This is a genomic window from Pseudomonas syringae pv. coryli str. NCPPB 4273, assembly GCF_000972175.1.
GTDB lineage: Bacteria > Pseudomonadota > Gammaproteobacteria > Pseudomonadales > Pseudomonadaceae > Aquipseudomonas > Aquipseudomonas syringae.
In genome coordinates this window covers 172,875-229,548 of sequence record NZ_AWQP01000037.1, presented here as the reverse complement: position 1 = coordinate 229,548, position 56,674 = coordinate 172,875, and the positions used below count along the sequence as shown (strand labels likewise).

54 protein-coding genes, 3 tRNA genes and 7 pseudogenes (2 of these 64 only partly in view) are annotated in these 56,674 nt (G+C 56.9%); 23 read left to right on the top strand and 41 right to left on the bottom strand.

Annotated features, from left to right (window positions below):
• Window positions 1-436, bottom strand: the start of a protein-coding gene (locus P406_RS16530; protein ID WP_003409439.1) for an AI-2E family transporter. The gene continues 635 nt to the left of window position 1, outside the view; the window shows 436 of its 1,071 coding nt (coding positions 1-436); its start codon is at window positions 434-436; the stop codon falls past the left edge of the window.
• Window positions 437-471: 35 nt separating this feature from the next.
• Window positions 472-723, bottom strand: coding sequence for a sulfurtransferase TusA family protein (locus P406_RS16525; protein ID WP_046236752.1), 252 nt, complete (start codon window positions 721-723; stop codon window positions 472-474).
• A gap of 140 nt (window positions 724-863) precedes the next feature.
• Between P406_RS16525 and P406_RS16520 the strand changes: the two genes are divergently transcribed.
• Entirely contained in the window at window positions 864-2,297 is a 1,434-nt protein-coding gene (locus P406_RS16520; protein WP_046236751.1) for a M48 family metalloprotease, read from the top strand.
• A gap of 80 nt (window positions 2,298-2,377) precedes the next feature.
• On the opposite strand, the gene nadA is transcribed toward P406_RS16520, so the two are convergent.
• The 4 genes from nadA to P406_RS27940 all read right to left on the bottom strand — a co-directional run bounded on the left by nadA (window position 2,378) and on the right by P406_RS27940 (window position 5,563).
• Entirely contained in the window at window positions 2,378-3,436 is a 1,059-nt protein-coding gene (gene nadA / locus P406_RS16515) for a quinolinate synthase NadA (RefSeq protein ID WP_046236775.1), read from the bottom strand.
• A 308-nt stretch (window positions 3,437-3,744) separates the two neighbouring features.
• Entirely contained in the window at window positions 3,745-4,326 is a 582-nt protein-coding gene (locus tag P406_RS16510) for a DedA family protein (protein WP_046236750.1), read from the bottom strand.
• A 54-nt stretch (window positions 4,327-4,380) separates the two neighbouring features.
• Window positions 4,381-4,647, bottom strand: coding sequence for a cupin domain-containing protein (locus P406_RS16505; RefSeq protein ID WP_046236749.1), 267 nt, complete (start codon window positions 4,645-4,647; stop codon window positions 4,381-4,383).
• A 244-nt stretch (window positions 4,648-4,891) separates the two neighbouring features.
• A complete protein-coding gene (locus tag P406_RS27940) occupies window positions 4,892-5,563 on the bottom strand; it encodes a Crp/Fnr family transcriptional regulator (protein ID WP_046236748.1) in 672 nt (223 codons plus the stop codon).
• Between the two features lie 93 nt (window positions 5,564-5,656).
• Between P406_RS27940 and P406_RS16495 the strand changes: the two genes are divergently transcribed.
• Window positions 5,657-6,340, top strand: coding sequence for a hypothetical protein (locus P406_RS16495; protein WP_046236747.1), 684 nt, complete (start codon window positions 5,657-5,659; stop codon window positions 6,338-6,340).
• Between the two features lie 68 nt (window positions 6,341-6,408).
• On the opposite strand, the gene P406_RS30310 is transcribed toward P406_RS16495, so the two are convergent.
• Both P406_RS30310 and P406_RS30305 read right to left on the bottom strand, forming a co-directional pair.
• Entirely contained in the window at window positions 6,409-7,239 is an 831-nt protein-coding gene (locus P406_RS30310) for a methyl-accepting chemotaxis protein (RefSeq protein ID WP_370737606.1), read from the bottom strand.
• Window positions 7,240-7,266: 27 nt separating this feature from the next.
• A pseudogene (locus P406_RS30305) lies at window positions 7,267-8,229 on the bottom strand (methyl-accepting chemotaxis protein); the annotation flags it as partial.
• Window positions 8,230-8,927: 698 nt separating this feature from the next.
• Here P406_RS30305 and P406_RS30300 point away from each other — a divergent pair.
• Together P406_RS30300 and pilM are read left to right on the top strand one after the other, a co-directional pair.
• Window positions 8,928-9,122, top strand: a pseudogene (locus tag P406_RS30300) (shufflon system plasmid conjugative transfer pilus tip adhesin PilV); the annotation flags it as partial.
• Between the two features lie 106 nt (window positions 9,123-9,228).
• Window positions 9,229-9,452 (top strand): annotated as a pseudogene (pilM, locus tag P406_RS28965) (type IV pilus biogenesis protein PilM); the annotation flags it as partial.
• A gap of 276 nt (window positions 9,453-9,728) precedes the next feature.
• On the opposite strand, the gene P406_RS30295 reads toward pilM, so the two are convergent.
• The 3 genes and pseudogenes from P406_RS30295 to P406_RS16480 all read right to left on the bottom strand — a co-directional run bounded on the left by P406_RS30295 (window position 9,729) and on the right by P406_RS16480 (window position 11,892).
• Window positions 9,729-10,592, bottom strand: coding sequence for a methyl-accepting chemotaxis protein (locus P406_RS30295; protein WP_370737605.1), 864 nt, complete (start codon window positions 10,590-10,592; stop codon window positions 9,729-9,731).
• Window positions 10,587-11,369, bottom strand: a pseudogene (locus P406_RS30290) (MCP four helix bundle domain-containing protein); the annotation flags it as partial. The pseudogene P406_RS30290 and the gene P406_RS30295, both read right to left, overlap by 6 nt.
• Before the next feature lie 79 nt (window positions 11,370-11,448).
• Window positions 11,449-11,892, bottom strand: a complete 444-nt coding sequence (locus P406_RS16480) for a hypothetical protein (protein WP_054992179.1) — start codon at window positions 11,890-11,892, stop codon at window positions 11,449-11,451.
• A gap of 589 nt (window positions 11,893-12,481) precedes the next feature.
• On the opposite strand from P406_RS16480, the gene P406_RS16475 reads away from it, so the two are divergent.
• Window positions 12,482-13,453, top strand: coding sequence for a helix-turn-helix domain-containing protein (locus tag P406_RS16475; RefSeq protein WP_046236743.1), 972 nt, complete (start codon window positions 12,482-12,484; stop codon window positions 13,451-13,453).
• Between the two features lie 29 nt (window positions 13,454-13,482).
• Here the strand turns inward: P406_RS16475 and P406_RS29860 are convergent.
• Together P406_RS29860 and P406_RS28960 are read right to left on the bottom strand one after the other, a co-directional pair.
• A pseudogene (locus P406_RS29860) lies at window positions 13,483-14,433 on the bottom strand (tyrosine-type recombinase/integrase).
• A gap of 69 nt (window positions 14,434-14,502) precedes the next feature.
• Entirely contained in the window at window positions 14,503-14,775 is a 273-nt protein-coding gene (locus P406_RS28960; protein WP_144431096.1) for a hypothetical protein, read from the bottom strand.
• Between P406_RS28960 and P406_RS16465 the strand changes: the two are divergent.
• A pseudogene (locus P406_RS16465) lies at window positions 14,713-15,299 on the top strand (DNA topoisomerase); the annotation flags it as partial. The gene P406_RS28960 and the pseudogene P406_RS16465 sit on opposite strands and share 63 nt — an antisense overlap.
• 537 nt (window positions 15,300-15,836) lie before the next feature.
• Here P406_RS16465 and P406_RS16460 read toward each other — a convergent pair.
• From P406_RS16460 to P406_RS16380, 17 genes are all read right to left on the bottom strand, one after another.
• A tRNA-Lys gene (locus P406_RS16460) sits at window positions 15,837-15,912 on the bottom strand.
• A 63-nt stretch (window positions 15,913-15,975) separates the two neighbouring features.
• Complete coding sequence (gene queC, locus P406_RS16455; RefSeq protein ID WP_003314372.1) at window positions 15,976-16,665, bottom strand: 7-cyano-7-deazaguanine synthase QueC; 690 nt, start codon at window positions 16,663-16,665, stop codon at window positions 15,976-15,978.
• A 1-nt stretch (window position 16,666) separates the two neighbouring features.
• On the bottom strand, window positions 16,667-17,314 hold the full coding sequence (gene queE, locus P406_RS16450; RefSeq protein ID WP_003390957.1) for a 7-carboxy-7-deazaguanine synthase QueE: 648 nt from the start codon (window positions 17,312-17,314) through the stop codon (window positions 16,667-16,669).
• Window positions 17,315-17,485: 171 nt separating this feature from the next.
• Window positions 17,486-18,304, bottom strand: coding sequence for a tol-pal system protein YbgF (gene ybgF, locus P406_RS16445; protein WP_004418664.1), 819 nt, complete (start codon window positions 18,302-18,304; stop codon window positions 17,486-17,488).
• Between the two features lie 6 nt (window positions 18,305-18,310).
• On the bottom strand, window positions 18,311-18,814 hold the full coding sequence (pal, locus tag P406_RS16440; RefSeq protein WP_003314369.1) for a peptidoglycan-associated lipoprotein Pal: 504 nt from the start codon (window positions 18,812-18,814) through the stop codon (window positions 18,311-18,313).
• A 52-nt stretch (window positions 18,815-18,866) separates the two neighbouring features.
• Complete coding sequence (tolB, locus tag P406_RS16435; RefSeq protein ID WP_210434907.1) at window positions 18,867-20,117, bottom strand: Tol-Pal system beta propeller repeat protein TolB; 1,251 nt, start codon at window positions 20,115-20,117, stop codon at window positions 18,867-18,869.
• Between the two features lie 47 nt (window positions 20,118-20,164).
• The gene (gene tolA, locus P406_RS16430) at window positions 20,165-21,235 is read right to left on the bottom strand and encodes a cell envelope integrity protein TolA (protein WP_003314366.1); all 1,071 of its coding nucleotides are present in this window, start codon (window positions 21,233-21,235) and stop codon (window positions 20,165-20,167) included.
• Window positions 21,235-21,699 (bottom strand): protein TolR, encoded by a 465-nt coding sequence (tolR, locus tag P406_RS16425; RefSeq protein WP_002554654.1) that lies wholly within the window; start codon window positions 21,697-21,699, stop codon window positions 21,235-21,237. The genes tolA and tolR overlap by 1 nt, the downstream gene beginning before the upstream one ends.
• 14 nt (window positions 21,700-21,713) lie before the next feature.
• Window positions 21,714-22,409, bottom strand: coding sequence for a protein TolQ (tolQ, locus tag P406_RS16420; protein WP_002554655.1), 696 nt, complete (start codon window positions 22,407-22,409; stop codon window positions 21,714-21,716).
• Entirely contained in the window at window positions 22,399-22,866 is a 468-nt protein-coding gene (ybgC, locus tag P406_RS16415) for a tol-pal system-associated acyl-CoA thioesterase (RefSeq protein ID WP_003314364.1), read from the bottom strand. Before ybgC ends, tolQ begins: the two co-directional genes overlap by 11 nt.
• A gap of 134 nt (window positions 22,867-23,000) precedes the next feature.
• A complete protein-coding gene (gene ruvB / locus P406_RS16410) occupies window positions 23,001-24,062 on the bottom strand; it encodes a Holliday junction branch migration DNA helicase RuvB (protein ID WP_003409396.1) in 1,062 nt (353 codons plus the stop codon).
• Window positions 24,063-24,671 (bottom strand): Holliday junction branch migration protein RuvA, encoded by a 609-nt coding sequence (gene ruvA, locus P406_RS16405; protein WP_003364731.1) that lies wholly within the window; start codon window positions 24,669-24,671, stop codon window positions 24,063-24,065.
• Window positions 24,672-24,757: 86 nt separating this feature from the next.
• Window positions 24,758-25,282 (bottom strand): crossover junction endodeoxyribonuclease RuvC, encoded by a 525-nt coding sequence (gene ruvC, locus P406_RS16400; protein ID WP_003314361.1) that lies wholly within the window; start codon window positions 25,280-25,282, stop codon window positions 24,758-24,760.
• Between the two features lie 130 nt (window positions 25,283-25,412).
• Window positions 25,413-26,159 carry a YebC/PmpR family DNA-binding transcriptional regulator gene (locus tag P406_RS16395; RefSeq protein WP_003314360.1) on the bottom strand — a complete coding sequence of 249 codons (747 nt, stop codon included), beginning with the start codon at window positions 26,157-26,159 and terminating at the stop codon, window positions 25,413-25,415.
• 116 nt (window positions 26,160-26,275) lie between these two features.
• Entirely contained in the window at window positions 26,276-28,051 is a 1,776-nt protein-coding gene (gene aspS, locus P406_RS16390) for an aspartate--tRNA ligase (RefSeq protein WP_002554661.1), read from the bottom strand.
• 292 nt (window positions 28,052-28,343) lie between these two features.
• On the bottom strand, window positions 28,344-28,688 hold the full coding sequence (locus tag P406_RS16385) for a ribbon-helix-helix domain-containing protein (protein WP_003314357.1): 345 nt from the start codon (window positions 28,686-28,688) through the stop codon (window positions 28,344-28,346).
• A 341-nt stretch (window positions 28,689-29,029) separates the two neighbouring features.
• Entirely contained in the window at window positions 29,030-29,503 is a 474-nt protein-coding gene (locus P406_RS16380) for a Dps family protein (RefSeq protein ID WP_003314356.1), read from the bottom strand.
• Between the two features lie 469 nt (window positions 29,504-29,972).
• Between P406_RS16380 and P406_RS29970 the strand changes: the two genes are divergently transcribed.
• Complete coding sequence (locus P406_RS29970) at window positions 29,973-30,581, top strand: cold-shock protein (RefSeq protein ID WP_003409391.1); 609 nt, start codon at window positions 29,973-29,975, stop codon at window positions 30,579-30,581.
• Between the two features lie 64 nt (window positions 30,582-30,645).
• On the opposite strand, the gene P406_RS16370 is transcribed toward P406_RS29970, so the two are convergent.
• Window positions 30,646-30,852 carry a SlyX family protein gene (locus tag P406_RS16370; RefSeq protein WP_003364741.1) on the bottom strand — a complete coding sequence of 69 codons (207 nt, stop codon included), beginning with the start codon at window positions 30,850-30,852 and terminating at the stop codon, window positions 30,646-30,648.
• A gap of 2 nt (window positions 30,853-30,854) precedes the next feature.
• A complete protein-coding gene (locus P406_RS16365; RefSeq protein ID WP_046236740.1) occupies window positions 30,855-31,280 on the bottom strand; it encodes an HIT family protein in 426 nt (141 codons plus the stop codon).
• Window positions 31,281-32,139: 859 nt separating this feature from the next.
• Here P406_RS16365 and P406_RS16360 point away from each other — a divergent pair.
• The 3 genes from P406_RS16360 to P406_RS16350 all read left to right on the top strand — a co-directional run bounded on the left by P406_RS16360 (window position 32,140) and on the right by P406_RS16350 (window position 36,371).
• Window positions 32,140-33,462, top strand: coding sequence for an OprD family porin (locus P406_RS16360; RefSeq protein WP_046236739.1), 1,323 nt, complete (start codon window positions 32,140-32,142; stop codon window positions 33,460-33,462).
• A gap of 171 nt (window positions 33,463-33,633) precedes the next feature.
• Window positions 33,634-35,349: a proline--tRNA ligase gene (locus P406_RS16355; RefSeq protein ID WP_046236738.1), complete on the top strand. Its 1,716-nt coding sequence runs from the start codon at window positions 33,634-33,636 to the stop codon at window positions 35,347-35,349.
• 65 nt (window positions 35,350-35,414) lie between these two features.
• Window positions 35,415-36,371: a lipoprotein gene (locus P406_RS16350; protein WP_003390980.1), complete on the top strand. Its 957-nt coding sequence runs from the start codon at window positions 35,415-35,417 to the stop codon at window positions 36,369-36,371.
• Between the two features lie 48 nt (window positions 36,372-36,419).
• Here the strand turns inward: P406_RS16350 and dinB are convergent, their stop codons facing one another.
• Window positions 36,420-37,481 (bottom strand): DNA polymerase IV, encoded by a 1,062-nt coding sequence (gene dinB / locus P406_RS16345; RefSeq protein ID WP_046236774.1) that lies wholly within the window; start codon window positions 37,479-37,481, stop codon window positions 36,420-36,422.
• Window positions 37,482-37,742: 261 nt separating this feature from the next.
• Between dinB and P406_RS16340 the strand changes: the two genes are divergently transcribed.
• The 4 genes and pseudogenes from P406_RS16340 (at window position 37,743) to P406_RS16325 (ending at window position 42,524) form a co-directional block, all read left to right on the top strand.
• Window positions 37,743-37,819, top strand: a tRNA-Met gene (locus P406_RS16340).
• Window positions 37,820-38,121: 302 nt separating this feature from the next.
• Window positions 38,122-38,198: transfer RNA gene (locus P406_RS16335), tRNA-Met, on the top strand.
• Window positions 38,199-38,572: 374 nt separating this feature from the next.
• Window positions 38,573-41,190 (top strand): annotated as a pseudogene (mprF, locus tag P406_RS16330) (bifunctional lysylphosphatidylglycerol flippase/synthetase MprF).
• On the top strand, window positions 41,190-42,524 hold the full coding sequence (locus tag P406_RS16325) for a virulence factor family protein (RefSeq protein WP_046236737.1): 1,335 nt from the start codon (window positions 41,190-41,192) through the stop codon (window positions 42,522-42,524). Before mprF ends, P406_RS16325 begins: the two are co-directional and overlap by 1 nt.
• An 88-nt stretch (window positions 42,525-42,612) precedes the next feature.
• Here P406_RS16325 and P406_RS16320 read toward each other — a convergent pair whose 3' ends face one another.
• Complete coding sequence (locus P406_RS16320) at window positions 42,613-44,508, bottom strand: potassium transporter Kup (RefSeq protein WP_046236736.1); 1,896 nt, start codon at window positions 44,506-44,508, stop codon at window positions 42,613-42,615.
• A 333-nt stretch (window positions 44,509-44,841) separates the two neighbouring features.
• Here P406_RS16320 and P406_RS16315 point away from each other — a divergent pair, with 333 nt between their 5' ends.
• The 6 genes from P406_RS16315 to tsaA all read left to right on the top strand — a co-directional run bounded on the left by P406_RS16315 (window position 44,842) and on the right by tsaA (window position 50,180).
• Entirely contained in the window at window positions 44,842-45,933 is a 1,092-nt protein-coding gene (locus P406_RS16315; protein WP_046236735.1) for a catalase family protein, read from the top strand.
• A 311-nt stretch (window positions 45,934-46,244) separates the two neighbouring features.
• A complete protein-coding gene (rimO, locus tag P406_RS16310; RefSeq protein ID WP_003390994.1) occupies window positions 46,245-47,588 on the top strand; it encodes a 30S ribosomal protein S12 methylthiotransferase RimO in 1,344 nt (447 codons plus the stop codon).
• A 102-nt stretch (window positions 47,589-47,690) separates the two neighbouring features.
• Window positions 47,691-48,131 carry a GNAT family N-acetyltransferase gene (locus P406_RS16305; protein WP_046236734.1) on the top strand — a complete coding sequence of 147 codons (441 nt, stop codon included), beginning with the start codon at window positions 47,691-47,693 and terminating at the stop codon, window positions 48,129-48,131.
• A 92-nt stretch (window positions 48,132-48,223) separates the two neighbouring features.
• The gene (locus tag P406_RS16300) at window positions 48,224-48,934 is read left to right on the top strand and encodes an rRNA pseudouridine synthase (protein WP_003339519.1); all 711 of its coding nucleotides are present in this window, start codon (window positions 48,224-48,226) and stop codon (window positions 48,932-48,934) included.
• A 79-nt stretch (window positions 48,935-49,013) separates the two neighbouring features.
• A complete protein-coding gene (locus P406_RS16295; protein WP_003409371.1) occupies window positions 49,014-49,475 on the top strand; it encodes a YehS family protein in 462 nt (153 codons plus the stop codon).
• 12 nt (window positions 49,476-49,487) lie between these two features.
• Entirely contained in the window at window positions 49,488-50,180 is a 693-nt protein-coding gene (gene tsaA / locus P406_RS16290; RefSeq protein ID WP_046236733.1) for a tRNA (N6-threonylcarbamoyladenosine(37)-N6)-methyltransferase TrmO, read from the top strand.
• A 96-nt stretch (window positions 50,181-50,276) separates the two neighbouring features.
• Here the strand turns inward: tsaA and fpr are convergent, their stop codons facing one another.
• Entirely contained in the window at window positions 50,277-51,056 is a 780-nt protein-coding gene (gene fpr, locus P406_RS16285; protein ID WP_002554680.1) for a ferredoxin-NADP reductase, read from the bottom strand.
• A 123-nt stretch (window positions 51,057-51,179) separates the two neighbouring features.
• Here fpr and P406_RS16280 point away from each other — a divergent pair, with 123 nt between their 5' ends.
• Window positions 51,180-52,106: a LysR family transcriptional regulator gene (locus tag P406_RS16280; RefSeq protein ID WP_003339525.1), complete on the top strand. Its 927-nt coding sequence runs from the start codon at window positions 51,180-51,182 to the stop codon at window positions 52,104-52,106.
• 19 nt (window positions 52,107-52,125) lie between these two features.
• Here the strand turns inward: P406_RS16280 and P406_RS16275 are convergent, their stop codons facing one another.
• The 4 genes from P406_RS16275 to P406_RS16265 all read right to left on the bottom strand — a co-directional run bounded on the left by P406_RS16275 (window position 52,126) and on the right by P406_RS16265 (window position 54,176).
• On the bottom strand, window positions 52,126-52,491 hold the full coding sequence (locus P406_RS16275) for a diacylglycerol kinase (protein WP_003314336.1): 366 nt from the start codon (window positions 52,489-52,491) through the stop codon (window positions 52,126-52,128).
• 82 nt (window positions 52,492-52,573) lie between these two features.
• The gene (gene erdR / locus P406_RS16270) at window positions 52,574-53,221 is read right to left on the bottom strand and encodes a response regulator transcription factor ErdR (RefSeq protein ID WP_003409356.1); all 648 of its coding nucleotides are present in this window, start codon (window positions 53,219-53,221) and stop codon (window positions 52,574-52,576) included.
• 15 nt (window positions 53,222-53,236) lie between these two features.
• Window positions 53,237-53,419 carry a hypothetical protein gene (locus tag P406_RS27900; RefSeq protein WP_080052491.1) on the bottom strand — a complete coding sequence of 61 codons (183 nt, stop codon included), beginning with the start codon at window positions 53,417-53,419 and terminating at the stop codon, window positions 53,237-53,239.
• Between the two features lie 46 nt (window positions 53,420-53,465).
• The gene (locus P406_RS16265) at window positions 53,466-54,176 is read right to left on the bottom strand and encodes a tRNA-uridine aminocarboxypropyltransferase (protein ID WP_046236732.1); all 711 of its coding nucleotides are present in this window, start codon (window positions 54,174-54,176) and stop codon (window positions 53,466-53,468) included.
• A 254-nt stretch (window positions 54,177-54,430) separates the two neighbouring features.
• Between P406_RS16265 and P406_RS16260 the strand changes: the two genes are divergently transcribed.
• Window positions 54,431-54,847, top strand: coding sequence for a quorum-sensing-regulated virulence factor family protein (locus P406_RS16260; protein ID WP_003314332.1), 417 nt, complete (start codon window positions 54,431-54,433; stop codon window positions 54,845-54,847).
• A gap of 193 nt (window positions 54,848-55,040) precedes the next feature.
• Window positions 55,041-56,153 (top strand): LOG family protein, encoded by a 1,113-nt coding sequence (locus P406_RS16255; RefSeq protein WP_046236731.1) that lies wholly within the window; start codon window positions 55,041-55,043, stop codon window positions 56,151-56,153.
• 13 nt (window positions 56,154-56,166) lie between these two features.
• Here P406_RS16255 and recX read toward each other — a convergent pair whose 3' ends face one another.
• A complete protein-coding gene (recX, locus tag P406_RS16250; RefSeq protein WP_046236730.1) occupies window positions 56,167-56,634 on the bottom strand; it encodes a recombination regulator RecX in 468 nt (155 codons plus the stop codon).
• Between the two features lie 5 nt (window positions 56,635-56,639).
• A protein-coding gene (recA, locus tag P406_RS16245) for a recombinase RecA (protein WP_002554688.1) crosses the window boundary here: on the bottom strand, window positions 56,640-56,674 show its end. The gene runs 1,030 nt beyond the window's last position; 35 of the gene's 1,065 nt are visible here — the last part of the coding sequence; its start codon lies off the right edge, out of view; the stop codon is at window positions 56,640-56,642.

Sequence of the window (56,674 nt, the reverse complement as noted above, 5' to 3'; positions counted from 1 at the left end):
GACCGATCTTGCCCACCTCACCACGGGCGACTTCAATGGCCAGCAGCACTTGCTCGTCGGACACCAGATGCGGATAACGCTCGGGCAGCAGCAACAGCACAGACTGCCATTTGGCGAGCATGCCCGGGGCTTCGTTGAACAAGGTGATCAACTGGTGCCAGAGCAGTGGCACCAATACCAGCAGGAACACCAGCAATACGCCGATGAACAGGGTAAACACCAGACCGACGGCGGCCATTTCAGGCATGCGCAGGCGCTCCAGGGCACTGACCAGGCCGTGCATCAGAAATGCCAGCACCAGACCGGCGATGACCGGCGCCAGCATGCCGCCCAGCGTCAGAACAAGGGTGAACGCCAGAAACAGCAAAACGGCCAGGACCACCGCCTCCTCGTCAGAGAAGTAGCGTTGCACCCAATTGCGAAGCACATTGAACATCAAACATCCTTTTCGGAAAAAAACGCTGCAGTGGGTCAGGCCTTGCGCAGCCAGTAACGATAAATGCCAGCATCGACCTCTTCATGCAGCAACTGGTGCCCGGCAAGCCTGGCGAAAGTTCGAAAATCGCGCTGCGAACCGGCATCGGTGGCAATCACTTTCAGCACCGCGCCGCTGGCCAGGCGGTTGAGCTCCATCTTGGCCTTCAGCAGGGGCAGCGGACAGTTGAGACCACTGGCATCCAGTTCAGCGTCACAGGCCTCGGGGCGCACTACAGCGTCAGACATCGTTTATCTCCAGGCGGACACATCGGATTACAAAGCAGGTCCGAAAAGGCAGTACGAACAAGGCGGCAAGAATACCTCACTCTGGTCAGCACGCCATCGAGCCAGCTACAGTACAGGTTCTTCTGACCAGAGCTTCGTGCATGAATTTTTTGCGTCCTACACTGCTCACCCTCGCCTGCCTGTTCGCTACACACGGCATGGCGGATGACCTCCCCTCGCTTGGTGACGCCAGCTCCTCGATTGTCTCCCCAGAACAGGAGCACCGTCTGGGCCGTGCGTGGCTGGGGTTGCTGCGCGGCCAGGTGGCGCAGCTGTCGGACCCGCAACTCAAGGACTACGTCGAAACTTCGGTCTACAGCCTTGCCGAGACCAGTCAGGTTCAGGACCGGCGGCTTGAATTCATCCTGATCAACAGCCCGCAACTCAACGCCTTTGCCGCACCCGGCGGCATCATCGGCGTCAACGGCGGCCTGTTTCTCAACGCGCAGACCGAGGGCGAGTACGCTTCGGTACTGGCTCACGAGCTGGCTCACTTGTCGCAGCGCCACTTCGCCAGAGGCATAGAAGCGCAGCAACGCATGCAGGTGCCAGTCATGGCCGCGATGCTGGCAGGTATCGTCATGGCAGCCGCAGGCGCCGGTGATGCGGGTATCGCCACCATCGCCGGCTCACAGGCTGCCGCGATCCAGGAACAACGGCGCTTTTCGCGCCAGAACGAGCAGGAGGCCGACCGCATCGGCATTCTCAACCTGGAGAAGGCCGGTTATGACCCGCGCAACATGCCGACCATGTTCGAACGCCTCATGCGCCAATATCGATTCGACGCCAGGCCTCCGGAGTTTTTGCTGACTCACCCGGTCAGCGAGTCGCGGATCGCCGATACACGCAACCGTGCCGAGCAGGCCAAACCGGGCGGCAAGGAAGACAGCCTGCTGTATCAACTGATGCGCGCCCGTGTGGCACTGATCTACGAAGAAACCCCAGGCATCGCCGCCAAGCGCTTCCGTGCGCAACTGGTTGAAAACCCGAAATCCGATCCGGCGCGCTATGGCCTGGCCATCGCGCAGATCAAGGGCGGACAACTGAACGAGGCCAGGGAAACCCTCAAGCCACTGCTCGAAAAAGCGCCGAACGACATTACCTATAACCTGATGCAGATCGACCTGGACATCACCAATAACCGGCTGGCCGATGCGCAGCAGCGTGTCGATCGCATGCTGACGCTGTACCCCGGCAATTATCCGCTCAATGACGTGCGTATCGACGTGCTGCTCAAGCAGAACCGCACCGCCGAAGCCGAGAAAAGCCTTGAAGCGCTGCTCAAGACCCGCCCGGATGATCCGGACATCTGGTACGTCGTGGCGGAAACCCGTGGCCTGAATGGCAACACCATCGGCCTGCATCAGGCGCGCGCTGAATACTTTGCGCTGGTCGGTGATTTCCGTCAGGCGATCCAGCAACTGGACTTCGCCAAACGCCGTGCGGCCAATAATTTTCAGCTGGCGTCACGTATCGATGCGCGGCAAAAGGATCTGATCGAGCAGGAGCGGATGGTCAAGGACATGATGAACTGATCGTCCGGCGTCGCAAGGCGCCCGATACGACCAGCAATGAAAAAGCCCGACACTTGAGTCGGGCTCTTTCATCATCGCTGTCAGGCGTTGCCTGCCTGTCGCAAGCGCGCTGCCTGGGTGAAGTCCAGCATGCGCTGCAATGGACGCACGGCATTGGGGATCAGCGCCGGGTCGACGACTATCTCGTTACTGCCCTCGCGCAGGCACTGCAAGGTGCGCTCAAGCGTATTCATCGCCATCCACGGGCAATGTGCACAGCTCCGGCACGCCGCGCCGTTGCCGGCCGTAGGCGCCTCGATGAAGACCTTGTCCGGGCACAGCTGCTGCATCTTGTAGAAGATGCCCCGGTCAGTGGCGACGATGAACGTCTTGTTGGGCAAGCGTTGCGCTGCGGCAATCATCTGGCTGGTGGAGCCGACCACGTCAGCCAACTCGATGACCGCTTCCGGCGACTCGGGGTGAACCAGAATCGCCGCCTCGGGATACAGGGCTTTCATGTCTTCGAGCTGCTTGGATTTGAACTCTTCGTGGACGATGCAGGCACCGTCCCACAGCAGCATGTCGGCACCGGTCTCACGCTGGATGTATCGGCCCAGGTGCTTGTCTGGCGCCCAGATGATTTTCTCACCGTTATCCATCAGGCTTTCGACGATCTCCAGCGCGCAGCCAGAGGTCACCACCCAGTCCGCACGGGCTTTGACGGCTGCCGAGGTGTTGGCATACACCACCACCGTACGTTCCGGGTGCTGGTCGCAAAAAGCGGAAAACTCGTCGACCGGGCACCCCACATCGAGCGAGCAGGTGGCTTCGAGCGTCGGCATGAACACGCGTTTTTCAGGATTGAGGATCTTCGCGGTTTCGCCCATGAAACGTACACCCGCCACCAGCACAGTGCTGGCCGCGTGGTTATTGCTGAAGCGCGCCATTTCCAGAGAGTCGGCCACGCAGCCACCGGTTTCCTCGGCCAGCGCCTGGATAACCGGATCACAGTAATAGTGAGCGACCAGCACGGCGTCCTGCTTCTTGAGTTCCTCAGCAATGTCGGCACGGTAACGCGCCTGCTCTGCCGGGCTCAACGTCCTGGGCTGTTTGGCATCAAGATGCGCCTGCACCAGGAAACGTTCGGAGATCTGTGTCATGTTCACGGGACCTGAAAGCGCCAGTGCGCGAAAGGCAAGTTTACACCCGAAATACAGGCAATAAAAAAAGCCTGACAGAGGCTGCGCCATCTGCACCAAGGCTTATGGCTGATATCCGGTGGATATCGGCCAGACTTCTTAAGGCGCGCCGATTCTAGCGCCAAAAAACTGATTTAACAGCTGTTTCTGGCTCAGCAGGCAGCGATGAGAAGCGTTCCTGAAAACCCGCTTGCCGAGGGCACGGAAAGCCAGGCTGTCGACCTCGACGTCGGCAAGGCGCTACAGCCTTGCATGCCGACCCCACCGCCTCAATCATGCGTTGCCTTGGATCGGCGACGCACATACCGGACCAACGCCGCAAGGCTCACCAGTGCTACCACCGCGAGGAAGATCGGCAGTCGATAGGGCTTCAGGTCGCCGAATAGATGCTGTAACGCTTCCCCCGCCCAATAGCCGGCGCAGACGAACAGGGTCGCCCAGACTGCCGCACTCAGCACATTGATCAGCGCGAAACGCCACGGTGACAAGCCACTTGCACCTATCACCATGGGCCCCACCAGGCGCATGCCGTAGAGAAAGCGAACAGCGAATACCGAGGTCGTGGGGTAACGCTGGATAAGACCCTCGACCCGCTTGATGGCAGATTGGTGACGCTTGAGCTTGGGCAGCAGACGCTCCCCGGAATAACGTCCGGTCCAGAATAGCAACTGATCGCCGAGCATACCGCCCAACGTGGCCAAGCCGATCACTTGCAGCAACTGCAGAGCACCTTGGTGCGCCGCCATACCGCCGAGGATCAACACTGTTTCGCCTTCCAGCAAACAGCCCAGGAAAATCACCCAATAACCGTAGGCGGCGATCAGCGCGTTAAGGTCGAGATGTTCGAACATGGTCTTTCCTGTACGTCTGACATCACTTGAATCCAGGCTGAAATGCCAGCGTCGTCACTTTCTTCCCACCAGGTACCGTACGCCATGTTCACCAAAGACTTCCGAATGGGGTTGGTTACATTCCAGGTGAAAAATATCTCCTGAGTTGTAGGTGAAATCGCCATCGGATTTATGAATGACCAAACTACCGTGCAGAATCAGCGCCATCGCCTCGAAGTTATGGGCGTGCGAATCGAGCGTACCAAACGCTTCGCGCTCAACTTCAACAACGGTGCCGAACCCTTCGGCAGCAAGCAGTTGCAAAAAAGCCTCTTTTTCCATTTCCACTTTTCCTGAATCTTTTGATGGGGGTGGTGAACCCAATTGGCACCCGGAATGGCGGCGCCGTGACCACCCACTGCGACAATGAATACAGCCTCGCAACATTCAAAAACGCCGTTCCTATAGATCACCCCTTGAGAGCAACATTCAATAAGTTTTCCAGCGCTTGGAACGCGTGCCTAAGATCAGCCCAACCTTCCCTGTCGCTGGGGTAATCCGCCGGTAATTAGTCTTTGCCGCCAGGCTAATCCCCTCGTGCTGCATTGCTGAGTTTTTGCAGATCGAGAATTGTGACGGCACCGTATCGAACGACCAACAGGCCTTCGGTTTCCCACATTTTCAGCTGGCGGTTGACGCTCTGACGAGAAACACCCAGTTGTTGGGCGATATTTTCCTGGCTTATCTTCAGGTAGGCCGCTTCTTCGATACCTGGACGTTTGACCAAGGCAATGAGTCGGTTAGCCAATCTGACAGGCAGAGGATTCAGGATCGTGTTCCCGGCCCATTCGAGCGCCATTCGAAATCTGCCACAGACCAAACGAGTAATGGCTAGCAGAACATCCGGTCGGTGCTCAATGATTTGCCAGAATGCGTTTGCCGGAAGAACTGCAATACGCGCTTGCGACGCGGCTCGAACGTCATACGTCCTGGGTAAGCCATCTAAAAGTGGCACTTCTCCGAACCAATCTCCGGACACCAATTGAGTAAGAAAGAGTTGGCGTCCATTAGCGCCCAGGCTACTCACTCGCAAAGTGCCTTGAATCAGACGAAACATTCCCAGTGGTTCAGAGCCTTGAGGGAAGACTGCCTCTGACTTTACCAACGTCCTGACCCGCGAGGCCTCAAGCAAAATCGCGTCCACATCCGGGGGGAGGGAAAAGGATGAGGGAATAGCTTTAGCAGACAACTCAGACATTGCCAAAACCCGACAATCTTGGTTTGAAGGCTCGGATAGTATCAGACGCATCTGGCCTGTAGACGACAGGCATACCTGAATCAGGAACGTAGAATGTACGTAGGTCACTTCGCCATAGGCCTGGCAATCAAGGCACGCTATCCAAGGATCCCCGCGCTCCCCATCATGATGGGAGTCGGCTTCCTGGATCTGCTGGATGGGATATTCATCATTCTTGGCTTCAACACCGTCACCCCGAATTTAAACAGCGGGCCGTATATGTTCTTTGATCTGACCTTTATCGACTGGGATCACTCATTGCTTGCCGCTGTGTTCTGGTCAGTGCTTTGGGGACTGCTTTTCGTAAAGCATCGACCAGTAGCCATTGTGGCAGCGTTGGCAGCTTTCTCTCACTTCATCGCCGACTGGCCGATGCACAACAGCGATCTGGCACTTTATCCCCGCGCAGTTGAGCATCACGGTTATGGCCTATGGGGCAAGCTGGGGACTGCCTCCTGGATTCTCGAAGGCGCTTTTTCAGCCGTGCTGGCAGCCTATGCATGGCGGCTAAGCAGGCAACGTGGCGTGAGTTTGACTTGGCCTTGTGTGGTGCTGCTTGTCTTGTTCTTGCAGCTATCCCCGTTCGCTTCGCCCATGAAGTTTGTTGCCACTCTCGATGAACCTCTGACGCATATACTTCACGGGGTTCTGGTCTCGTCAGGCTTCCTGATTCCAGGACTGCTGATGTCATGGTTGTTGAATAGAAGTGAGCGTTTACGAGGACAGCGGGGGCAATGAAGCGGTCGTTGGGTCATTGAATTTGAGGCCTGACCCAAGCTGCAAACGCATTGGGCCAGACCTTCAAGCTAGACTTTAAATCGGTTGGTCATCTCCTGCAGCCTGGCGCTGACTCTGGCCAATTCAACGCTTGATGTCGCTGTCTCTTCACTGGCGGAAGCCGTTTGGTCTGAAATGTCCCTGACATTTGTGACGCCCCTGCCTATTTCTTCACCTACGTTAGTTTGCTGCTCAGTAGCAACGGCGATCTGTTCGTTCATCACCTCAATCTCATGAACAGATGCGGTAATACTCTGCAGCACCTCACTGGCTTGCGTGGACAGTTCGACACTGCTGTCCGTCAGTGCCAGATTTTGCTCTAGAACCTGGCCCATATGATCGGTACTGGTTTGCAGTTCGTTTATAAGCAGCGCGATCTCGTCTGTCGACGTGCGGGTGCGCACGGCCAAGCCTCTTACCTCGTCCGCGACGACAGCGAAACCACGTCCTGCCTCCCCGGCACGCGCAGCTTCAATGGCCGCGTTCAACGCCAGAAGGTTCGTCTGATCAGCCACCGTCTTTATTACATCCAGTACGCCACCGATGCTCTGAGTATTCCCTCTAAGCGCCGCCATCGCCGTCCTGGTCATGTTCATCTCACGCGCCAGGGTCTCTATCTGGGAACGAGTCCTGTCAACGACTTGCCCACCTTTTTGGGCCAACTGACTGGCGATTTGCGCAGTATTTACGGCTTGAGCTGCATTACGAGATACCTCATGAGTCGTGGCTGTCATCTGCTGCATCGCAGTGGCAATCTGCTCAGTCTCCAGTTTCTGCGCGTTCACGCCCGCACTGGTCTGCTCCGTTACGGCTGAAAGCTGCTCTGCCGCGCTTGCTACCTGCACGATTCCGTCTTTCATTTCCCCGATCAAGCTTCGAAGCCCGGACGTCATGCGCAACATGCTGCCCTGCAACGCGCCAAGTTCATCGTTTCGAGTCACTTCTGTTCTGTACGTAAAGTCTCCCTCTGCAACGACTTCAACGATTTCAACAGTCTCTTTGAGAGGATGAACAATTGATCGGGTGATCAACCAGGCAGCAAGAACACCCAACAGGGCAGAGAGGGCCAGCCAGAGCAAAATCTTCTCCTGTGCTTTCTCTGCATCGGAGGCACGAAGCTCGTTCTGGATAGCGGTCATCTTGTCCGTAATGCCAAGAATGGTAGCGATCGACGTTGTGATACCGCCTTGAGCCTCATCAACTTTGGCTTGAGCGGCGACTAATGTTTCCAGTTGCCCGCTATAGGTGGCCATTCCTGCCGCCAACGCTTGAACGTCAGCACTGGGCAAACGGGTATTTTTGAGCGTGTCGATACTGGCCACGACCTGCGCTATCGCCTGACGAACAGTGTCTTCCCCGCTTTTACTCGGGGATGCCGTATAAGAGCGAAACGCGGTACGCATCTTCTGGACCGAGATAAACAGTGCCGGCAGTTTCTGACGATCCGCTGCGTTCCCGCTCTCGTCGTTGGCAGCGTCTGCGATCTTCAGCAATAAACCGTTAATCGTTTCGCCGGAGGCGCCGGCCAGCGTCCGTAACTGCTCACGCTCTCGAGTAGCCTCGACTGACCGAGTGTAAAACCCACGGTAAAGCTGCATCGTTGTCTGGGCTTCTTTGAGCAGCGCGATGTTATTGGCTGTTTTGAAACGTGGCGAGATACTCACCAACTGGCGCTCCGTTCGCTCGAGTGCCTCCAGCCATTTTGAAGCCTGTGCATCATCCGCCTTTAAAAAATACACCAAACGCTCGATACGCATGTCTCGTGCGATTGAACTGAACTGAGCAATGTCTCCAGACAAATCAGCTCGACGCTTCAATGTATCGGTGGCGTCCTTTCCCGTGTAAGCCATTAAGAGAATCATCAAAATCAACAGTCCGAAACCTACCAGTAGCTTCGCCCGAACCGTTATATTACTTAACACACCTGATGTTGCGCTGGACATATATCTTTACTCATTGATTTTTTTGAAAACAAAAGTCTGCCGGACAGGTAGCTGAACATAAGGTCCAATACGCATCAGGATGAATCGATAATGTAAATCCTGCTGACACCCTCGATAAAAAGGGTCACGTCACAGATCTGAACTCACTGCGGCGTCATCCGGAGGGCCATTGAAGTACTTGAGTAAATACTCGAACTGTAGGTGCGTTCTGGACAAAGCGGTGCCGAGGCAGGATAAACCTGTTCATAATCGAGGATCTCGAGCTAAAGCTGAAAGGCCGATCCATGGCAATGAGCCATTATGTCGTCACTCTTTTCATTTCCTATAATTTTTTTGACGTATGTCGACGAACGGACGAATAAAATTCGCCTCGGCATATGCGCAGCAATACCGAAAAACCACAGTTCATGATAATGAGTTAAAAAGAGAGACAGCGAATAATTAACTTCGTTATCGAATAGACCCCTGCATTATTTGCCCTCTCTGGCGCACCGATTTTTAAAAAAATCTAATGGACGCTGTTGTTATTGGACACGCGCACAGTTGTGGTGCCTGCCCGAAGGGTCAACGTCAACCAGCTTGAATCCATCTTGATCACCGCAGGTGGGGCAGTGAACGTCGTTGGCAATGTGAGTGCCTCGGGATCTGCCATAGCCCAAGGCACTGGGAGTGCGTCGGGGACCGTCACGGCCCGGAGCAACGTTATCGCTGCTGGCGATGTATACGCACAGTCGGCGAATGCCTCGGCCAGTCTCTCGGCCGCAGCTGCCCGACTATCAGGGAACACTCCGGCCAACGGTCCAGCAGCACTCCAGGAGTCGTGGTCGGCCAGAACGATTAAGCCACCATTTTCTGTTACCCGTTCTGACCAGGCTCATAGCAGTCATTGAGGACGTAGAGTGAACGTTTACTGGTTACTCTGGAGTGGATGGGGTGATCGATGCTGGGCGAAATTACGCGTTCTTCGCTTCCCCTCCTCCCGGTCTTATTTCAGAGATGATCAATTTGACTGGAGGATCGCTGGCCATCGGCACGGCGTCATCTGGCAACCTATCATCCCGTCATCAGGCAACGTGGGAGTCGCACTGCCAGCGACATTACCCATCGGCGCAGCCGTGGCTTGCCAATGAGCCCAATAGCGGATCGTCTCAGACGCATGCAGAGTGGACTTAAGTACCAGACGCTGCGAGCGCTGCTCCAGTTCTCGCAACGCAGCTCCGGCTCTATAGGGGGAACTAAACCCCCAGCTTTGAACTCAGCCCAGAACTATAAATCCCGGTTTGTGTCGAGAGATTGCGCATCTGCGACAAGGATTGCTTTTTCTCGGCTTGTTGACAAACCAACCTCCCAGTGACTTCGACCCGATCATGCAGCCAACTGAGCGGCGTTGGGATGGGACACGAGCGTTATAGCTTGAAGTGCGCGATAAGTTTATTAAATGATGTAGCCAACCTAGAAAGCTCCAAACTCGAAGCACTGGTTTGATTAGCACCGGCTGCCGTCTGCACTGATAAGTCTTGGATGTTAACCAGATTGCGGTCGATCTCCCTGGCAACTTGCGCCTGCTCTTCCGCTGCGCTGGCGATTACCAGGTTCTGCTCATTGATTCTGTGTACTCCCTCGCTGATTCGCTGCAGTGCTATGCCGGCTTCTGTCGCTAGGGACTGAGTGCTCAAAGCAAGACTGCGGCTCTTTCCCATAGCTGTCACAGCTTCATCGGCACCATCACGTACCCGGCTGATCATGAGCTCAATTTCACCCGTTGACGCCTGGGTTCGATGGGCGAGTGCACGGACTTCATCAGCGACAACTGCAAAGCCCCTACCTTGCTCGCCAGCACGTGCAGCTTCGATCGCAGCGTTCAGTGCAAGAAGATTGGTTTGCTCAGCGATCCCACGGATCACGTCTAAGACCTTGGTGATGTCGTGTATCTGGGACGCTAAAGTCTCTACAAGCTTAGTGGAGTCAGTGATTACGACCGTCACATTATCAATCCCCGTGACTGCTTGTTGTACCTGCTGCTGGCCTTTGAGAGCATCGTCAGCCGTCTGACTTGAAATCATGGAGGTGCTCACGGCGTTGCGGGCTACCTCTTCAACTGCGGCACTCATTTCAGTCACTGCCGTTGCCGCTTGTTGAATCTCACCATTTTGCGTCACCAAGCCCCGGGTGCTATCGTCTGTAACCGAAGTCAATTCCTCTGCAGCAGATGCCAGTTGTCCCGCTGCATCAGCTATCTGGCGAACCGTACCGACAAGATTTTCCTGCATAAGGGACAGCGATTGCAGAAGTTGACCGGTTTCATCCGTACCGCTAAATTCAATGGCTTGCGTCAGATCACCTTTAGATACGCGACTTGCACCGGCCACGGATCTGTATATTGGGCCCGTGATTTTGTTTGTCATAAAGACGCCCATGATGACGGCTAGGATAATTGCTATCAGGCATCCTATGGAAAGAGTCCAAGTGAGTTGTGTGTAAACTTCCCTGACCTCATCCCTGGCTTGATCAACTTGGCGATTATTAGATGCGAGTATGACATCCATATCCCCCTTAACCTTTGAGAATTCAGGTTGTACTCTAGTTACCGCGATCCTAAGAGCTCCTTCGATATCTTTATTAGCAAGGGCTGCAAATCCAGCTTCGATAGCTCCGGTGTAAGCAGGCCAGTCACGATCGAAGCTAGCTGCAGCGACTTGCTCATCTTGCTGCATTGGTGTGGCCCGATATTGCTTGAAAGAACTTTCGGCTAGCGCCTTGCTATCCCGATACTCTTCAAGGAGCTCGTTCATTGCGTCAGCGGTGGAGCCCGCCGAGGACAGAGCAATGGCTTTGTAGAAATCGCGGTTGGTAGCGATAGTGCGTCCATACGTGGTCTGCACCCATCCTACGGAAATCACTATGTTACCCACAATATTTTCAACCTGAGCATTCAGCTTCGTGAGGCCCGTCTGACCTAAAGCACCAACTGCGATTGTAATCATGGAACACATGCCGAAAGCTGCGAATAATTTGGTTCTGATTTTAATATTATCAAATAGTGACACTTAAAGACACCCCATTTATAGATGTGATAGCGCTGTGATTAACAGCGGTGATTGGCGCATGTTCATTCAGCAGCAAAATCTATTGCCTGGACCGGATAGACGTGAGCATATAGAATTGCAGCTTTATAAGTAGACCAAGATCCGCGGCGACCTGCTGGTTAGCAATATATAGATATGTGCCTTGCTGATGATCCAACCTTTCTTGTGGGACAGTTAAGTTTAAGGCAGCATTGCCGTACTTGATCAGGAGTTCTAAGCTTTGAGCTAAAACGGCCTCGATACGTATTATTTCTTTGAGCAACAGGTGCAGATCTCGTCTCGCGATATTCTGCATTAATTCATGGCTGACAACATTATCAGTACCGAGATCATTGGGAATGCTTGATAGCGCCGCTTTTATCCCATGAATAGAACTCTCCACATTCTCCACTGCAGTGACTGACGAGGTTACATATATAGAGAACTCTTTAGAAAACTCAATCAGGCTCTCAACTCTAGTTTCGTTATTCGACAACAAGGTCATGTAGCGCGTCCAAAATATGTTTATCAATAGTTATCTTGCATGGTTACAACCATCAGATATAAAGCGAGATTTCAGCTGGGTAGGATTTTTTTTGATGAGTTCCGAGAGTGGTGGGAGGAAGTGTCTAGCACTCGTTAGAGGGCCTGGGATAGAGACAGATTAGCTCAGTACGAAGATTTATAATGTACGCAACAACGAATTTTTATGCGTTTTTTTAAATAATGCGCTTTCGTTAAAAAAAACAAATAATTCAGCTGCTCAGCGGAAATTCTTATTCCAGATCTCGTCAGTGAAACCAGAGCCTGGATCCATGAAGGCCATGGGTAATGATAATCGCTTGAATTTAGGTATTTTAAGGATCGGTGACCAAAGCACGAATGAGCAGGCCGCGTTGAAGATGGCAGTATCAAAGCACACTCAAAAACGTGATCAAGCCAATGAGATTATTAGATAGGATCCAATAGACACTCGATTGAAAAGCGGTTTGTCAATAATTTGAAACATATTTAATGGCACTTCGACATCTTTGTATTGACAATGCATTGCAGTCACCGTTAAGTATTGGCACCTGACTGTTGAGTAATTGAATATGAACAATGCGACGTTCTCAGCATGCCGACTGTCTACAGAGGACGCGGCCAGTGAATTCTTCAGCAGGTTTCGTTGTAATATTAACGTAGTCGGCGTTGCCAAAAAATTCGACTACTCAACGCAGATGTGCAAAATAGGAAACACAAGCGTCAATCGCTCCACAAGTGCAACGGGCTGGGCATTTGAACAAAAACCAGAATTCGAGGGCCTTCTTTTTACAGTAACGGATTCAGGACGTTTGACATGGGAAACCCCGAAAAACAAATATGAATCTAAGTTGAGTTCTGTTTTTGTCATAGACCAAAAAGATCTGATTCTCTCTAAATTCTCGCCGCACGCCAATTATATTAGTGTGTTTGTTCAGCATGAGGATTTTTTTCAATGTTTGAGATCACTTATAGACGTCCCTCCTAAAGCAAAAATTCATTTCAAAAATTCTTGCACTGATGCTTGGGCCGGTAGATTTTTGGCCAACATTGCGGACACGGCACTTTCTCTATCAGGGCATCATTCTATCGCTGATGGCCCATTCCTTCGTCATCTAAAAGAGTCGTTACTCACGTTCGCGATCTATAATCTCGAAAACAATTACTCCCAATTAGTGAGATCACCAGAGACTGCAATCATACCGACACCTCACTCCATTAAAAGCACCATGGAGTACATCGATACACACTACTCGGAAGCGCTAACGAGTGCTGATCTCGCGCTGCAGGCTAATGTAAGTATCCGAGGACTGCAAATAGGCTTCAAAAAATATAAAAATACGACGATAAATAATTACATCCGCGAGGTGAGGCTTATCAACGCTCGCAAAATGATTTTCGATGACAGTCTCTACTGGTCACTTAAACAGATAGCTTATGCGTGCGGATTCTCAAACTATTATTTGTTTTGCAAGTATTATTTAATGAGATTCTCTGAACACCCGCAGGACTCCGTCAAGCGGCAGCGACCACCAAGCACGTAGAAATGGGTTTCAAAAAGTTTAAGATCATGCTAGCGGATATAAACTCTTGAACTATGAGCGCGCGCCCGTGCAGCTATTTCTGCTTTATAAGTGGGTGAATCTTCAGCCCTGTTCATTCGCTGATCATAGATCTTGGTGATGCTGATGTTGGCATGACCCAGCCACCCTTGGACCTTGGCGATGTCGGCCTTATGCTCCAGGCGTCGGTGGCTGCGGTTGCTTTGAGTCTATGGATGATCAACCCGTCGACGTGGTTCTGCGAAGCACTGGCCCACTTCATTACCGCGCCATTGCCGGTAATCCCCGTACCCAACGTTCTCCTGCGCAGCGAGCGGAAGAGCGCACCCGGCATCTGTGCTCGATCACCATCACGCACCTGTTATACGTAAATCCGTTTAACAGCGATTGGGTGCAGTGGCAGGTAGCGAATCGTCCCGCCTTGCCGTGGACCCGCAGGTGCTTCACACCACGGTGCTACTGGAGGTCGACGGTCTGCAGCAGACTCAATTCTTCACGATGCAGTCTGGTGGGGCAGCACCGCCAGTATCGCCCGGTCGCTTAGGCCCTAGAGCGATTCACCATCCGGTACGGCGAACACCGTCGCCCAACTGGGGTCTTGCCATCCTTGGTTTCAATGAGTGACGTGGCCACCCCATGCATCGGGTTGCCCCCCGGCCAGTGCATTTTTGTCCAGGAGGTAATGAAGGAGGCAGGCCAGTGCCGCCAGTTAGCGCTGCATCGTCACCCCTGACAGAGTGCGCCGCTCCGGCTGGCGCGTCAGACAAAAACGTGCGCCCGGTTTACTACGCGAAACTCCTCAGCACCGGCCATGCCAACAAAGCCGCAAAAGTCCCGCAGATCGGCCTGGTACCCACGGCGTGGGTTGCAGATATTGGCTAACCACTCGACGGCTGCCGACACTGCAGCAATGCGTTGATGCGACGCTCACTGGCGCCATCGGCCATTACCAGCTCGCTCATGCGCTGCGCTCCCGGCCAGGCTCGACGGATGCTTCCAGTGTGCGGATTGCGCGGACTTCGGTACCAGGTTTACCAGCGCTGCTGCTCCAGCGCCAGCTGGTCATCGCCACGCACGCCCTGCTCGATGCGCGCACCCGCTGCGCTCAAGCGCACGGGTGCCCTCTCCCATAATCCATGCGAGGACGCATATTGCTCGATCGGCACGATAGTTATCCGGTGCGTGTGCCATAGGTTCCAGAGCGTGGCCAGGCCAATGCGTTGGTCCTGCAGATCGTTACTGACCTCGACGCTGACCGCGAGGGCGAGATGATCGACTATTGTGGGTACCGGGGACCGATTCAAAGGCTCTGGCTGTCAGCGCTCAACGAAGCACCTATTCGCCAGGCACTAAACAGCGTCAAACAAGGCTCTGAAACCTACACGTTGTATCTTTCCGCGCTCGCTCCAGAGCGGACTGGCTTATTGGTATGAAGTTTTCGCGGCTATTTACCCTGCTCGGCCGACAGGCCGGGTATACCGGTGTGCTCTCCGTCGGCCGCGTTCAAACACCACCCCTTCGGATGGTGGTTGACCGCGACCGGGAGTTCTCAAACTTCGTACCCAAACCGTACTGGAGTGTCGAGGTTCAGCTCTGGACTGCAGGACAATCGTTCTTGGCGAAATGGGTCGCCGATGAGTACGTGGTAGATGAGGAAGGCCGTTGCCTTAATCAAGCTGCTGCAACTGCCGCACTGGCCGCGCTGAAAAGTAGCCAGGCTGCCGCAACTGTTCATTTTGATACAAAGCGTAGCAAGGATCCAGCTCCGCTCCCGTTCGATCTGAGCACCCTGCAGGAGGTGCGCTCTGCAACGTTTGGGAAGGGTGTCATTTCTATAGTTTTTTGGCGCATGTCGACGACGGATAAATCAAATCCGTCTCTGCACACGCACAGCAATACCGAAATCCACAGCTCATAATAATAAGTTAAAAATAGTGACAGCGAATAATTAACTTTATTATCAAACAAACCGTTTGCATTATTTGCCATCGCTGGCGCACTCATTTTGAAAAGACGTAACGAACGCTGCTGTCGTTTGGCACGCTCGCCGTTGGCTTTGGCAAGACTATCAGCGCCCACGACACCAAAGCTCGGGCATTGAGTTTGATATCGGAGGGATCAGAAACGGCAATTGACATCGCCGCTTGCCGGCGCATGTTTCGCGACAGGTGGCTGCGTTTCTTAACGGGTCTCACGCTTGAACGGCCTTACCTGCCTTCCGCTTCGAAAGACCTGTCAGGCGCTTTACAGATCGCTGCATCAACCCCATGACGGAAACCCAGAGCAGCTAGCCGACCATGACAATCCGCAACGCAAAAAAAAACCTGGAAATCCGCATTTTCATGGGCCTTCCAGATTTTCGAAATGGTGGGTCGTGTGGGATTCGAACCTACGACCAATTGGTTAAAAGCCAACTGCTCTACCAACTGAGCTAACGACCCTCTGTTGTGTGGCGCGTATATTACTGATTTTTATCAGTAATTCAACACCTTTTTTAAAAAATTTTAAAAATAACGAGTCGGGTCTGCGATACCGGCAGCAGTAAAGCCCTCTGCGCGCAAGCGGCAGCTGTCGCATTTGCCACAGGCACGGCCCTGGTCGTCAGCCTGGTAGCAGGAAACCGTCAGCGAGTAATCGACTCCCAACGCAGCGCCTGCCTTGACGATGTCCGACTTGCTCAGATTCTGCAGCGGCGCCCTGATGGTGAAGCCCTGCCCTTCCACACCGGCTTTGGTCGCAAGATTGGCCATGCGCTCGAATGACTCGACAAACTCGGGGCGGCAATCCGGGTAGCCCGAGTAATCCACGGCATTGACGCCAATGAAGATATCCCGCGCCCCCAGGACCTCTGCCCAGCCCAGGGCGAGCGAGAGGAAGACGGTGTTGCGTGCCGGTACGTATGTAACCGGAATGCCTTCAGAAGGCGACTCAGGCACGGCAATGGAGCTGTCGGTCAATGCCGAGCCGCCAATACCGTTGAGGTTGAGGCCGATGACCTTGTGCTCCACGGCGCCGAGATCACCAGCAACGCGTGCAGCGGCATCCAGCTCGGCGCGATGACGCTGGCCATAATCGAAGCTCATCGTGTAACAGACGTAACCCTCGGCGCGTGCCATGGCTACGACGGTCGCAGAGTCCAGGCCACCAGACAGGAGGATCACGGCTCTTTTTTCAGTCTTGGTCAATTCACTCATATCAGCGCCCCGGCTCGTCATCCCAAAGAATTTTATGCAACTGCATCTGCAGGCGTACCGGCAGGTTGTCAGCCACGATCCAGTCCGCCAGATCACGGCCCTTGAGCTCGTGATGACTGGCCGAGAACAGAACTTCGCCCGCACGACGATCAAGACCGTACTGAATCAGCTTGGAAACGGCCCAGTCGTAATCTTCACGCGAGCAGATCACGAATTTGACCTGATCGTTGGCCGTCAGCAGCTCCATGTTCTCGTAGCGGTTACGCGAGACTTCTTTTGACCCTGGGGTCTTGAGGTCGACTACGCGACTGACACGAGGGTCCACCGCCGAGATATCCAAAGCACCACTGGTTTCCAGAGACACTTCATAGCCCGCGTCGCAAAGACGCTTCAGCAATGGAATGGCATTGGGCTGGGCGAGCGGCTCGCCGCCGGTGACGCAGACGTACCGAGGGCGATAGGAAGCCACTTGCCCAAGAATGTCGTCCAGCGTCTGAATAGTGCCGCCGCTGAACGCGTAGGCACTGTCGCAGTACTGACAGCGCAACGGGCAGCCGGTAAGGCGAACAAATACGGTGGGCAGGCCAGCCGTACGGGTTTCACCCTGCAACGAGTGAAAGATTTCGGTGATGCGTAATGTGTCTTGCATATCAGCCACGGGCGTAACAGCTAAACAGGCCGTCCGCCTCCGTCAGGCACTTCAAGGGACTCGGCAACCGCGGAATCCAGAAAAGCGTAAGGTGTACCGGAATTTCGGGTGCGAGATTCTAACGAAAAAAGCCGCGACTAGCGCGGCTTTCTTGATCAGCGGGTCAGAACATCAAAGGCGCTGGAGATCTCGTTGCGCCAATTGTGCAGCTGAAGTGCCCGGATACTGGGCAACGACCTGCTGCAATATGCCTTTTACCTTATCGGTATGACCCAGACGGCGTTCGACATCAGCCAGCTTGTACAGCGAATCAGGCACCTTGGCATGCTTCGGATACTGCTGACTGACTTTGGCGAACGCCTGACCAGCGCCCTGAAGGTCGCCTTTGGCCAGGTTTACTTCACCCAGCCAGTATTGGGCGTTGCCCGCATACGAGCTGTTCGGGTATTTGCGCAGGAAAGCGGTGAAGGCCTGACTGGCCTTGTCGAAATCCTTTGCCTTGATCAAATCGAAGGCTGCTTCGTAATAAAGCTTTTCCTTCGCCGGATCAGGAGGCTCAGTGCCTGCTGCCGGTGCCTGCTGAGCCGCTGAGGCCGAAGGCGTCCCGCCGGCGTCGATAGCGCCACCAGCAGGTTGGGAATTATTGGTAGCCGGAGCGGCTGCGCCACTGGCTATACGTTGATCGAGTTCCTGATAACGCTCCAGAGCTTCCTGCTTCATGCGCTGGATGTCATTTTGCTGGACCTCGACAACACCGCGCAAACGCGCGATTTCGTCCTGCATTTGCTGCAGCTGCATGAACAGCTGACCTTGTGCCGAGGCAGGGGCCGTAACCCCTCCCCCGGCATAGGCGCCGGACGTGCCATAACCCGCTGGCGGATAACTGCTGCTGCCAGAGCCAGAATTGTTATCGACCACAGGTGCCGCACCCAACGCTGAAAGCGGAAGGGCGAGGGCCAAAACGGTTAGAGCACGTCGGCACGTTCGCATGTCAAATTACTTACGCAGTTCGACGCGACGGTTTTGAGCCCAGGACTGCTCGTCGTTGCCGGTAGCAACTGGACGCTCTTCGCCGTAGGAAACCAGTTCCAGCTGAGCTGGGGAAACACCTTGCAGTACCAGGTAGCGCTGAACGGCTTTCGCACGACGCTCGCCCAGTGCCATGTTGTACTCGCGAGTACCACGTTCGTCGGTGTTGCCTTCCAGAACAACGCGAGCGCCGTTAGCTTTCAGGTCTTTGGCGTGCACGTCCAGGGAGCGCATGGCTTCTGGCTTCAGGTCCGAACTGTCGTATTCGAAGTAGAAGGTGGTGATTGCGCGCAGAGCAGCTTCTTCGCTCAGGGAGCCGTCAACAGCACCCGAGTTGGCGCCGTAACCAGCGTTAGGATCAACAGCAGCACCGCCTGCACCGGCATTGTCGCCGCCTTTGGACGAGCAACCTACAGCTACAGCCATGGCCAGAGCCAGCGCAGCAAATTTACCAAACTTCAGCATTTCCATCTTGAAACTCCTAATGAACCCCAGTGTGTTAAGCAAATCGTGTAGCGCCGCGTCAGTTCAGGTAAGGGGACCAGGAAGGTTCTCTGACTTCGCCTTGAGCGGTAGGAAGCGGGAGCCTTACGCGTCCGTTAATGGACACGAGCATCAAGACTCCCCGGCCCTGCTGGCGGGTGGCGTAGATTACCATGGTGCCGTTGGGCGCAACAGTAGGCGACTCATCAAGGTTGCTATCTGTGAGGATTTTTACGCTACCGCGGGCCAAATCCTGCACTGCTACCTTGAAATTAGTGAAGCCGTCCTGCCGGTGAATCATTACCAGCGTCTTTTCATCGGCTGACAATTTCGGGTTGGCGTTGTAGTTACCCACGAACGTCACGCGTTCGGCACCGCCGCCATTGATATTGGTCTTGTAGATCTGTGGCTTGCCGCCACGGTCCGACGTGAAGTATAGCGTAGACCCGTCCTTACCGAAGAAAGGTTCAGTATCAATCGAAGAATCGTTGGTGACGCGGCTCAATTGACGCGACGCCAGATTGATCACATAGATCTCCGGGTTGCCATCCTTGGACAGCACGAACGCCAGCTTGCTGCCATCCGGCGACCAGGCAGGCGCGCCGTTCAGGCCTTCGAAGTTGGTGATCTGTTCGCGACGACCGGTGTCAATGTGCTGAACAAAGATGCGTGGACGCTTCTGTTCAAACGAGACATAGGCAATACGCTTGCCGTCCGGCGCGAAACGCGGCGACAGGATTGGCTCACGGGATTGCAACAGGGTTACCGCACGAGCACCGTCGTAATCCGAACGCTGCAGGGTGTAACGCGTGTTGTTCTCCGAGAAGCGTTCTGCCGTCACGTAGAGCATACGAGTGGAAAACGCACCCTTGATACCGGTGAGCTTCTCGAACGACTGGTCGGCAATGTAGTGCGCCATGTCGCGCAGTTGATCATTGGTACCCGACACGTTGCCGGTCAGCACTTGCTGCTCGGTGGCCACGTTGAACAGTGCGTACTGGATCTGCAGACGTCCGCCGGCGGGCGTGATGTTGCCGACCATGACGTACTGGGCACCCAGCGCTTTCCAGTCACGGAAAATGACTTCGCTGGCCTGGGTCGGCAAGCTGATCATGTTCTGCTTCGGGATCGGCGCGTAGTAGCCGGAGTTGCGCAGATCGTTGCTTATGATTTCGGCCATGTCCTCAGGCAGGACGTTACCGCCCTGCCATCCGAAAGGCACAACAGCGATGGGCGCTGCACGGTCACTGCCGCTGGTGACCAGAATGTTCTTTTCTTCTGCCGACACCATTGCGGATGCGAAACAGAGAACGACCAGCAGTCCTCGAAAAAGGTTGATCACAAGGCTAGATCTCCAGGTGTGAATGTCATCTTGAATGAACGATAGGGCGCGAAGTCAGCCGGCTTCAGACCCTGCATTTCTGTCAAACGTCCAATGTTCTTCACCGCAGCAACCGCAGAGCTGTCAAACGGTCCGTCGCCACTGGATTTGGCAATCGATACAGAGGCAATCGTACCGTCGGGCAACATCCCGATCTGCAACGTTACCGACATGTTGTTACGTGCCGATGGTGGACGACTCCAGCCTTCGGAAGCCCTGACACGAATCAGGTCATCGAAACTGCCAGCCGTTTCATCGCCCCGCTCGTCAGCCAAAGCCTGTTGCCGCTCCGGTTTGTCGGACAGCAAATCGGCCAGTGCCTGCGCCTTCTTGTCTTCAGCGGATTTACGAGCTGCTTCCTGCGCCTTCTTGGCGGAATCGGCAGCGGCTTTTTTCTTCGCGTCCTCGGCAGCCTTTTTCTTGGCGTCTTCTGCGGCCTTTTTCTTGGCCTCATCAGCAGCCTGTTTCTTGGCTTCCTCGGCAGCAGCTTTCTTGGCGTCTTCTTCGGCTTTTTTCTTCGCCTCTTCCTCGGCCTTTTTCTTGGCTATATCAGCCTGTTGCTTATCTTCAAGCTTTTTGGCATCGGCAACCTTCTTGGCTTCATCAGCTTTCTTGGCATCGTCAGCCTTTTTGGCCTCCTCTGCTTTCTGTTCGGCCTTTTTGGCTTCGTCGGCAGCTTTCTGCTCTTCGGCTTTTTGAGCGGACTCTTCTTTCTTTTGTTCCGCAGCTTTTACAGCTTCCTGTTTTTGCTGCTCGATCTTTTTCTGCTCCAGCTGTTCGACTTCTGTTTGTCGCGCAGCGGTTTTCTTCGCCTCACCGGCAATCTTCTGGTTGGTCTGGGTAGTGGCCTGGCTCTTGGACTTGAGCTGATAGAGCGTTGCCTGAACGATAGGCTTGGCTTCGGGCAGATCCGGAGTCATGGCAAAGCTGACGAACAGCATGCCGAAAATCAGAATATGCAATGCCACGGCCCAGACACTGGGCCAGAAGTAGCTTTCCGAGGCGGACGGCTCTCGAATCGGCTGCATCAGGGTGCCTCGGTAATCAAGCCAACGTTCCCTACCCCAGCCTTCTGCAGCCCGCCCATGGTGCCCATGACCGAGCCGTAATCGACGGTCTTGTCACCACGAATGAAAACCTGGGTCTGCTTGCCTGCGTCACGACCGGCAGCGACGATCTTGGTCACTGCGGCAGTCAGCTGTGGCAGGGTCATTGCCTTGTCCATCTGCTTGTCGGTATCGACTTCGCTGCCAAGGTTCCAGTAATAGGTCTTGTCAGCCTTGATCGAAATGGTCAGGACCTGATTGTTGTTGTCTTGCGGCAAAGCCTCGCTGGAGACCTTGGGCAAGTCGACTTTCACGCCCTGGTTGATCATGGGAGCCGTCACCATGAAAATCACGAGCAACACCAGCATCACGTCGATGTAGGGCACTACGTTCATTTCGGCGACCGGCTTGCGTTTTCTGCGACGATCTCGAGCGATTAAAGCCATGGGGAATTACCTGCTCACTCTTCGCTGGTGTGCACTTTACGGTGCAGGATGGCCTGGAACTCGTCAGCAAACGTGTAATAACGGCTGATCAAGGTCTCACTGCGCGCGGCGAAACGGTTGTAGGCAATAACGGCTGGAATGGCTGCAAACAGGCCGATGGCCGTTGCAATAAGTGCTTCGGCAATGCCCGGTGCAACGGTAGCCAGCGTTGCCTGCTGCGCAGTCGCCAGACCGCGGAAGGAGTTCATGATCCCCCAGACAGTACCGAACAGACCGACATAAGGACTGGTAGAACCGACGGTCGCCAGATATGGCAGGCCGGCTTCGAGTTTCTCTTCCTCGCGGGAGATGGCAACACGCATGGCGCGCGCCACACCTTCCATGACCGCATCAGGATCGACGCCGGACTGCTGACGCAGACGCGAGAACTCCTTGAAACCGGCACGGAAGATCTGCTCGACGCCCGAGTCCGGATCGGGATTGCTGCCCGCCTGACGGTACAGTTTGGACAGATCGATACCCGACCAGAAACGCTCTTCAAAGCTGTCCAGTGCACGTCGACCTGCGCGCAGCATATTGCTGCGCTGAAAAATCACGATCCACGAAGTGACCGAAGCAGCTACCAGAATCAGCATTACCAACTGAACAACAATGCTGGCATTGCTGACCAAACTCCACATGGAGGAATGGTCGACGACGTTAGCTTCCACGCTTTATCTCCTGCTCTGAATGTATGCCCGCGCCGCCCTGGTCGGCGAAGGCCGCTCGCAGAGCTTCGGGAATGGCCCGGGGTTTAAAACTATCGGCGCGTACACACGCCACTAGGAACTGCCCTTCACAGAGCAGCGTTGCATCCGACGCCCGCCTGATCTGCTGTTTAAAGCGCAGGCTGACGCGATTCAATTCGGTTACTTCTGCACTGACGAGCAACTCGTCATCCAGCCGCGCCGGCTTGTGATAACGAGCCTCACTGGAGTGCACGACAAATAAAAGGTTTTCCTGCGCCAGTTCGGATTGGGCAAAGCCCAATTCCCGTAGCCGCTCGGTACGAGCCCGCTCCATGAATTTCAGATAATTGACGTAGTAGACGATGCCGCCGGCATCGGTGTCCTCGTAATAAACGCGACAGCGATGTGCGAACGACTGAACCCCGTTTTGCGCGCGCATACTCTAGAGCTTACTCCTCAGGTTGCCAATCGGGTCAGGCAACTGTTTTTCAACGTTTTGCCACTTAGTTACAGGTATCGGCGGCAGGACTGGCAATGTGACCACGCAGACTGCAAATAAATTGCAAAGCATCGCTATAAATCCACAGGCTCGTCGCCAAAATCATCCGGTACCGGTATCTCGCCCATCCTCGACGGGATATTCAGGCCGAAATGCAGATACGCATGCCGGGTCACCACACGCCCTCGAGGTGTGCGCATGATATAGCCTTGCTGGATCAAATAGGGCTCGAGTACGTCTTCGATCGTATGACGCTCTTCGCTGATTGCCGCCGCCAGGCTGTCCACGCCCACCGGACCACCGTCGAACTTCTCGATCATGGTCAGCAGCAAACGCCGGTCTTGATGATCGAAGCCGTGCTCGTCGACGTCCAGCAGGTTGAGGGCCTTATCGGCTGTCTGCCGGGTAATCTGCCCGTTGCCACGAACTTCGGCAAAATCCCGTACGCGACGCAACAGGCGGTTGGCGATACGCGGCGTGCCACGAGCGCGCCTGGCGATCTCGAAAGCGCCCTGCGGCTCGATGACCAAACCCAGAATGCCTGCCGAGCGCGAGACAATCGTCGAAAGATCGGCGATGTTGTAAAACTCGAGTCGCTGCACGATGCCGAAGCGGTCGCGCAACGGATTGGTCAGCATGCCGGCACGAGTGGTCGCGCCGACCAGCGTGAACGGCGGCAGATCAAGCTTGATCGAACGCGCTGCCGGACCCTCACCGATCATGATGTCGAGCTGGAAGTCTTCCATTGCCGGGTACAGCACTTCCTCGACGATCGGCGACAGACGATGGATCTCGTCGATGAACAGCACGTCATTGGGTTCGAGATTGGTCAGGATCGCGGCCAGATCGCCGGGCCGCTCGAGGACCGGGCCGGACGTACTCTTGATCGACACGCCCATTTCCTGGGCGATGATGTTGGCAAGCGTGGTCTTGCCCAGACCGGGCGGACCGAAGATCAGCGTGTGGTCCAGCGCTTCGCTGCGACCACGGGCAGCCTGGATGAACAACTCCATCTGCTCGCGCACGGTCGGCTGGCCGATGTAGTCCGCGAGGCTCAGTGGCCGAATCGCGCGGTCCATCTGTTCATCACGATCACGGCCACCAGTGGCGGTTATCAGGCGGTCGGCGTCTATCACTTAACCCATCCCCTTCAACGCACGGCGAATCAGATCCGCACTGCTCAAATCTTTTTCCTTGATGGCGGAGACAGCCTTGCTCGCCTCCTGAGGTTTGTAGCCCAGCGAAATCAGTGCGCTGACCGCATCGGATTCTGCCGACGCTACAGGCTCAGCCTGATTGGGGCCATTGGAAACCAGCGTAAAAGTGCCTGGCAAGGACTCCCAGGCCTTGAAACGATCCTTGAGCTCGACCAGCAGACGCTCGGCGGTCTTCTTGCCCACGCCGGGAATGCGCGTCAGCGCCGACGTGTCCTGCGCCTGCACGCAACGCACCAGCTCATCGACTTCCAGACCGGACATCAGCGCCAGTGCCAGCTTGGGGCCGACGCCATTGAGCCGGATCAGCTCACGAAACAGCTCGCGCTCGCGCTTTTCGTAGAAGCCGTACAAAAGGTGCGCGTCCTCACGGACCACCAGGTGGGTGTGCAACGTCACCGTCTCGCCAACATGCGGCAACCGGTACAGGGTGGTCATCGGCACTTCCACCTCATAGCCGACACCGTTGACATCCAGCACCAGATGCGGAGGCTGCTTTTCGGCGAGAGAGCCGCGTAAACGTCCAATCACGTTTCAGATCCTTTCGTGTTGCCTGTCGCTCGCGCGAAGAAGTTGAACACCGTCATCATAGAAAATATGCGGACACATAATGCCAGTCAGAGCCGCAAGCGGCCGCCGCGACTGCGCGCAGTGGCCAACCCGTGAGGAATCAGACTGGAGCGCGTATGCGCGTGGCACAGGGCGATGGCAAGGGCATCGGACGCATCGATTTGCGGCTTTTGGGTCAGCTTGAGCAGATGCATGACCATCATCATCACCTGTTCTTTATTGGCACCGCCGGTTCCTGCAACGGCCTGCTTGACCTGGGTTGCGGTGTACTCGGCAATTTCCAGCGCCTCTTCGGCACCCGCCACGATGGCTGCGCCCCTGGCCTGCCCCAGCTTCAATGCCGAATCGGCGTTACGCGCCATGAAAACCTTTTCGATACCCATCGTCACCGGCCCGTAGGTCTTGATGACCTCCCGCACACCGCGATAAACGATCTGCAAACGCTCGTGCAGCTCGCCGCTGCCAGTGCGGATGCAGCCCGACGCAACATAGACACAGCCGCGTCCGGTGTCGCGTACCACGCCATAGCCGGTGATTCGCGAACCGGGATCGATACCAAGAATAAGAGTCATAACGCCTGCAGCTTGAGAAGGTCACGCAAAACAATAGGTGCAGCATAAAGGCAGAAGCCGGGGGCCGATAGCTGCGTGTTGCTCACAGCTTCGTTCCCCCGGCTTCCGACCTGGTGTTGCCTGTGAGCGATCAGCCCAGCTGTTCCATCACTTCGTCCGGGATTTCCGCGTTTGAATAGACGTTCTGCACGTCATCCAGGTCTTCGAGCATATCAATCAGCTTGAGTACCTTTTCGGCGGTTTCCAGATCAAGCACAGCGCTGGTGGTCGGCAGCATGACGATCTCTGCATCTGCAGCCTTGAAGCCTGCTGCCTCCAATGCGTTACGCACCGCATAAAACCCGGAGAACGAGGTGAACACATCGATCGAGCCGTCTTCGTTGGTCACGACATCGTCAGCATCGGCCTCCATAGCAGCCTCGATCAGCGAATCCTCATCGACACCGGCAGCGAAGGAGATTTGGCCCTTGCGATCGAACAGGTAGGCAACAGAACCGTCTGTGCCGAGATTGCCGCCGCATTTGGTGAACGCATGACGTACAGCCGCCGCAGTACGATTGCGGTTGTCGGTCATGGTTTCAACCATGACCGCCACGCCGCCCGGACCATAGCCCTCGTAACCCAGCTCTTCGACATCATCACCGTCGGAGGCCCCTACTCCTCGCGCCACCGCACGATCAATGGTGTCACGGGTCATGTTCGCACCAAGCGCCTTGTCCAGCGCCAACCGCAGACGCGGGTTGGAGCCGGGATCACCGCCACCCTGACGCGCAGCAACGGTCAGCTCACGGATCCACTTGGTGAAAATCTTGCCTTTCTTGGCATCCTGACGCTCTTTGCGGTGCTTGATGTTCGCCCACTTAGAATGACCTGCCATTTTTCGCTCCAGATTCTTTTTGAAACACCTTCACCTTTCGCCCTGAAAAACCGGGCAAAAAGCTTCACTCAATAAGGGCAGATACAGGGCGTATCGACGATACGCCCTGCCCGGCATCACTCGGCCTTCGGCTGCTCGCGCAGACGGATGTGCAGCTCGCGCAACGCTTTGGCATCGACAACGCCAGGCGCCTGGGTCATGACATCGGCCGCGCTCTGGGTTTTCGGGAACGCAATCACTTCACGAATCGATTGCGCGCCGGTCATCAGCATTACCAGACGGTCCAAACCGAAAGCCAGACCACCGTGCGGTGGCGCGCCGTATTTCAAGGCATCGAGCAGGAAGCCGAACTTCTCCTGCTGCTCGTCTTCGGCAATGCCCAGCAGACGGAAGACCGCCTGTTGCATTTCCTTGCGATGGATACGGATCGAACCGCCGCCCAGCTCGGTGCCGTTGAGCACCATGTCGTAGGCACGCGACAGCGCGGTCGCCGGGTTGGCCTCCAGCTCTTCAGGCGTGCACTTGGGTGCCGTGAAGGGGTGGTGCAACGCGGTGAAGCTGCCGTCGTCGTTTTCTTCGAACATCGGGAAGTCAACGACCCACATCGGTGCCCACTCGCAAGTGTGCAGCTTGAGGTCATTGCCGATCTTGATACGCAGCGCACCAAGGGCCTCGCTGACGATCTTGAACTTGTCCGCACCGAAGAAAACGATGTCGCCATCAACCGCACCAACACGATCGAGGATGACGTTCAGGTTGTCTTCCGGAATGAACTTGACGATCGGCGACTGCAAGCCTTCCGGCCCCTTCGCGCGCTCGTTGACCTTGATGTAGGCCAGACCCTTGGCACCATAGATGCTGACGAACTTGGTGTAGTCGTCGATCTGGCTGCGCGCCATGCTGGCGGCGCCCGGTACACGCAGTGCGGCAACGCGTCCCTTGGGATCGTTGGCCGGGCCGCTGAACACCTTGAATTCCACGCCGGTGAGCTGATCGGCAACATCCACCAGTTCCAGCGGGTTGCGCAGGTCCGGCTTGTCGGAACCGTAGCGGCGCATGGCCTCTTCGAAGGTCATGTGCGGGAAATCACCGAACTCCAGGTCCAGAACTTCCTTGAACAGCTGACGAACCATCTTCTCGGTCAGACCGATGATGTCCTCTTCGTTGAGGAAGCTGGTTTCGATGTCGATCTGGGTGAATTCCGGCTGACGGTCAGCACGCAGGTCTTCGTCGCGGAAGCATTTGGCGATCTGGTAGTAACGATCGAAGCCAGCCACCATCAGCAGTTGCTTGAACAGCTGAGGCGATTGCGGCAGGGCGAAGAAGCTGCCCGGGTGTGTGCGGCTTGGCACCAGATAGTCGCGAGCGCCTTCCGGGGTGGCGCGGGTCAGGATCGGCGTCTCGACGTCGAGGAAGCCGTTGTCATCCAGATAGCGACGGATACTGGTAGTGATGCGCGAACGCAGACGCAGCTTCTCGGCCATTTCCGGACGGCGCAGGTCGATGAAGCGATAACGCAGACGTGTTTCCTCGCCGACGTCGGAATACTCGTTCAGCGGGAACGGCGGCGTTTCGGACTCGTTCAACACCTCGAGCTCGTAACCCAGAACCTCGATGGCGCCTGACGCCATGTTCGCGTTCACGGCACCTGCCGGACGAGCACGAACCTTGCCCACGACCTTGACCACGTACTCACTGCGCACGCGATCAGCGGCAGCGAAGCTGTCGGCACGATCCGGGTCGAACACGACTTGAGCCATGCCTTCACGGTCGCGGATATCGAGGAAGATAACGCCCCCGTGGTCACGACGACGGTGGACCCATCCGCAAAGGGTAATTTCCTGGCCTTCCAGACTCTCGTTCAGTTGGCCGCAATAATGGCTGCGCATCATGATGGTGTTTTCACTTCTCGTAATTCGAATTCGGTGGCGATTTCGCTCCTGGCTTGCGCTCAGAGGTACAAGGCACCGGCACAAGGCTAAAGCCGGCCCTGGCCCACGCAGAGTCACGCCCGCTAGCAAGACGGAGGATTATATAGAGTTAATTGGCACCGTGCAGCCGGACGAACCTATTAACGACCGGATAAGCTCATGATCACCCCGCGCAGCCGAGCCGTTCGCTCGCGCTGCGGGGGAAAGCGCAGGCCCACCTGAGCGAGCCCACAGGAATGAGGATAAAACCACGCTAGACGTGAGAATTTTCCAGGCAGTCGCCCTTCAAAAGATGCGCCACACAGACAACACGAATCAAACCACTGAAATTCTTCACACCTCCGTACCGTAAGTGAACCTCCCGATCAATGTAGGACAGTACCGCATTGACGGAGCACTCATTACTACTGGCGATACCTGAAAGAATGTTCCAGTACACTTTCTCCAGACGCAGGCACGTCGCCAGGCCGTTAAGTCGAACGGATTTTGAGTGCGGCTGCGCCAGCGTCATATTGAAATCCTCGACAAAAGGATCATGGCGTATTTCCACCTCTCGGTGCAGCAACTTAAGCTCTCGCTCAGCACTTCGTAACATCATAACCGCCACCTTCGAATCATTGAATTTTAAACACCAAAAGAAATATTCAAAAACAAATAAATGTCCCGATGTATAAAACATGATTGGCGATTTTATAGCCAGAAGCCCCTACACGTTGTCACTGTAGGAGATGGCTACAGGAAACAACGGAATATCGTTATTAACCTTGAAGGGGACACCAATAAAAGCGAGGAGAGCTGCAGCGCAGCGCGCGACTGCTAGGCTTCGGCTTGCCCGAGCGATTGCGCAATGAAAGCAGGTGCAGGAAGTGACAGGTGTGACGGGCGAAGAACAACTCAGGAACGGGACGAGTAGCACTTGAAGCCACTCGTCCCTGGCCGTTACTTGGACTCAAGCATCGAGCGCAGCATCCAGGCGGTTTTCTCATGAACCTGCATGCGTTGCGTCAGCAGGTCAGCCGTCGGCTCATCACTAACCTTATCCAGAAGAGGAAAGATACTACGAGCAGTACGGACAACAGCCTCTTGACCCTGCACCAGACTTTTGATCATATCTTCAGCACTGGGTACGCCTTCTTCTTCCTTGATGGAAGACAGGCGCGCATACGTCGAATAAGTACCCGGCGCCGGAAAGCCCAGAGCACGAATACGCTCGGCGATGGAATCAACCGCCAGTGCCAGTTCGTTATACTGTTCTTCGAACATCAAATGCAGCGTGCGAAACATCGGCCCGCTGACATTCCAGTGAAAGTTGTGAGTCTTGAGGTAAAGCACATAAGTATCCGACAGCAGATGCGACAGACCGTCCACGATCGATTTGCGATCCTCTTCACTGATACCGATATCGATTGCCATGTTTCATGCCCTTTTGGTGAGGATTGAAAAGCAGTAAAGGCGACTACTCTATCAAGAGAACCCGAATGGCGCAGCTTTCCGTTGGCAGGACGATGTCTGCTGGCAGCGACTCACACCAGCCCCACGGCTATTCACACGGGGCTACAGCGGGCGCCTGGGGCAGAAAATCCTCGCGCGCCTGGAAGAATCATCAGCAAAATACGCCAGAGCGCTCTGTTTCGGCATCCGCAGACGTATTAAAGGACAGAGGACTGCCAGGGCCGGAGAGGCCCCCTTACCATTATCGATTGCTGATTTGAGTAGGATCAGGCTTTGCTGTTAAATACACGCCGTGTCGCCAACGAGTTGTCATCCAGCGCTGGCACATAGGCCGGCCCGGCGCCCGTGCATCACGCCTCATCTTGTTCAGAAGCGTACCGGGCGTTACCAGCTATTTCTTGTAATCCTTCTTGCATGTGAGCTTTTTAAAATGTTGAAAATCGTCCATCTGGTAACGGGAGCAGCAGCCCTGTTGCTTTCTTTCATACCGAGCCTGCGTAGTGAAGCGGCATCTCTCTACCTGCAAAATCCTGACGCGATTTGCCTGGCTTTTCTAGGACTGCTTAACCTGATACTCGCTCCGGTCATTCCTTACTGGAATCGAGGCCCGCGTCATAATCTGCAAAATCTGGTCAGTGCGCTGCTTGTCATCGCGGTAATCGTACAAACGTTAACCTTGCTTGTTCCTCTACCCGACATCGCCGGTCAACCTGCCATTCTGGTGAGCCTGGCTGTCGCCATCGTAGCCGTCGCTCTGCACTTGGGCGTCAGCTTTTACAGGTCTTACACCCCCTCGTCCGCGCCGCAAAGCCACGATATGGGAAATCGTGATACTGGCACCGTAAAGTGGTTCAACACCTCCAAAGGCTTCGGTTTCATCTCCCGGGATTCCGGCGACGATATTTTCGTGCATTTTCGCGCCATTCGCGGTGAGGGTCATCGCGTACTGGTCGAAGGACAGCGCGTCGAATTTTCCGTGATGAACCGCGACAAAGGCCTGCAGGCCGAAGATGTCATTGCAGCCCTGCCCCGCCGCTGATTGTTTCAAGCAACAAAAAACCGCGACCTCCTGACGGAAGTCGCGGTTTTTTTATGGCAGCCGATCAATAGTGAGGTGGCGGCGCATCTTCCTCGAAGGTCTCGAACTGACTGCCCATTTCCTCCTGACGCTTGAGCATCGCCGCCATCTGCAGTTGCAGATGATCAAGCTCGCGCCGCTGCTTTACCAGCACGTCATTGAGTGCCTGGATCGTATCGTCCTGAAAGGCCATACGGCTTTCAAGCTCCATGACTCGCTCTTCAAGGCTCATGATTACGCCTCCTCAAATCGAAAATCATCTGTCAGTACCGGCTTCAGCTGCCGGCGGATTGCCGAGAGCTGCTCGTCGGTATAAGCGATGGCAGCCTGCTTGCCCCACACGGGCGCAGGCCAGGCGGCATCGTCACGTTTGCGCACGATGACGTGCATATGCAGCTGGCTCACTACGTTGCCCAAGGCGGCAACGTTGATTTTATCCGCATCGAAGAGCTCGTTAAGCACCTTGGCCAGCGCACTCGTTTCCTGCCACAACTGCATCTGGTCTGCTGCACTCAGCTGAAAGACTTCGGTGATGTCTGCGCGGCGCGGCACCAGAATGAACCAGGGGTAGTGACTGTCGTTGGAGAGAAGTAACCGGCACAGCGGAAAGTCGCCAATCGGCAAGGTGTCTTGTTGAAGACGGGAATCCAGAACGAACACGATAAAAAGCTCCTGATTGCCAGGTGAATGCACCTGCCCTGTCGGTAACAGGGTGCTGCGATAGGCAGGCAGGATACTAGGCTTCGCGTGAGGCTTCACCTATGCACCAGAATGCACCAACCACAACGGTCGCCGCACCGATTTGACGCCACTGACTGACCGCGGATCCCGCTGTAAACAGCCTCACCTTGAACCACCGCCTTACAATTGCCTGCCTCGCGTACATGAAAATGAAACATCCATTGCATCACCATGACCGCCATCCAGAGCAATGCTCCAGGTTCAGGCGAGCCCGATGGGGAATGCACCAAAATCACACACTGCTGTTGCGACAGCAACACAACGGATTCGTTTTCTACTCAATGTAAGCCTATACCGGTAACGTTTTTGGGTGGGAGGGGCAGAAACCACCCTTGGTGCAGAAAAGCCTGAGGCATTTTCAAAAAATAAAAATAGTCAGTTAAAACAGCTAGATGGAGCAAAAATGCGATCTTGATTCTGATTTTTCACAAAATTTTTTCATTTTCGGAAACTTTGTGCACGCTTGTTGCTTTATCACCCATATGATCACGACATCCCTGGCGGAAAACAGGGGTGACAGAATCAAGGGAAAAACAAGGCTTGCGACCCTGAGGGACGCCGTGACGGACCGCACTTTGATCGATCTGACAAGGTGCAGAATGCCACTACAGGCTAGCTCGGCTGCGCGTCGTAAAGATTCTGAAAGGATAAGGCTGTAGCTATAGCAACCCAAGTCAGCGTGATATAGATTCCGCCGACAAAAATAGAAAGAGCCGCCCAGATAAAAAAACAGGTGGGACGGCAGACAAATCTTCTAAAAACCAAAGGAGCAATCACGATGAGAGTGATGAAGTGGAGCGCAATCGCACTGGCCGTTACGGCAGCCAGCGCCCAAATGGCAACAGCCGCACCTTTCGTCAGCGATCAGGCTGATGCCAAGGGCTTTGTGGAAGGCAGCACGCTTGACCTGAAGTTGCGCAATTACTATTACAACCGTGACAAGAAAGCTGGCGCTGACGACGATCGCGACTGGACCCAAGGGATCCTGGCCAACTTCAGCACCGGCTACACCCAAGGCACTATCGGTGTCGGCGTCGAGGCTTTCGCCTACGCTGGCGTCAAGCTGTGGGGCCCGGACAAATACTCGGGTTCCGGCAACCTGATCACCGACGCTGCCGGTAACAACGAAGATACCCAGTCCAAAGCTGGCGGCGCAGTCAAGTTCCGCATTTCGAAGACTGAGCTGAAAATCGGTGACATGCAGCCTACAAGCCCAGTGTTCGGGGTTGGCGGCTCGCGTCTGCTACCTCAGACAGCTAGCGGTCTGAGTCTGCAAAGTAGCGAGATTGCAGGTCTGGATCTTGAAGCAGGGCACTTCTACTCAGGCACCAGCCAGGACGATACCAGTCATAATGGCAGCATCTGGGCAACTTATGCTGGCGTCCAAGCCAACAGTGCTGATTTCGCTGGCGGTAAATACGCGATTACCGACAGCCTGGGTGTTGCATTCTATGCCGCCAAGCTGGAAGACGTCTGGGATCAATACTACGGTAACGTGAACTACGCCCTGCCTCTGGGCAATGATCAGTCTCTGGCATTCGATGCGAACATCTATCGCACCGTTGACGAAGGCAGCGCCAAAGCCGGCTCGATCAGCAACACCGCGTTTTCCGGTTCCGCAGCCTACTCGTTCCTTGCTGCCCATACCGTGACCCTGGCGTTCCAGAAGATCAACGGTGACACGCCGTTCGACTACATCGGTATCGGTGACAACAACCGCGGTGGCGACTCGATCTTCCTGAACAACTCGATCCAGTACTCCGACTTCAACGGTCCGGGTGAAAAATCCTGGCAGGTCCGCTACGACCTGAACATGACCCCGTACGGCGTTCCAGGCCTGAGCTTCATGACCCGCTACATCAAGGGTACTGACATCGACGGCACCAAAACACCTACCGACAGCGCTTATGCTGGCCTGTACGGTGCAGACGGCGAGCACCACGAAACCAACCTTGAAGCCAAATACGTCGTACAGACTGGCCCAGCCAAAGATCTGTCCTTCCGTATGCGTCAGGCATGGCACCGCGCCAACGCCGACCAGGGCGAAGGCGACGTCAACGAGTTCCGCCTGATTGTCGATTACCCGATCTCGATCCTGTAATCCCCGCTCAGCACTCGTTAATAGAAGAAGCCCGGCACATGCCGGGCTTTTTCATGAGCCCATGAAAGCGCTTCAACGCCACCTGTAAGCCAGCCGCGCCCTGTACGCGACCGGCACAGCGCCGTACAATGCCAGGTCATTTCCTGTCTCAGCAACCGACAACGGCCAACCATGCGCACCAGTCAATTTTTGCTCGCCACACAGAAAGAAACCCCTTCCGATGCGGTCGTGGTCAGCCATCAGCTGATGCTGCGCGCCGGCATGATTCGCAAGCTGGCCTCCGGCCTCTACACCTGGCTGCCCATGGGCCTGCGCGTACTGCGCAAGGTCGAAGCCATCGTTCGTGAAGAAATGAACGCCGCAGGCGCACTCGAAATTCTGATGCCCGGCATTCAACCCGCAGAACTGTGGCAGGAATCCGGACGCTGGGAGCAGTATGGCCCGGAGCTGATGCGTCTGGTCGACCGCCACAACCGTGAGTTCTGCCTGGGCCCGACCCACGAAGAAGTCATCACCGATCTGGCACGCAATGAGCTCAACAGCTATAAACAGCTGCCGATCAATCTGTACCAGATCCAGACCAAATTCCGTGACGAGATCCGCCCACGCTTCGGCCTGATGCGTGGACGCGAGTTCGTCATGAAAGACGCCTACTCGTTCCACGCCGATCACGAATCGCTGCAGGTTACCTACGACCGCATGCATCTGGCGTACAGCAACATCTTCACCCGACTGGGCCTGAAGTTCCGCCCGGTCGAAGCGGATAACGGCTCGATTGGTGGCGCCGGCTCGCACGAATTCCACGTACTGGCCGAATCCGGCGAAGACGATATCGTGTTCAGCGACGGCTCCGATTACGCAGCCAACATCGAAAAGGCCGAGGCGATTCCTCGCGAGAAGACGCGCCCTGCCGCTACCGAAGAGCTGCGTCTGATCGACACGCCGAACGCCAAGACCATCGCCCAACTGGTCGAAGGTTTCGGTCTGCCCATCGAGAAAACCGTCAAGACCCTGGTGGTGCATGCTGCCGAAGAAGGCAAGCTGATCGCCCTGATCATCCGCGGCAATCACGAGCTCAATGAAATCAAGGCCAGCCAGCTGGAACAGGTCGCCAACCCGTTGGTCATGGCGTCCGAAGCCGAACTGCGCGACGCCATCGGCGCAGGCGCGGGCTCACTGGGCCCATTGAACCTGCCACTGCCGTGCATCATCGACCGCTCTGTCGAGCTGATGAGCGACTTCAGCGTCGGTGCCAACATCGACGACAAACACTATTTCGGCGTCAACTGGGAGCGCGATCTGCCGGTTCCGACCGTTGCCGACCTGCGCAACGTGGTTGCGGGCGACCCGAGCCCGGACGGCAAGGGCACGCTGGAAATCAAGCGCGGCATCGAAGTAGGCCACATCTTCCAGCTGGGCACCAAGTACAGCGAAGCGATGAAGTGCCAGGTGCTGGGTGAAAACGGCAAGCCGGTCAATCTGGCGATGGGTTGCTACGGCATCGGTGTTTCCCGAGTGGTTGCAGCCGCCATCGAACAGAACAGCGACGAAAACGGCATCATCTGGAACGATACCCTCGCGCCGTTCCAGATTGCGCTGGTCCCGCTGCGCTACGAGACAGACGCCGTTCGTGAAGCGACGGACAAACTGTACGCCGACCTGACGGCTGCCGGTTTTGAAGTATTGCTCGACGACCGCGACAAGAAGACCAGCCCGGGCATCAAGTTCGCCGACATGGAACTGATCGGTATCCCGCACCGCATCGTGGTGAGCGACCGAGGCCTGGCCGAAGGCAATCTGGAATACAAGAGCCGTACCGAATCGCAACCGCAAGCCATTGCAGTCGCGGACGTGCTGTCGTTCATCCAGGGCAAAGTGAACCGCTGAGTCAAAAGGCGCACCTGCTCGCAGGTGCGCCGCTCTTCACTCGCCCAATCCGCATCAGAGATCCCATGCTCAAACGAAGCACCCTAAGCCTCGGCAGCGCCGTTCTGTGCGGCTCATTTCTCGTCGGCGGCTGTGCCAACCAGCTCTCTCAGCGCAGCGAGCACGAGGAGCGAGTCGAACGCAAACTGCTCGAACATACTCTGCAAGTCGATATCGGCGAACCCAAGACACTGGAGTTGCCGCAACGCCGCGTGCGGATTCACGAGCACAAATCGTTCGAGGTCACCGACTTTGAAGTCACCCGCCACTATGACCGCTACACGCCTTACCAACCGTGGCGGGAGGTCTACGAGATCCCGCTCGGCGCAGTCGCTGTTGTCGCAGGTGTCGGGGCCAACGTGGTCAACGTGTTTGCGCTGGGCAATTTGCCGGAAAGCATGACCAAGGACTGGATTCACTATGGCGTGGCAGGTCTCAACCCGTTCATGAATGCCCCGTCCCACGGTCGCGCCGAGCAGAATCTGGCGAGCATCGACGAGGTTCAGAAAGACAAGCGAATCGAGAACTCCACCCTGCCCTGGAATGAACGCCCGGTGATGGTCAAGGCCGGCAATGAAACTCACGAAATGAGCACTGACCGCAACGGCATCCTGCGCCTGAACCTGCTGGACAGTCCGTTTGCCGAACAGGACCTGAGCCGCATCACTCGCATTTATATCAACGTCGAAGACGATCAGGACAGCGCGCACACGAGCGCCAGTTTGCCCATCAGCCATTCGCTACGCGGCAAGCTGCTGGAGGCGCACGCCCTGATCTACGACGACCTTGAAGATGATGAGGTCAGCCAGTGGGTGCATCGCGTCAAGCGTCTTTCTGATATGGGGCTGGAAGAAGAAGCCAGCGAGCTGGAACAGAACCTCATCGAACTGACGCGCAACGATCCACAGCTGCAGGGGGAATTTCTCAAGTCACTCGCCAGAGACGCTGGCCGCCTGGTCGCCGTTCCTGCCCAGAGCCAGTAACAAGTGCCTGTAACATGAAAGGCCGCGGCGTATAACCGCGGCCTTTCATTATCGAGAGAACAATTCCAGCTGTTCATGGGCTGCACGCAGATCGTGCAGACGCACGCCTATGCCCAGTAATCGCACCGGCTTGCCACCGCGGGCGAACGCCTGAGCCAGCAACTGTTCATAACTGCCCAGGTCCCTGCCGGCTCCGGACTGCTCGAGAGTCGTCTGCGTAAAGTCGTGAAACTTCACTTTGACGAACGGCTTGCCGGGCCGGTACTGCCCTTCCATTCTGGCCATACGGCCACTCAGGGTTTCCAGCAGGTCGGGCAGTTTTTCCAGGCAGGCTGCCAGGTCGGGCAGGTCCGTATCGTAAGTATTTTCAACGCTGACTGACTGACGTCGGCTGTCATTCTGCACCGGTCGATCATCGATCCCGTGCGCCAGACTCCAGAGGCGCTCACCAAAGCTGCCGAACTCGCGAACCAGCGCGAGCTTGCTGCGGCTTCGCAGGTCGGCGCAGTCGACGATACCCAGCCGGCCGAGCTTGTCTGCGGTGACTTTTCCTACGCCATGAAGCTTGGTGACCGACAAGGAAGCGACGAAATCCTCGACCTGATCCGGCGTGATGACGAACAACCCGTTGGGCTTTTTCCAGTCGCTGGCGATCTTGGCGAGAAACTTGTTGGGCGCAACGCCCGCCGACACGGTGATGTGCAACTGATTCGAGACCCGACGACGGATGTCCTGCGCGATACGCGTGGCGCTACCGGAAAAGTGCCCGGCATCGGACACGTCCAGAAAAGCCTCATCCAGAGACAACGGCTCTATAAGGTCGGTGTAATCCCGAAAGATCGTGTGGATTTCCCGCGATGCTTCTTTATAAGCATCCATGCGCGGCTTGACGATGGTCAGGTCCGGGCAGAGCTTGAGCGCATGCCGGGACGACATGGCCGAACGCACGCCATAGGCGCGCGCCTCGTAATTACAGGTCGCAATCACCCCGCGCCGCTCCGCAGAGCCGCCTACCGCCAGCGGCTTGCCAGCGAGGTCGGGCTCGTCACGCATTTCAATGGCTGCATAAAAGCAGTCACAGTCGATGTGGATGATTTTGCGCTGCGTCATGACCTGATGAGATTTTGCAATCAATGGCCGCGCAGTATCTCATTCGTACCGCCAAGTAACATCCAATGATGCGAAAGGCCGCCATGAAAAGCAGTCAAAAGCCCATCATGCATGACCGAAACAGCTGCAAAGCCCCGTCATGCAAGCGCCGATACCGTGCAGACCGATCATCTGGATCCGCTAAGCATTTGAAGAAAAAGCACTTTTTTGAAACTAACCATTGACACCTCGTCATCTCTCTGTAGAATGCCGCCACACAGACGCGGGATGGAGCAGTCTGGTAGCTCGTCGGGCTCATAACCCGAAGGTCGTCGGTTCAAATCCGGCTCCCGCAACCAAACATCAAGAAAGGCTACTCGAAAGAGTGGCCTTTTTTGTGCGCGCCTGAAAAGCACCCTTCTCAACCCCGGACATCGGGCCATGCCTCGCGCAGATATACAGCGCTCCCCGGCACCCTGCGGCGAATACTGACGGCCTGGCCGTACGCTTTCCTGATAATGCTCCACGCAGGCATGCTGCCCTGAAAACCGCGCATCCGAATCCAAGCGTGCAAAATGTGCACAATCTGCTACTCATTTGCATGCTTTGCGGATTAAGGGTTGACACTTCGGCGTTCGGCTGTAGAATGCCGCCACACAGACGCGGGATGGAGCAGTCTGGTAGCTCGTCGGGCTCATAACCCGAAGGTCGTCGGTTCAAATCCGGCTCCCGCAACCAAACATCAAGAAAGGCTACTCGAAAGAGTGGCCTTTTTTGTTTCCGGTAAAAAAGCAGCGCGGGCAACGGCTAACTGTCTGACAAAAAAGACTATTTCCAAAGCCCTTTGAAACCCTATCATCACATCTGTAACGTAATGCGTGCATTTACGACAGTTTTTGCGTGCGCTGCCGATAGGTGTTACTAAGCTGAATCACGACTGAACCGTAGCTGAACAGCATCACCCGGCTCGATTCGCTATTCGCTCGTTAGACGTTGACGCGCTAACATCCTGAAATATTTTCTGCGTAGGGATTGGTAACTTGGCTGCATACCTCCATCCTGTCGCGCACGATCCAAGGAGTGATTGATGCGCGACAACATGTCCGATTCCAATGAAACCATTGATGCAGAGCAACCCGTCAGCCCACCGCGCCATAACTGGCGGGAGCTGCTGAGCAAATACCGACAGCCCATAGGGCTGGCGGTGATGCTGCTGTTGTTCAGCCTGGCCCTTATAGCCTGCCGCCACATGCTGGTCGAAATGGACTGGTATGCGCTGCACGATTCGCTGTTCGCAGTCCCCCTGCCAGCCCTGGGCGGTGCGCTGCTCGCGGCAATCGTCGGCTATATCATCCTGATGGGCTATGAACTGTCCGCCAGTCGGTACGCCAATGTCGACCTGCCAATCAAGACGCTGCTTCTCGGCGGCTTCACCTCGTTTGCCATCGGCAATGCGGTCGGCCTGTCGATGCTGTCCGGTGGCTCGGTGCGCTACAGGCTTTATTCACGCCACGGCGTAGGCGCAATCGAAATCGCCCGCATGACCGTGTTCGCCAGCCTGTCACTGGGTTGTGCGCTGCCGCCGCTGGCTGCACTGGCCACGCTGAGCAACCTGTCAGGCGCGTCACTGGCACTCAAACTTCCCGTGGACGTGCTGGCTGTAGTCGCTACAGCGGTGTTGATCGGCAGTCTGTTGCTGGCGGTGTTCGTCTACCGTCGGCGCCTGCCGGAACAGGACATCCCGCACAATATTCTGGTTCGTCTGGGTCGTCGCACCTTGCGCCTTCCGGATTTGAAGCTGACGCTGATTCAATTGGTGATCACCGCGCTGGACGTCGCCGCCGCAGCGATGGTGCTGTACCTGCTGCTGCCGCATGCGCCGCCGCTGGGTGCATTCATCCTTATCTACCTGCTGGCGCTCGCGGCTGGCGTGCTCAGCCATGTGCCTGGCGGCGTCGGCGTGTTCGAGGCGATTCTGCTTGCGGCCTTTGCCAACGAGCTGGGTGCCGCCCCGCTCGCCGCTGCGCTGCTGCTGTATCGCCTGATCTACGTGATCCTGCCGCTGCTGCTGGCCTGCCTTACCCTGCTGTTTACCGAGGCCCAGCGCCTGCTGCCAACCCGGCAGGCCATGCGCGTCGCCTCAGGGCTGGCGGCACCGATTCTGGCACTACTGGTTTTCTTGTCGGGGGTGGTGCTGCTCTTCTCTGGTGCCACCCCTGAAATTGATACCCGTCTGGAAAACGTTGGCTTCATGATCCCGCATCGACTGATCGATGCGTCGCACTTCGGGGCCAGCCTGGTGGGTGTGCTGTGCCTGCTGCTCGCCCAGGGCCTGCGTCGTCGACTGTCGGCTGCATGGATGCTGACCTCTATTTTGCTGCTGGTCGGTGCAGTGCTGTCGATACTCAAGGGCTTCGACTGGGAAGAAGCCAGCATGCTGCTGCTGACCGCCTGCCTGCTGCTGACCTTCCGCCGTTCCTTCTACCGCCCAAGTCGCCTGCTGGAGCTGCCGTTCTCGCCGGTCTACCTGATTGCCAGCATCTGTGTGGTCGGCGCCTCGATCTGGCTGCTGCTGTTCGCCTATCAGGACGTACCCTACAGTCACCAGTTGTGGTGGCAGTTCACCCTCGATGCAGACGCGCCGCGCGGCCTGCGTTCGGCGCTGGGCAGCGCAGTACTGCTGGTGGTGGTTTCGCTGACCTGGTTGCTGCGTACTGCCAGACCGGTCATCAAGCTGCCCGACGCGGCAGACCTGGACAAGGCAGCCGAGATCCTCAAAGCATCCAAACAGCCGGATGGCGGCCTGGTGCTGACCGGCGACAAGGCAATCCTGTTCCATCCGGCCGGCAATGCGTTCCTGATGTACTCGCATCGCGGCCGCAGTCTGGTAGCGCTTTACGACCCGATCGGCCCCACACAGCAGCGTGCCGAGCTGATCTGGCAATTCCGCGACCTGTGCGACGTGCACCATGCGCGTCCGGTGTTCTACCAGGTACGTGCAGAAAACCTGCCGTTCTACATGGACATCGGTCTCACCGCCATCAAGCTGGGTGAAGAAGCGCGCGTCGACCTGCGTCGCTTCGACATCGACGCCAAGGGCAAGGAGATGAAAGACCTGCGTTACACCTGGAACCGGGGTGGCCGCGACGGTCTTTCGCTGGAAATCTACGAACCGGGCCAGGCGCCGATCGACGAGCTGAAAGTGATTTCCGACGCCTGGCTGACGGGCAAGAATGTCCGTGAAAAAGGCTTCTCGCTGGGCCGTTTCAGCACTGAGTACCTGAAGTACTTCCGCATTGCCATCGTGCACTTCCAGGGCAAGCCGGTCGCGTTCTCCAACCTGCTGGAAACCACCAGCCCGGAACTGGCCAGCCTGGACCTGATGCGCTCTCACCCGGATGCACCCAAGCTGACCATGGAGTTCATGATGGTCGGCCTGATTCTGCATTACAAAGCCCAGGGCTACGCGCGCTTCAGCCTGGGCATGGTGCCTTTGTCGGGCCTGCAGCCACGACGCGGCGCACCCATCACCCAGCGTCTGGGTTCGATGATCTTCCGCCGTGGCGAACAGCTGTACAACTTCCAGGGGCTGCGTCGCTTCAAGGACAAGTTTCAGCCCGATTGGGAACCTCGTTATATGGCCGTGCCTGCCGGACTCGATCCGCTTGTGGCACTGGCTGACACCGCCGCCCTGATTGCGGGCGGCCTGACTGGATTGGTGAAACGCTGATGATTCGACGCTCCTGGCGCCTTTTGCTCGCAGCTCTGGTAATTGTTCTTTTAATCGTGGCGCTGGGAGTCTGGGTCTGGACCCGCCCCGCCCCGCCCGCATCACTGGAACACTCGAACCTTGACGGTGGCGCGCCGCTGACCAGCGTAACGCCGGCCACCAGCATCAAGACCCGTATCGCACTGGCCGTTACCGCTGAAGACATGCTGAGCGACAAGCAATTGCTGGCGATCAGCAAGGATGCGTCGGCACGCATCATTCAGGTGGTGTTGCCCAAGGACGACTGCGTCCTGCAACAGAAGACCTTTCAGGACGCTCTGACGAAGCTCGACGGCCCGGCAAAGGTCGTCGGTGGCATAGGCCCTGGCGCGACACTGGCCTGGCGCTGGCTGGCCGGACAGACCGATGACAAGGCGCAGGCCATTTCGGTAGGTTTTGCGCTCGAGCATGCCTCGAATCCGCCGCCCGTTTTGGAAGAAGACGAGAAGCCGCCACAGATCTGCGACGTACCGCTGCCACAAAAGGCTGCGCACGGGCACTGGCTGGCCGCCTGGAACGACGCGCCGGATGATCCGAGCGCAGCGTTCGTGCGCGACCAGAGCAACGCCGACACCAGCATCAGCGACTACGACATCCCGCTGCCTCAGGTGCTCAATACCGAACTTCGTCATCTGCTGCTCGGCGAGAATGACAGCGGCGGACTGGGCATACCGACGGTCGAAGTCCCGGCCAGCCAGCCCTCCGACACCGTGACGCTGTTCATGTCCGGTGACGGCGGATGGCGCGATCTGGACAAGGTTGTGGCCGGCGATATGGCCAAGATGGGCTACCCGGTGGTGGGCATCGACGTACTGCGCTACTACTGGGAACACAAGACGCCGGAACAGACCGCCGTCGACCTCACCGACCTGATGAACCACTACCGTCAGAAATGGGGCACCAAGCGCTTCATTCTGGCTGGCTACTCGTTCGGTGCGGACGTCATGCCAGCCATCTACAATCGCCTGGCAGCAGACGATCAGAACCGGGTTGACGCGATCATTCTGCTGGCCTTCGCGCGCACCGGCAGCTTCGAGATTCACGTTGACGGCTGGCTTGGCAACGCAGGCAAGGAAGCCACCACCGGACAGGAAATGGCCAAGCTGCCAGCCGCCAAGGTGTTCTGCGTTTACGGCGTCGAAGAGAAGAAAGACAGCGGTTGCACTGACACCACCGCCGTTGGCGAAGCGGTCCAGTTGCCAGGCGGTCATCACTTCGATGAGGACTATCCGGCGCTGGCCAAACGTCTGATCGACGCGATCAACAAGCGTCAGGGCAAGACTACCGCTCAGTAACGCTGCAGTCTGCGACCCAAAAAAAATCCCGGCACCGTGAGGTTGCCGGGATTTTTTTATCTGCGCTGCCGGACAACCCGGCCAACGTTTACATCTCCACTTGCGTGCCCAACTCGATCACCCGGTTGAACGGCAGTTTGAAGAAGCGCAGGTTGCCGTTGGCGTTCTTGAGCATGAAGGCGAACAACGCTTCACGCCAGCGCGCCATGCCGTCCATCTTGGACGGGATCACCGTCTCGCGGCTTAGGAAGTACGTGGTGCGCATCGGACTGAAGTCCAGCTCCGGCAAGTGACACAGGGCCAGCGCAGCCGGTACATCGGGCTCATCGATAAAGCCGAAGTGCAGGATCACCCGATAGAAGCCTTCGCCATAGGATTCGACTTCGAAGCGCTGAGCGGACGGCACACGCGGCGAATCTTCATACACCACCGTCAACAGCACCACTTGCTCATGCAACACCTGGTTGTGCAGCATGTTATGCAACAGCGCATGGGGCACGGCGTCCGAACGTGCTGTCAGGAACACTGCCGTGCCCTGTACCCGATGCGGCGGCTGGACGCGAATACTGCCGATGAAGATCGGCAATGGCAGGCCGCCCTCGTCGATTCGCTCCGCGAGCAATTGCTTGCCGCGCTTCCAGGTGGTCATGAGGATAAACAGCACCGCGCCCGCCAGTACCGGGAAAGCCCCGCCCTGGAAGATCTTCGGCACGTTGGCCGCGAAGAACAGACCGTCCACCAGCAGCAGGCAGATCAGCAGCGGAACGGCCAGCAATGGCGGCCATTTCCAGAGCATCAGCATGACCGTCGACACCAGAATGGTGGTGCAGAGCATGGTCCCGGTCACCGCAACGCCGTAGGCAGACGCCAGCGCACCAGACGATTCGAAGCCGATCACCAGCAGAATCACACCCGCCATCAGCGCCCAGTTGACGGCACCGATGTAGATCTGGCCTTGCGCGTCGCTGGAGGTGTGCTGGATGTGCATGCGCGGAATGTAGCCCAGCTGGATCGCCTGCAGCGTCATCGAGAAGGCGCCGGAGATCACCGCTTGCGAGGCAATGATGGTCGCCATCGTCGACAGACCGATCAGCGGCAGCAGCGCCCAGCCCGGCGCCAACAGGTAGAACGGGTTACGAACCGTTTCAGGATTGCCTAGCACCAGCGCACCCTGACCGAAATAGTTGAGCAACAGCGCAGGCAGCACGAGGATGAACCAGGCGCGTGAAATCGGTTTGCGGCCGAAGTGGCCCATGTCGGCATACAGCGCTTCGGCACCGGTCAGGGCAAGCACCACAGCACCCAGAATGGCCACACCAATGCCCGGATGGATGATGAAGAAATTCACACCCCATGCCGGATTGACCGCTTTCAGCACTTCCGGCGACTGCATGATGCCGTAGACACCCAGCGCGCCGAGCACCAGAAACCAGGTCACCATCACCGGGCCGAACAGCACGCCGATGCGCGCGGTGCCATGGCGCTGAATCAGAAAAAGCCCCACCAGCACAACCAGCGCCATGGGCACGATCCAGTGATCGAGGCCATCGAACGCCAGTTCCAGCCCTTCCATAGCCGACAACACCGAAACTGCCGGGGTGATCATGCTGTCACCGTAGAACAATGCGGCGCCGAACAGTCCGAACACCACCATCATCATTTGCAGCCGGGGATGCTTGGCCGACGCACGCCGCGCCAAGGCCATCAGCGCCATGATGCCGCCCTCGCCCTGGTTATCGGCACGCAGGACGAACGCCATGTATTTGAAGGAAACCACCCAGATCAGCGACCAGAAGATCAGCGACAGCACGCCGAGAATCGCGTCATGGGTCACGTCCACACCGTAACCACCCTGAAACACCTCCTTGAGGGTGTACAGCGGACTGGTGCCGATGTCGCCGTAAACCACCCCTACCGCGGCGATCAGCAACCCGATGGGCTTGGCAGTGCCTCCGGCCTCCGCATGACTGTTTGCTTGACTCATCCACTACTCCCGGAAACCAGACATGAGGTTCAACACTGAGAACATCACAAGGCGTAACAATTCAGATTCAGCCAGACATTGACATGCCTCGGCGCGATGGCGCGAAGCATAACGCAGCACTCGTCGTAATTCTTGGTGAAACGCAGATCATCGCAACGATCCGGCCTGCCTCCCTGCCTTGATCACTCTCTGTTGAAGGCGTTTTTCGAGGCAACGTTTCTCATGGAACGACAAAAATATCGGCCGGTCATTAATTAAGCCTGCCGCATCAGGGGTCTTCAAGAACCGCATCGACGCCCGGGCACCCTGATTCCCTCTGACCGAGATGTCCTGATGACTACACAAAACCTGACTGTCCAGCCCTTGCCCTTCCAGCCCTCATTTGAAGTCGTTCCGGACGATGAAGCGCAGACCAGCAAAGAGCTGGTCGAAGCTATGCACTCCATCCTCGAGACCACTTATCAAGACACAGGGCACGCAATTCGCAGTGTGCACGCCAAGGCCCACGGCTTGCTCCATGGTCAGATTCAGGTCTACGGCGACCTGCCCGAGCCGTTGGCCCAGGGTGCCTTTGCCAGGCCCGGCAACTTCCCGGTGGTCATGCGCTTTTCGACCAACCCGGGCGACATTCTCGACGACAAGGTGTCCACGCCCAGAGGCCTGGCCATCAAACTGGTCGGCGTCGAAGGCCCGCGCTTGCCTGGCAGCGCAGAGGCAACCACTCAGGATTTCGTCATGCAAAACGCCAAGGCCTTTACCGCCAAAGACCCCAAGGCCTTCCTGAAGACCTTGAAGCTGCTGGCCAAGACGACCGACAAGGCGCCGAGCATGAAACGCGCGCTGTCTGCCGTCCTGCGCGGCATCGAGTCGGTGATCGAGTCTGCCGGTGGCGAAAGTGGCACACTGAGAAGTCTCGGCGGGCACCCGATGACCCATATCCTCGGCGAGACGTTCTACACCGTCGTACCGTTTCTATACGGCCCCTACTACGCCAAACTCAGCGTCGTGCCCGTCTCTGCCGAGCTGACTGCGCTGACCGACAAGGCTGTGGACCTGAAAGACAACCCGGACGGTCTGCGCGAAGCGGTCAAGGCGTTCTTTCTTGAACACGATGCCAGTTGGGAAGTCCGCGTCCAGTTGGCCACGGACTTGGAGAAAATGCCGATCGAGGACGCCTCGGCGATCTGGCCGGAAGACCTCAGCCCTTACGTAACCGTCGCTCGAATCGATGTGCCCCGCCAGTCATCGTGGTCGGAGCAAAACGTCCAGGAAATCGACGAATCCATGGCGTTCAGCCCATGGCATGGCCTTGAGGCGCATCGTCCGTTGGGCGGCGTCATGCGCGTGCGCAAACCTGCCTATGAACACTCGGCGGGCTTTCGCAGTCAGCACAATGGCTGCCCGATGCATGAACCGCGGCGCTAAGAGCATGTGAAAGTCAGTTCAGGCCTGCACAGGTGGGCCTGGACTTCATTCAAAATGTCACCGTCACCCGTTGCAACATCGGCCATCCTCCTCGATACACTGCGTGTAACCGACTTACTGTCGGTGATGATGCAATCGGCCAAGCACGCGCTGGCCCCGGCTGCGTCTCGCGTACGTCGTAATTCTCATGCAAACGCTGGTCATCCTGCCCACTCGCCGCTAGAATTGCGCACTTTTTGATCAGAGGCGCAGCAAGCGCCCAGTCAGCGCCTGCGCTTCGCGTCCGGGTGCCCTTCACGCCGAGGTTTGCCATGTCCACCGTCACCACGCCGTCCGCCCCCAAGGTTGGATTCGTTTCACTGGGTTGCCCAAAGGCACTCGTTGACTCTGAACGCATCCTGACCCAGTTGCGCATGGAAGGTTACGAAGTCGTTGCGACCTACGAGGACGCCGACGTGGTGGTGGTCAACACCTGTGGCTTCATCGATACGGCCAAGGCCGAGTCGCTGGAAGTGATCGGCGAAGCCATCAAGGAAAACGGCAAGGTCATCGTGACCGGCTGCATGGGCGTCGATGCGAGTGTCATTCGCAATGTGCATCCGAGCGTGCTGTCGGTGACCGGCCCGCAGCAGTACGAACAGGTGGTCAACGCGGTGCACGATGTCGTGCCGCCCCGCAAGGATCACAATCCGTTGATCGACCTGGTGCCGCCACAAGGCGTCAAGCTGACCCCGCGTCACTACGCGTATCTGAAAATTTCCGAAGGCTGCAACCACAGTTGCAGCTTCTGCATCATCCCGTCGATGCGCGGCAAACTGGTCAGCCGCCCGGTGGGTGATGTGCTGGACGAGGCCAAGCGCCTGGTCAAATCCGGCGTGAAGGAACTGCTGGTTATTTCCCAGGACACCAGTGCCTATGGCGTTGACGTCAAATACCGCACCGGTTTCTGGGACGGTCAGCCGGTCAAAACCCGCATGACCGAGCTGTGCCAGGCGCTGGGCTCGATGGGCGTCTGGGTGCGCCTGCACTATGTCTACCCGTACCCGCACGTCGACGAACTGATCCCGTTGATGGCCGCTGGCAAGATCCTGCCGTACCTGGACATCCCGTTCCAGCACGCCAGCCCGAAAATTCTCAAGCTGATGAAGCGTCCGGCCTTCGAGGACAAGACCCTGGCACGCATCAAGAACTGGCGCGAGCAGTGCCCTGACCTGATCATCCGTTCGACCTTCATCGTCGGCTTTCCCGGCGAAACCGAAGAAGACTTCCAGTACCTGCTGGACTGGCTGACCGAAGCGCAGCTGGACCGGGTTGGCTGCTTCCAGTACTCGCCGGTTGAAGGCGCGCCTGCCAATCTGCTGGACGCGGCCATCGTGCCGGACGACGTCAAGCAGGATCGCTGGGATCGTTTCATGGCTCATCAGCAGGCAATCAGTGCTGCGCGCCTGCAGATGAAGATCGGCAAGGAAATCGAAGTGCTGATCGACGAAGTCGACGATCGTGGTGCGGTGGGCCGCTGCTTCTTCGACGCCCCGGAAATCGACGGCAACGTGTTCATCGGCCTGGAAGACGGCAGCACCGTTCAGCCCGGCGACAAGATCATGTGCCGGGTGACCGATGCCGACGAATACGACCTGTGGGCCGAGATGCTCTAAGTACTCTCCCTGGTCGCAAACGAAAGCCCTGCCCTTTAACCGGCAGGGCTTTTTCGTCTCTGGCTGTTGTCTATCCAGGACCGGCTTAAAGGAGGACGCGATATGCAGCTATACACACCGGATACCCATGATTACCCGGAACTGACCGAGGTATGGGAACGCTCGGTGCGCGCGACCCATGACTTTCTGCCAGACGCCTACATCACCCGGCTCAAGGGGCTGCTGCCGCAGTATCTGGGCAGTGTGACCCTGTTCTGTACAAGGGATGAGCAGTTCAACATCACCGGCTTTGCGGGCGCGCACAAAGACAGTCTGGATATTCTGTTCATTGACCCGAAGCATCGCGGCCAGAAGCTGGGCACGCAGTTGCTGACTCATGCAATCGAGCAGTTCAATATCCGCGAGCTGGACGTCAACGAGCAAAATACGCAGGCATTGGGGTTTTACCGCAGGCAAGGTTTCGAGGTTGTCAGCCGCTCTGAAATCGATGGTCTGGGCCAGCCTTACCCCATGCTCAGAATGCGCCTGATCAGTCGTAACTGACACCGATTGCAGCGCAAATGCAATGTTGCCGCGATTAACCGTCGCCGGGCGGTTACAATGGCGACTTTATTTTAGCAAACGGCTTTTTTGTCATGACAGACCCCATTCGCCTTTCCAAACGCCTTATCGAGCTGGTCGGTTGCTCCCGCCGGGAGGCCGAACTGTTTATCGAGGGTGGCTGGGTCACTGTCGACGGCGAGGTCATCGAAGAGCCGCACTTCAAGGTCAGCACCCAGAAAATCGAGCTCAGCCCGGATGCCAAGGCCGATTCTCCGGAGCCTGTGACAATCATCCTGCACAAACCCGCCTCGGCAAGCGCCGAAGAGGCTTTGCAGATGATTACGCCGGGCACGCTCTCCGTAGAGCACAGCTACAGCAAGCGTCCGCTCAAGGGCCATTTCATGCGCCTTGAGGCGATTTCAAGCCTGCAGGCCAATGCCAGCGGCTTGATGGTGTTCAGCCAGGACTGGAAGATCCTGCGCAAGCTCACCGATGACCGCAGCAAGATCGAGCAGGAATACGTGGTGGAGATCTCGGGCGAGATGGTTGCTCATGGCCTCAATCGGCTGAACCACGGCCTGACCTACAAAGGCAAGGAGCTGCCAGCCGTGAAAGCCAGCTGGCAGAACGAGAACCGCCTGCGTTTTGCGATGAAAAATCCGCAGCCCGGCATCATCGCCCTGCTGTGCGAGGCCGTCGGCCTGAAGATCGTCGCCATTCGCCGCATCCGCATCGGCGGCGTGTCCATGGGCAAACTGCCCGAGGGCCAGTGGCGCTACATGACGGCCAAGGAAAAGTTCTGACCCTCGCGCCACCCACCTTATTACAGCGCGCATGGCCACCGTCATGCGCTGCCCTACGACTTATCAGGAAATACGCCTCATGATGAACAACGACGTACTGCGCAGCGTGCGCTACATGCTCGATATCAGCGACAGCAAAATTGTCGAGATCACCGCACTGACCGGTTTTGAAGTGTCGAAGAGCGATGTCATCGCTTTCATGAAAAAAGAGGAAGAAGAAGGCTATCTGGATTGCAGCGATGAAATCATGGCGCACTTCCTCGATGGGCTGGTCTACTTCAAGCGTGGCAAGGACGACAGCCGTCCGCCACAGGCGATCGATTTGCCGATCACCAACAATATCGTCCTGAAAAAACTGCGCGTGGCGTTCGAACTGAAAGAAGACGATATGCACGCCATCCTCAAATCGGTCGACTTCCCGGTTTCCAAACCAGAACTGAGTGCCCTGTTCCGCAAGGTCGGACACACCAACTACCGCGCCTGTGGCGATCAACTGCTGCGCAATTTCCTCAAGGGCCTGACCCTGCGCGTGCGCGGCTGAACCGGCCGGACTATGAGCTACAACGTTTCCCCTGTCGGCTTCGTGCGCTCCTGCTTCAAGGAGAAATTCGCCATCCCGCGCCAGCCACAACTGGCCCCGGCGGCACGCGGTGTGCTGGAGCTGGTGGCACCGTTCGATCAGGGTGAAGCGGTTCAGGGGCTGGAACAGGTCAGTCACGTCTGGCTGCTGTTTCTGTTCCACCTGGCGCTGGAAGACAAGCCCCGCCTGAAGGTGCGCCCGCCGCGCCTGGGTGGCAACCAGTCAATGGGCGTGTTCGCCACCCGCGCCACCCATCGCCCCAATGGCATCGGCCAGTCGGTGGTCAAGCTGGACAAGGTCGAGCCTGGGCGACTCTGGCTGTCCGGCATCGACCTGCTGGATGGCACGCCGGTGCTGGACATCAAGCCCTACGTACCCTACGCCGATGCAATCGCCGACGCGACCAACCGGATCGCCAGTGCTGCACCAGCCCTGATACCGGTGCACTGGCAAGACGCCGCGCTGCAGCAGGCTCGCGAACACGCGCTGCGCCTGAATGAGCCGCTGGTCGAACTGATCGAGCAGTGTCTGGCCCAAGACCCGCGCCCGGCCTATCAGCTACCCACGCCGGAACGTCGCTATGGTGCTCAGTTCTGGGATCTGGACGTGCGCTGGCACTACCCGCAGGCGGGTGTGATTTGCGTGCTGGAAGTGCTGCTCGCCTGAAGCCGCTGCTTGCCTGAACTGATTGGGGCGAAAAAACCCGCGCAACAAAAACCCGCCTGATCCACTCAAGGAAGAGGCGGGTCTTGTGCAGCCGGCTTACTTCTCGACGAAAGCACGCTCGATCAGATAGTCGCCCGGCTCACGCATACGCGGCGAAACGGTCAGGCCGAAGCTGTTGAGCACTTCGCTGGTCTCGTCGAGCATGCTCGGGCTACCGCACAACATGGCACGGTCATCCTGCGGGTTGATCGGCGGCAGGCCGATGTCGCTGAACAGCTTGCCACTGCGCATCAGGTCGGTCAGACGGCCTTCGTTCTCGAAGGGCTCGCGGGTGACCGTCGGGTAGTAGATCAGCTTGTCACGCAGCGCTTCACCGAAGAACTCATTCTGCGGCAAATGCTCGGTGATGAATTCGCGATAGGCGACTTCGTTCACGTAACGCACGCCGTGGCAGAGGATGACCTTCTCGAAACGCTCGTAGGTTTCGGGATCCTGGATGACACTCATGAACGGCGCAAGGCCAGTGCCAGTGCTCAGCAGGTACAGATGCTTGCCCGGCTTGAGATCGTCCAGCACCAGCGTACCCGTAGGCTTCTTGCTGATGATGATCTCGTCACCTTCCTTGAGGTGCTGCAGCTGGGAAGTCAGCGGGCCGTCCGGCACCTTGATGCTGAAGAATTCCAGATGCTCTTCCCAGTTCGGGCTGGCAATCGAATAAGCACGCATGAGCGGACGACCGTTTGGCTGCTGCAGACCGATCATCACGAACTGACCGTTCTCGAAACGCAAACCAGGGTCGCGGGTGCACTTGAAACTGAAGAGGGTGTCGTTCCAGTGGTGGACGCTGAGGACACGCTCGTGGTTCATGTTGCTCATGTACGTGAGGACTCCTGAAAAAATAGTGCGCGCAGAAGCACTGCGCTATTGCGCGACATTCTAGTGGCAGACACAATATCTGTTAAATGAATTATCAAGATATAGGTTATCGGTTATATAGATATGCGATTTACTCTCCGTCAGCTCCAGGTATTTGTGGCCGTCGCCCGGCAGGAAAGCGTCTCCAAAGCCGCGGTACTGCTTTCGCTTTCGCAGTCGGCTGCCAGCACCTCCATCACCGAGCTGGAGCGCCAGTCGAGCTGCCAGCTGTTTGACCGCGCCGGCAAGCGCCTCAGCCTCAACGCCACCGGCAGGCAATTGCTGCCGCAAGCCGTCGCGCTGCTCGATCAGGCCAAGGAAATCGAAGACCTGCTCAATGGCAAGTCGGGCTTCGGCTCCCTGGCGGTCGGGGCGACGCTGACGATCGGCAATTACCTGGCAACGCTGCTGATCGGCGGCTACATGCAGCGCCACCCGGAAAGCCAGGTCAAGCTGCATGTCCAGAACACCGCGCATATCGTGCAACAGGTTGCGCACTACGAGATCGATCTGGGCCTCATCGAAGGCGATTGCAGCCACCCGGACATCGAAGTGCAATCCTGGGTCGAAGACGAACTTGTGGTGTTCTGCGCCCCGCAGCATCCGCTGGCCAAGCGCGCGCAGGTCACCCTGGAAGAGCTGACCCATGAAGCCTGGATTCTCCGGGAACAGGGCTCCGGCACACGCCTGACCTTCGATCAGGCGATGCGTCATCATCGTAACGGGCTGAATGTCCGGCTGGAGCTCGAGCACACCGAAGCCATCAAGCGCGCAGTCGAATCCGGACTGGGCATTGGCTGCATTTCCAGACTGGCGCTGCGCGATGCCTTTCGTCGCGGCAATCTGGTGGAACTGGCCACGCCCGAGCTGGACCTGGCCAGGCAGTTCTACTTCATCTGGCACAAACAGAAATACCAGACCTCGGCCATGCGCGAGTTTCTCGAGCTGTGCCGCGCGTTCACCGCCGGAGTGCAGCGCAGCGACGAGATCGTGCTGCCCAGCCTGTATTGACGGTCTGTATCGAAAAGCGTTAGCCCAGCAAAATGATCGCCCACACCAGACCAATCATGCTCAGGGCGATGAACTGGGCAGCACTGCCCATGTCCTTGGCGTTCTTGGACAGCGGGTGCAAGTCCAGGGAGATACGGTCAATGGCCGCCTCTACGGCCGAGTTAAGCAACTCGACGATCAGCGCCAGCAGGCACACGGCAACCAGCAGGGCATGCTCGCCCTTGCTGACGTGCAGGAAAAACGACAGCGGAATCAGGACCACGTTGAGCAGCACCAGCTGGCGGAAGGCCGCTTCACCTTTGAAGGCTGCGCGCATACCGTCCAGTGAGTAACCAGCGGCGTTAAGAATACGTTTCAGACCGGTTTGGCCTTTGAAGGGCGACATAGAGAGACTGCTGTGTAAAAAGATGAGGAAAGCTAAGGCAATACAGGTCAAAAAAGCGTGAATGCTTGCAACCTGAAAGCCATCAACTGGACGAAATGGACTCAAGCTGCTGTAACAACAATGCTGCCTGTGTACGCGTGCGTACGCCAAGCTTGCGGAAAATCGCTGTGACATGTGCCTTGATCGTGGCTTCGGACACACTGAGCTCGGAAGCGATCTGCTTGTTCAGCAAGCCTTCACAGACCATCGTCAACACTCGGAACTGCTGCGGCGTCAGGCTGGCAAGGCCTGCGCTGGCAGCCTTCGCTTCGTCTGAAACACAGATCACTTCATTGACCTGCGGCGGCCACCAGACGTCACCGTCAAGCACCGTGCGTACCGCCTGCTGAATGACTTCCAGCGAGCTGGATTTGGGAATGAAGCCACTGGCGCCAAACTCTTTGGAGCGCACCACGATGGAAGCCTCTTCCTGCGCCGAGACCATCACCACCGGTATCTGCGGGTACTGGCCACGCAACAGGACCAGCCCGGAGAAACCATAGGCACCCGGCATGTTCAGGTCCAGCAGAACCAGATCCCAATCAGCCTTTTCCCCCAGGCGCGACTCAAGCTGGGCAATGCTTTCTGCCTCGACCAGCCTTGCGTCAGGCCCCAGGCCGATGCTCAGCGCCTGATGCAGCGCACTGCGAAACAGGGGATGATCATCAGCGATCAGGATGTCGTAGGTCATGTAATGATCCTGTTTTTATAGTGAGGGGCCGAAGAATCGGCCGCCCAGCGAGGCTGGCGAACGCTCGGTGCGAAACCCGTAGCGGGCTTCGGCGCACTGCCAGACCAGATGAATCGGCTTCCAGGCGGCGCCAAGCATGCCCAGCATGGCCATGACGGTCAAGCGCGAAGCGTCGATACCCGGGAACATAGATGGCAATTAGCCAAACCCGCGCAGTTCGACCACCCCTGATTTTCAAAAGCCTTCAAATGAACGCTTTCAAATGGGTATGCGCCACATCATCAGGATCAATCGGGTTCTGGAACTTGGCGCCCAGATAATGAGCGCTGAAGACGTCCAGATAAGCATCCAGCACGCCGCTGGCACTGGAGTCACCGGCCAGTTCCAGACAGAGGGCGGCCACTTCTGCCGTGCAGAAGTGATCGTCGCGTCTTGATCGACGCAAGCGGTAGCGCGAGATCTGCTCGGGCTCCAGACTCAAGACCGGAAACCGCTCCAGATAAGGGCTCTTGCGAAACATCTTGCGCGCTTCGGTCCAGGTCGCATCCAGCAGAATGAACAACGGGCGTTTGCCATCCAGGCGCGAGACCTTATTGACCACGCGCTCCTCGGCGACAAATTCTCCGGGAAACACGATGTAAGGCTGCCACTGCGGGTCGTCCAGCAAGGCGAGCAGTTGCTCATCGACTTCTATCCGCGACCAGAGGAAGGCATGAGTGTCCTTGATCACATCGGCGATCAGCCAACCGGTGTTGGTCGGTTTCAAGGGCTCGGTGTCATACATCAGCAGGCAGATGCCTGAATCGGCAGCGACGCTGGGGCGCCACTCGCACAGACAATAGCTGGAGATCACCCGGCATTCCGGGCAGCGCGGCGCGCGCGAGCCACGGGCAATAAAAGGCCTGGTACTGCGGGCCAGACGCTCATCGCGCAGGCGGGAAACGGCATGGCTCATTACAGGACATGCCTGCGGGGGGAAGACATCGACACCACAAAGACTCGGCAGGATTAAAGTCCGCGCAGTTTATCAGAGGCCCGGCACTTCAACGCGCTTTCGATCCGGCGGCCTCTTTTCATACAGAGCCTAGGCCCGATCAAGACTCCTGCTCTATACTGCTGCGCCATCGCACCCCGCCCTATCGGTGGGCGGCCCGGAACGCACTTTGAAGTCGCTGGTCCAACGGCCAGTGACTTAATCAGGAGAGTTTAATGCTGCGCCTTATCGTACCCACCCTTACGCTTTTGCTCGTTGCTCCACTGTGCGCCCAAGCGGCGTCGAAACAGGAGTTCGAACTCAGCAAGATGCTGGAAAAAGTCGCTAAGGAAAGCAGTGTCGGCACGCCGCGAGCGATCAACGAAGACATCCTCGATCAGGGCTATACCGTCAGCGGCAACCAGTTGATCAACCACCTGAGCGTTCGTGAAGGCCAGGCTCAGCAGATGCGCGCCAATCCGGACGTGATGCGCAACCAGCTGGGTAATAGCGTTTGCCACAACAATGGTTTCCGCCAGTTGATGACCAAGGGGGCCGTACTCAAGTATCAGTTCACCGAGTACAAGACCAACCGCCCCGTTGTGACGCAGACCTTTCAGGCTTCCGACTGCACTGTAAAGCCCAAGCAGTAAGCTACGCCCGACATGTAGCCGCCCCCCGCGCGCCTGTCCCTCAGGCGCGTCAGTCGAGCAATACTCAAGACATCCTGCAACTAATCCACCCTGATAATGAACAGGGTATGGGTAGCCTTTCTCTGCAAACCGGGACATCATCGATTCAACACGCCCCACCGGGCCATTGATCCAGCAGGAGGAAAAATCCCGAATGCCGTATGTACCTGACGATCTTTTATCCCGACACTTTCAAAGCGACGGTCTCGACCTGACCAGCAAGATTGAAGAGCACCTCAATGAGGTGGCTCCGGGCACGAAAAACCTGCCGCTGTACCGCGACATGATGCTCACGGTGCTGCGCATGGCCCAGGATGACCGCAACCGCTGGGACGTCAAGATAACGCTGCAAACCCTGCGCGAACTGGACAAAGCCTTTCGGGTGCTCGAGCGCTTCAAGGGCCGCCGCAAAGTCACTGTGTTCGGCTCCGCCCGTACACCAATGGAACATCCGCTGTACGCACAAGCCACAGAGCTGGGTGAAAAACTGGCCCGCTCCGACATGATGGTGATCACCGGTGCAGGCGGCGGCATCATGGCGGCAGCCCATGCCGGTGCAGGCTTGAAACACAGCCTTGGGTTCAACATTACCCTGCCTTTCGAACAGCACGCCAACCCGACGGTAGAAGGCAGCGAAAACCTGCTGCCCTTCCACTTCTTCTTTACGCGCAAGCTGTTCTTCGTCAAGGAAGCCGACGCGCTGGTGCTATGCCCAGGCGGCTTCGGAACTCTGGATGAAGCCCTGGAAGTGCTGACGCTGATACAAACCGGCAAAAGCCCGTTGGTGCCTGTTGTATTGCTGGACACGCCTGGCGGAAGTTTCTGGCAAGGTGCACTGGACTTCATCAAGCATCAGTTGCAGGACAATCACTACATTCTGCCAGCCGACATGAAGCTGATGAGGCTGGTTTACAGCGCCGATGAAGCGGTGGAAGAGATCAACCGGTTTTATGCGAACTTCCATTCCAGCCGCTGGCTGAAAAACAAGTTCGTGATCCGTATGCATCATGCGCTGAACGAACAGGCCCTGGAGCACATGCAGGAAGCGTTCGCTGACCTGTGCATCAATGAAAACTTTCATCAGCACAGTTATCAGGGCGAAGAGCACGATGAAGCGCAATTCAGTCACCTGACACGACTGGCGTTCACCTTCACAGGACGCAATCAGGGCAGGCTTCGGGAACTGGTGGATTACATCAATCAACAGGAAAACTGGGAAGACGCTTCAGTGACAAGGGACGCAGCTCGGAATCGGGCGCCACAGTAAGCGCCCGGATATATCAGTCATCCACGCCACGGCCGCTTAACAAGCGGCCGATCATTTCCAGCGGATAGCCGCGATAACTCAGAAAACGCCCCTGCTTGGCCCGCTCGCGCGCATCGACAGGCAGGGCACCGGCAAACTTGCGCTGCCAGAGCTCGTGAAGCTTCTCCTGCCAATCAACGCCGCACTCCCTGAGCGCCTGCTCAATGTCGGCACGTTGCAAGCCTCGCTGACCAAGCTCTTCTCGAATACGAACAGGACCGTAGCCCGAACGTGCCCGGTAAGAAACGAAGCTTTCGAGGTAACGGGATTCAGAGAGCAGACCTTCCTCGACCAGACGATCAAGGGCTGCATCGATAAGCTCGGGGGTAGCGCCGCGCTGACGCAGTTTACGCGTCAGCTCGACTCGACCGTGCTCGCGACGTGCGAGCAGGTCCATTGCAGTGCGCCTGACGGCGACGGGTGTATCGAGCACGGCAGGCATGGCTATCAGATATCGACATCTGCTTCAGACATGTCATCGG

Bases quoted from the DNA above. Each gene is read 5' to 3' on its own strand.
- P406_RS16525 (WP_046236752.1), bottom strand. From the start codon at position 723: ATGTCTGACGCTGTAGTGCGCCCCGAGGCCTGTGACGCTGAACTGGAT.
- P406_RS16520 (WP_046236751.1), top strand. From the start codon at position 864: ATGAATTTTTTGCGTCCTACACTGCTCACCCTCGCCTGCCTGTTCGCT.
- nadA (WP_046236775.1), bottom strand. From the start codon at position 3,436: ATGACACAGATCTCCGAACGTTTCCTGGTGCAGGCGCATCTTGATGCC.
- P406_RS16510 (WP_046236750.1), bottom strand. From the start codon at position 4,326: ATGTTCGAACATCTCGACCTTAACGCGCTGATCGCCGCCTACGGTTAT.
- P406_RS16505 (WP_046236749.1), bottom strand. From the start codon at position 4,647: ATGGAAAAAGAGGCTTTTTTGCAACTGCTTGCTGCCGAAGGGTTCGGC.
- P406_RS27940 (WP_046236748.1), bottom strand. From the start codon at position 5,563: ATGTCTGAGTTGTCTGCTAAAGCTATTCCCTCATCCTTTTCCCTCCCC.
- P406_RS16495 (WP_046236747.1), top strand. From the start codon at position 5,657: ATGTACGTAGGTCACTTCGCCATAGGCCTGGCAATCAAGGCACGCTAT.
- P406_RS30310 (WP_370737606.1), bottom strand. From the start codon at position 7,239: ATGAAAGACGGAATCGTGCAGGTAGCAAGCGCGGCAGAGCAGCTTTCA.
- P406_RS30295 (WP_370737605.1), bottom strand. From the start codon at position 10,592: ATGCAGGAAAATCTTGTCGGTACGGTTCGCCAGATAGCTGATGCAGCG.
- P406_RS16480 (WP_054992179.1), bottom strand. From the start codon at position 11,892: ATGACCTTGTTGTCGAATAACGAAACTAGAGTTGAGAGCCTGATTGAG.
- P406_RS16475 (WP_046236743.1), top strand. From the start codon at position 12,482: ATGAACAATGCGACGTTCTCAGCATGCCGACTGTCTACAGAGGACGCG.
- queC (WP_003314372.1), bottom strand. From the start codon at position 16,665: ATGAGTGAATTGACCAAGACTGAAAAAAGAGCCGTGATCCTCCTGTCT.
- queE (WP_003390957.1), bottom strand. From the start codon at position 17,314: ATGCAAGACACATTACGCATCACCGAAATCTTTCACTCGTTGCAGGGT.
- ybgF (WP_004418664.1), bottom strand. From the start codon at position 18,304: ATGCGAACGTGCCGACGTGCTCTAACCGTTTTGGCCCTCGCCCTTCCG.
- pal (WP_003314369.1), bottom strand. From the start codon at position 18,814: ATGGAAATGCTGAAGTTTGGTAAATTTGCTGCGCTGGCTCTGGCCATG.
- tolB (WP_210434907.1), bottom strand. From the start codon at position 20,117: ATGGTGTCGGCAGAAGAAAAGAACATTCTGGTCACCAGCGGCAGTGAC.
- tolA (WP_003314366.1), bottom strand. From the start codon at position 21,235: ATGCAGCCGATTCGAGAGCCGTCCGCCTCGGAAAGCTACTTCTGGCCC.
- tolR (WP_002554654.1), bottom strand. From the start codon at position 21,699: ATGGCTTTAATCGCTCGAGATCGTCGCAGAAAACGCAAGCCGGTCGCC.
- ybgC (WP_003314364.1), bottom strand. From the start codon at position 22,866: ATGCGCGCGCAAAACGGGGTTCAGTCGTTCGCACATCGCTGTCGCGTT.
- ruvC (WP_003314361.1), bottom strand. From the start codon at position 25,282: ATGACTCTTATTCTTGGTATCGATCCCGGTTCGCGAATCACCGGCTAT.
- P406_RS16395 (WP_003314360.1), bottom strand. From the start codon at position 26,159: ATGGCAGGTCATTCTAAGTGGGCGAACATCAAGCACCGCAAAGAGCGT.
- aspS (WP_002554661.1), bottom strand. From the start codon at position 28,051: ATGATGCGCAGCCATTATTGCGGCCAACTGAACGAGAGTCTGGAAGGC.
- P406_RS16385 (WP_003314357.1), bottom strand. From the start codon at position 28,688: ATGATGTTACGAAGTGCTGAGCGAGAGCTTAAGTTGCTGCACCGAGAG.
- P406_RS16380 (WP_003314356.1), bottom strand. From the start codon at position 29,503: ATGGCAATCGATATCGGTATCAGTGAAGAGGATCGCAAATCGATCGTG.
- P406_RS29970 (WP_003409391.1), top strand. From the start codon at position 29,973: ATGTTGAAAATCGTCCATCTGGTAACGGGAGCAGCAGCCCTGTTGCTT.
- P406_RS16370 (WP_003364741.1), bottom strand. From the start codon at position 30,852: ATGAGCCTTGAAGAGCGAGTCATGGAGCTTGAAAGCCGTATGGCCTTT.
- P406_RS16360 (WP_046236739.1), top strand. From the start codon at position 32,140: ATGAGAGTGATGAAGTGGAGCGCAATCGCACTGGCCGTTACGGCAGCC.
- P406_RS16355 (WP_046236738.1), top strand. From the start codon at position 33,634: ATGCGCACCAGTCAATTTTTGCTCGCCACACAGAAAGAAACCCCTTCC.
- P406_RS16350 (WP_003390980.1), top strand. From the start codon at position 35,415: ATGCTCAAACGAAGCACCCTAAGCCTCGGCAGCGCCGTTCTGTGCGGC.
- dinB (WP_046236774.1), bottom strand. From the start codon at position 37,481: ATGACGCAGCGCAAAATCATCCACATCGACTGTGACTGCTTTTATGCA.
- P406_RS16325 (WP_046236737.1), top strand. From the start codon at position 41,190: ATGATTCGACGCTCCTGGCGCCTTTTGCTCGCAGCTCTGGTAATTGTT.
- P406_RS16320 (WP_046236736.1), bottom strand. From the start codon at position 44,508: ATGAGTCAAGCAAACAGTCATGCGGAGGCCGGAGGCACTGCCAAGCCC.
- P406_RS16315 (WP_046236735.1), top strand. From the start codon at position 44,842: ATGACTACACAAAACCTGACTGTCCAGCCCTTGCCCTTCCAGCCCTCA.
- rimO (WP_003390994.1), top strand. From the start codon at position 46,245: ATGTCCACCGTCACCACGCCGTCCGCCCCCAAGGTTGGATTCGTTTCA.
- P406_RS16305 (WP_046236734.1), top strand. From the start codon at position 47,691: ATGCAGCTATACACACCGGATACCCATGATTACCCGGAACTGACCGAG.
- P406_RS16300 (WP_003339519.1), top strand. From the start codon at position 48,224: ATGACAGACCCCATTCGCCTTTCCAAACGCCTTATCGAGCTGGTCGGT.
- P406_RS16295 (WP_003409371.1), top strand. From the start codon at position 49,014: ATGATGAACAACGACGTACTGCGCAGCGTGCGCTACATGCTCGATATC.
- tsaA (WP_046236733.1), top strand. From the start codon at position 49,488: ATGAGCTACAACGTTTCCCCTGTCGGCTTCGTGCGCTCCTGCTTCAAG.
- fpr (WP_002554680.1), bottom strand. From the start codon at position 51,056: ATGAGCAACATGAACCACGAGCGTGTCCTCAGCGTCCACCACTGGAAC.
- P406_RS16280 (WP_003339525.1), top strand. From the start codon at position 51,180: ATGCGATTTACTCTCCGTCAGCTCCAGGTATTTGTGGCCGTCGCCCGG.
- P406_RS16275 (WP_003314336.1), bottom strand. From the start codon at position 52,491: ATGTCGCCCTTCAAAGGCCAAACCGGTCTGAAACGTATTCTTAACGCC.
- erdR (WP_003409356.1), bottom strand. From the start codon at position 53,221: ATGACCTACGACATCCTGATCGCTGATGATCATCCCCTGTTTCGCAGT.
- P406_RS16265 (WP_046236732.1), bottom strand. From the start codon at position 54,176: ATGAGCCATGCCGTTTCCCGCCTGCGCGATGAGCGTCTGGCCCGCAGT.
- P406_RS16260 (WP_003314332.1), top strand. From the start codon at position 54,431: ATGCTGCGCCTTATCGTACCCACCCTTACGCTTTTGCTCGTTGCTCCA.
- P406_RS16255 (WP_046236731.1), top strand. From the start codon at position 55,041: ATGCCGTATGTACCTGACGATCTTTTATCCCGACACTTTCAAAGCGAC.
- recX (WP_046236730.1), bottom strand. From the start codon at position 56,634: ATGCCTGCCGTGCTCGATACACCCGTCGCCGTCAGGCGCACTGCAATG.